This is a genomic window from Polaribacter sp. 11A2H, from assembly GCF_011379025.1.
In the GTDB taxonomy this organism is placed as follows: Bacteria; Bacteroidota; Bacteroidia; order Flavobacteriales; family Flavobacteriaceae; genus Polaribacter.
The window spans coordinates 1-57,671 of sequence record NZ_WTLD01000014.1; the positions used below are offsets into that span (position 1 = coordinate 1).

The 57,671-nt window shown below is 30.8% G+C and carries 30 protein-coding genes (1 of these 30 running past the window's edge); 15 read left to right on the forward strand and 15 right to left on the reverse strand.

All coding sequences use genetic code 11. The features are described 5' to 3' along the window. Window positions 1-992 precede the first annotated feature (992 nt). The 3 genes from GQS58_RS14780 to GQS58_RS14790 form a co-directional block, all read right to left on the reverse strand. The gene (locus tag GQS58_RS14780) at window positions 993-2,768 is read right to left on the reverse strand and encodes an AMP-dependent synthetase/ligase (protein ID WP_166387281.1); all 1,776 of its coding nucleotides are present in this window, start codon (window positions 2,766-2,768) and stop codon (window positions 993-995) included. A 349-nt stretch (window positions 2,769-3,117) separates the two neighbouring features. Further along, on the reverse strand, window positions 3,118-3,912 hold the full coding sequence (locus GQS58_RS14785; RefSeq protein ID WP_166387283.1) for a pentapeptide repeat-containing protein: 795 nt from the start codon (window positions 3,910-3,912) through the stop codon (window positions 3,118-3,120). 251 nt (window positions 3,913-4,163) lie between these two features. Continuing rightward, complete coding sequence (locus GQS58_RS14790) at window positions 4,164-4,997, reverse strand: helix-turn-helix domain-containing protein (RefSeq protein WP_166387285.1); 834 nt, start codon at window positions 4,995-4,997, stop codon at window positions 4,164-4,166. A 305-nt stretch (window positions 4,998-5,302) separates the two neighbouring features. Between GQS58_RS14790 and GQS58_RS14795 the strand changes: the two genes are divergently transcribed. From GQS58_RS14795 to GQS58_RS14805, 3 genes are all read left to right on the forward strand, one after another. Then, window positions 5,303-6,049: a GIN domain-containing protein gene (locus tag GQS58_RS14795; protein ID WP_166387287.1), complete on the forward strand. Its 747-nt coding sequence runs from the start codon at window positions 5,303-5,305 to the stop codon at window positions 6,047-6,049. Between the two features lie 287 nt (window positions 6,050-6,336). Continuing rightward, on the forward strand, window positions 6,337-6,900 hold the full coding sequence (locus GQS58_RS14800) for a hypothetical protein (protein WP_166387289.1): 564 nt from the start codon (window positions 6,337-6,339) through the stop codon (window positions 6,898-6,900). Continuing rightward, the gene (locus GQS58_RS14805; RefSeq protein WP_166387291.1) at window positions 6,891-7,352 is read left to right on the forward strand and encodes a hypothetical protein; all 462 of its coding nucleotides are present in this window, start codon (window positions 6,891-6,893) and stop codon (window positions 7,350-7,352) included. Before GQS58_RS14800 ends, GQS58_RS14805 begins: the two co-directional genes overlap by 10 nt. Before the next feature lie 85 nt (window positions 7,353-7,437). Here the strand turns inward: GQS58_RS14805 and GQS58_RS14810 are convergent, their stop codons facing one another. The 8 genes from GQS58_RS14810 to GQS58_RS14845 form a co-directional block, all read right to left on the reverse strand. Then, entirely contained in the window at window positions 7,438-8,664 is a 1,227-nt protein-coding gene (locus GQS58_RS14810; protein ID WP_166387293.1) for a threonine/serine exporter ThrE family protein, read from the reverse strand. 92 nt (window positions 8,665-8,756) lie between these two features. Continuing rightward, complete coding sequence (gene purL, locus GQS58_RS14815) at window positions 8,757-12,440, reverse strand: phosphoribosylformylglycinamidine synthase (RefSeq protein WP_166387295.1); 3,684 nt, start codon at window positions 12,438-12,440, stop codon at window positions 8,757-8,759. Window positions 12,441-12,598: 158 nt separating this feature from the next. Beyond that, entirely contained in the window at window positions 12,599-14,662 is a 2,064-nt protein-coding gene (locus GQS58_RS14820; protein ID WP_166387297.1) for an endonuclease, read from the reverse strand. A gap of 33 nt (window positions 14,663-14,695) precedes the next feature. Continuing rightward, complete coding sequence (locus GQS58_RS14825) at window positions 14,696-16,903, reverse strand: endonuclease (protein ID WP_166387299.1); 2,208 nt, start codon at window positions 16,901-16,903, stop codon at window positions 14,696-14,698. Window positions 16,904-16,985: 82 nt separating this feature from the next. Further along, window positions 16,986-18,197, reverse strand: coding sequence for an RsmB/NOP family class I SAM-dependent RNA methyltransferase (locus tag GQS58_RS14830; RefSeq protein ID WP_166387301.1), 1,212 nt, complete (start codon window positions 18,195-18,197; stop codon window positions 16,986-16,988). Between the two features lie 215 nt (window positions 18,198-18,412). Beyond that, a complete protein-coding gene (locus GQS58_RS14835; RefSeq protein ID WP_166387303.1) occupies window positions 18,413-18,571 on the reverse strand; it encodes a hypothetical protein in 159 nt (52 codons plus the stop codon). 453 nt (window positions 18,572-19,024) lie between these two features. Then, window positions 19,025-19,972 (reverse strand): T9SS type A sorting domain-containing protein, encoded by a 948-nt coding sequence (locus tag GQS58_RS14840; protein WP_166387305.1) that lies wholly within the window; start codon window positions 19,970-19,972, stop codon window positions 19,025-19,027. A gap of 789 nt (window positions 19,973-20,761) precedes the next feature. Next, a complete protein-coding gene (locus GQS58_RS14845) occupies window positions 20,762-32,569 on the reverse strand; it encodes a cadherin-like domain-containing protein (protein WP_166387307.1) in 11,808 nt (3,935 codons plus the stop codon). A 912-nt stretch (window positions 32,570-33,481) separates the two neighbouring features. Here GQS58_RS14845 and GQS58_RS14850 point away from each other — a divergent pair. From GQS58_RS14850 to GQS58_RS14865, 4 genes are all read left to right on the forward strand, one after another. Beyond that, window positions 33,482-33,703 (forward strand): hypothetical protein, encoded by a 222-nt coding sequence (locus tag GQS58_RS14850; protein ID WP_166387309.1) that lies wholly within the window; start codon window positions 33,482-33,484, stop codon window positions 33,701-33,703. A gap of 238 nt (window positions 33,704-33,941) precedes the next feature. Beyond that, a complete protein-coding gene (locus GQS58_RS14855; RefSeq protein ID WP_166387311.1) occupies window positions 33,942-40,073 on the forward strand; it encodes a T9SS type A sorting domain-containing protein in 6,132 nt (2,043 codons plus the stop codon). A gap of 189 nt (window positions 40,074-40,262) precedes the next feature. Continuing rightward, complete coding sequence (locus GQS58_RS14860) at window positions 40,263-42,818, forward strand: DUF559 domain-containing protein (RefSeq protein ID WP_166387313.1); 2,556 nt, start codon at window positions 40,263-40,265, stop codon at window positions 42,816-42,818. Between the two features lie 105 nt (window positions 42,819-42,923). Beyond that, window positions 42,924-43,508 (forward strand): MCP four helix bundle domain-containing protein, encoded by a 585-nt coding sequence (locus tag GQS58_RS14865; RefSeq protein ID WP_166387315.1) that lies wholly within the window; start codon window positions 42,924-42,926, stop codon window positions 43,506-43,508. Between the two features lie 54 nt (window positions 43,509-43,562). Here the strand turns inward: GQS58_RS14865 and GQS58_RS14870 are convergent, their stop codons facing one another. Continuing rightward, on the reverse strand, window positions 43,563-44,714 hold the full coding sequence (locus GQS58_RS14870) for an MFS transporter (RefSeq protein WP_166387380.1): 1,152 nt from the start codon (window positions 44,712-44,714) through the stop codon (window positions 43,563-43,565). 166 nt (window positions 44,715-44,880) lie between these two features. Continuing rightward, a complete protein-coding gene (locus GQS58_RS14875) occupies window positions 44,881-45,207 on the reverse strand; it encodes a DMT family transporter (RefSeq protein ID WP_166387316.1) in 327 nt (108 codons plus the stop codon). Between the two features lie 177 nt (window positions 45,208-45,384). On the opposite strand from GQS58_RS14875, the gene cysS reads away from it, so the two are divergent. The 5 genes from cysS to GQS58_RS14900 all read left to right on the forward strand — a co-directional run bounded on the left by cysS (window position 45,385) and on the right by GQS58_RS14900 (window position 52,418). After that, a complete protein-coding gene (gene cysS / locus GQS58_RS14880) occupies window positions 45,385-46,863 on the forward strand; it encodes a cysteine--tRNA ligase (RefSeq protein WP_166387318.1) in 1,479 nt (492 codons plus the stop codon). A 111-nt stretch (window positions 46,864-46,974) separates the two neighbouring features. Further along, entirely contained in the window at window positions 46,975-47,208 is a 234-nt protein-coding gene (gene yidD / locus GQS58_RS14885) for a membrane protein insertion efficiency factor YidD (RefSeq protein ID WP_166387319.1), read from the forward strand. Between the two features lie 147 nt (window positions 47,209-47,355). Then, complete coding sequence (gene lgt / locus GQS58_RS14890; RefSeq protein WP_166387321.1) at window positions 47,356-48,201, forward strand: prolipoprotein diacylglyceryl transferase; 846 nt, start codon at window positions 47,356-47,358, stop codon at window positions 48,199-48,201. Window positions 48,202-48,298: 97 nt separating this feature from the next. Then, window positions 48,299-52,066, forward strand: coding sequence for a T9SS type A sorting domain-containing protein (locus tag GQS58_RS14895; protein ID WP_166387323.1), 3,768 nt, complete (start codon window positions 48,299-48,301; stop codon window positions 52,064-52,066). A gap of 40 nt (window positions 52,067-52,106) precedes the next feature. Further along, on the forward strand, window positions 52,107-52,418 hold the full coding sequence (locus GQS58_RS14900) for a DUF6787 family protein (protein WP_166387325.1): 312 nt from the start codon (window positions 52,107-52,109) through the stop codon (window positions 52,416-52,418). Here the strand turns inward: GQS58_RS14900 and GQS58_RS14905 are convergent. Further along, window positions 52,415-52,684: a hypothetical protein gene (locus GQS58_RS14905; RefSeq protein ID WP_166387327.1), complete on the reverse strand. Its 270-nt coding sequence runs from the start codon at window positions 52,682-52,684 to the stop codon at window positions 52,415-52,417. The two genes, GQS58_RS14900 and GQS58_RS14905, sit on opposite strands and share 4 nt — an antisense overlap. A gap of 93 nt (window positions 52,685-52,777) precedes the next feature. Here GQS58_RS14905 and GQS58_RS14910 point away from each other — a divergent pair, with 93 nt between their 5' ends. Continuing rightward, on the forward strand, window positions 52,778-53,404 hold the full coding sequence (locus tag GQS58_RS14910) for an NUDIX hydrolase (protein WP_166387329.1): 627 nt from the start codon (window positions 52,778-52,780) through the stop codon (window positions 53,402-53,404). 53 nt (window positions 53,405-53,457) lie between these two features. Further along, window positions 53,458-54,276 carry a lysophospholipid acyltransferase family protein gene (locus GQS58_RS14915; protein WP_166387331.1) on the forward strand — a complete coding sequence of 273 codons (819 nt, stop codon included), beginning with the start codon at window positions 53,458-53,460 and terminating at the stop codon, window positions 54,274-54,276. Between the two features lie 224 nt (window positions 54,277-54,500). Here GQS58_RS14915 and GQS58_RS14920 read toward each other — a convergent pair whose 3' ends face one another. After that, on the reverse strand, window positions 54,501-57,551 hold the full coding sequence (locus GQS58_RS14920; RefSeq protein WP_166387333.1) for a sensor histidine kinase: 3,051 nt from the start codon (window positions 57,549-57,551) through the stop codon (window positions 54,501-54,503). 107 nt (window positions 57,552-57,658) lie between these two features. On the opposite strand from GQS58_RS14920, the gene GQS58_RS14925 reads away from it, so the two are divergent. Beyond that, a protein-coding gene (locus GQS58_RS14925) for a LytR/AlgR family response regulator transcription factor (RefSeq protein ID WP_166387335.1) crosses the window boundary here: on the forward strand, window positions 57,659-57,671 show its start. Its footprint extends 716 nt past the window's final position; the window shows 13 of its 729 coding nt (coding positions 1-13); its start codon is at window positions 57,659-57,661; its stop codon lies off the right edge, out of view.

Sequence of the window (57,671 nt, forward strand, 5' to 3'; positions counted from 1 at the left end):
TTTTGTTTTAAAGTGAAATCAGAGTTATTTTTTTAGCACATTATATAAAACTATCTATGTTGTTATTTCTACGATAGGTGAAATCTCATATGACTGATAACACAATACTTTATACTGTTATGTGATTTCTCTCAAAAAGCTCAAATGACAAACTGTATGTAAAAATTAATTATCTATGACGGTACTCGTTACAAACGAGCACTAGCCTTATCTTAATCTTTATTACTTTTGTCCATCTGAATTTATTCTAGATTCTACTTAATTCGTTAGAACGAAGTTTTTTGTTTTAAACTGGAATCTGTGTCATTTATTCATTAGATAGAAAGAGCTATGTTGTTATTTCAATGGTAGCAGATATCTCTTATGCTTGATAATACAATATTACATTGTTATTGGACTTTTCTTTAAAAGTTAAAAATGACAAACCTGTTGTAAAAATACCCATATGTAACGGTACTCGTTACATATGGGTATTAGACTTACCTTATGCTTTGTTATTTTGTCAATCTCACTTTAGATTTTATAAAGTATTATTTTAAGTATTTTAGGTACTAAAATAAGTTAAGTCTGAGTAGGTTTACTCCTTTATGGGGTTAGTAATTTATTTTATAATTATAATCTACAAGGAACAAAAACAGCTGTAATGGTAATTTAACAAGGTGAAATAGATTCTCAGCATGATTGGTATTAATAAATTTTCTTATTCTACTGCGTGAAGGATAGTAGGTGAAAAGCCAACAGTGAAGTGCGAACGAGGACTTGTAGCTGATAGCCTGACCATTTTAATCTATATATTATTTATATATAATTGGTGATTTTTAAATGGGCACGCCCTAAACATTCAATTTTAGAATTAATAAAAAAATCTCAGGTTAATTAATTAACCTGAGATTTTAAAACTTACACACTTTGTGAGACAGTGCCTATAAATGAGTGCATAATTATAAGATATAACGTACGCTCATTTTTAAAAATGTAATTTATTTATAGTATTAAACTCTATAAATTTTATTAAACAAGTCTTTATAGATTTCTTTGATGATTGCTCGTTTCATTTTCATGGTTGGAGTTAAATGTCCATCTTCAATAGACCAGACGTCTGGTGTTAGTTCAAAACGCTTTATTTGTTCCCATTTACCAAAGTTTAAGTTGCATTTATCTACTTCTTTCTGAATACGTTCAATTACAATATCTGAGTTAGCTATTTCTTTATTTGTGGTACCAATATTTAAATTTTTATGTTTAATCCATTCTTTGATAAAATCAAAATTTGGTTGTATAAAAGCAGCTGGCATTTTTTCTCCTTCTCCTATAACCATCACTTGTTCTATAAATAAGGATTGTTTTAGTTCACCTTCTAATAATGGTGGTACTACATATTTACCTCCAGATGTTTTAAACATTTCTTTAGTTCTACCTGTAATCTTTAAGAAGCCCTCACTATCTAGCTCTCCTTTGTCTCCAGTGTAAAAATAACCTCCTTTTAATACATTTTCAGTTCTTTCTAAGTCTTTGTAATAACCTAGCATTACATTAGATCCTTTAACTAAAATTTCTCCAGTTTCTGCAATTTTTACTTCAACGTTATCTATTACTTTACCAACAGTACCAACTTTAAAACCTTTATTTCTTTGATCATTTACAGAAATTACAGGAGATGTTTCTGTTAAACCATACCCTTCCATTATTGGCATTCCTGCTGCTGCAAATACCTTTGTTAATCTGGGTTGCAGTGCAGCACTACCGGAAACCATTATTTTTAATTCTCCTCCTAAAGCAGCTTGCCATTTAGAGAAAATTAATTTTCTAGCTATTTTTAATTGTGTTTCATACCACCAACCATTTACACCATAAGGTTCATACTTTAAACCTAAATTTACTGCCCAAAAGAACAATCCTTTTTTTATACCGGTTAGAGCCTCTCCTTTTAAAATTATTTTATCGTAAATTTTTTCATACAAACGAGGTACCGCAGTCATTACATTTGGTTTTATTTCTTGTGCATTTTCAGATAATTTTTCAATTGATTCTGCAAAATAAATAGAAACGCCACAATATTGATATAGATATAAAATCATGCGTTCAAATATATGACAGATCGGTAAAAAACTTAAACCAATAGATTTTCCATAATCAAAAGGAACACGTTTTTCTGAACTTAAAACATTGCTAACTATATTTCTATGTGATAACATAACTCCTTTAGGTTTACCTGTGGTACCAGATGTATAAATTAAAGTAGCTAAATCGTCTGTTTTTACATTGTTTTTTCTTTCTTCAACAATGTTTTGATTACTAGTGTCTTTACCAGACTCTAATATCTCATTCCAACTTTTTTCACCTATTATATCATCAAATGTATAAACAGCCTTTAAACTGGTGTTACTTTTTATCTTATTTATTTTTGTTAGAACCTCTATATCTGAAACAAAACAATAAATAGATTCTGAATGATTTAAAACATATTCGTAATCTTCTTCTGAGATCGTTGGATAAATTGGTACATTTTGTGCACCGGTTTGTAATATTCCAATATCACATATGTTCCATTCTGTTCTATTTGTAGATGAAATTACAGCGATCTTATCATTTGGTTTTATGCCTAAATTAATTAACCCTCTACTAATTTGGTTGGCCTGATCAATATATTGTTGCGTTGTAATAGATTGCCAACTACCATTGGTTTTAGAACTAAATGCTTTTTCTAAATTATAGGTTTCTAATTGGTAATAAGGAAAATCGAATAATCTTGTAACTTCTACTGCCATATATTCATATTATAATTGAAGTAGGCAAATTATGAATTTTAGATTGATTTAACAAATACTTACTATAAGAGTTTTTTATTAAGAATAATTTAATTTTTATACAACAATATATTCATATTATTAATTAATATAATATTTGTTTGTGAGTCTTGTATTCTAACTATTGTTTTATTTAAAGGGACTTCTATATTTCTCATAGAAATCTATTATTGTGATATTTAGAAAAAAAAAAGCTAGCTTTTTTTAAAAAGCTAGCTGTATACGGTTTTGGTTAGCCCCCTAATTCCAACCTCTTCCATTATGGGTGCAATCTATAATTAATTGTATAAATTATAGCAGGTATAAATACCTATTTTGCATTTATCAGGTGTTTATTAAAGCTTTTTCCGTTAATTTTAGTGTATTTGGAATCAATCTCGTAGTCAACTTTCATATTTGTAATATTAAATTCACCAGAGACTTTCATGTATTTGATGTTTAAGTCTTCTTTAAAATTGGTGTTTTTAAAAGACACACCATCTAAAAATTGCGTGTATTTATATGTTGCTACCTCTTTAAATATTGCATCTTTAAAACTTACATTACTATTAAACTTCGCGTATTTAAAAGTAGCAATTTCATAGTAGGTTGTATTTGTAAAATTAATTTTGCTATCAAATTTAGCATATTTAAAAGTGCTATCATCTTTAAATGTACTTCCAGAGAAATCAGTGTTTTTTTCAAAGCGAGAGTATTTAAACATTGCTTTATGCTCAAATATGCAGTTCTTAAAAATAGTTTCATTTTCAAAACTAGCTGTAAAAGTTAGTTCAGATTCTTTATCTGGTATATAGGCTAAAACATCATCTTTAAAAGTACAGTTGATAAAAGAAATATTTACATCTATTATTTTTTTAATTTCGTTAGTTGAGTTTTCAGAATTCCAATTAAACCAGCTACTTTTCTTTTTATTAGATTTTTTTTTAAGAGCTTCATTCATAAAAGTAAAATCTAATACACCAATAATAGTCGAATTATTTATTGAAATTGATTTTCCTGCTTTTATATCTTCCATAATAGTAGCGGCTTTAATTTTATTTTGAGCAATACTAATAGTAGAGATTAAAAATAATGAGATTGCAAATAGAACTTTTTTATTTTTCATTTTATGAATATTAATTGATATACATAATAATGACTTTTTTTTTTATAGATTGTGACACTTTAACCATATAAATATTTTAAACTCGTAATTACAGGAGTACAGCGTTATTTACAAAATGCAAAAAAGACCAAATAATTAAATTTGATCTTTTTAAACTCCATAGCAAATATACTTTGTATAATATAATTAAAATATTTCCCCCAAAACATTTTATAATAGTATATAAGTAGGCAAATATAGAAATAGTAGAACTAATTTTTTTGTAATAAATCGTAATAGTTATTTTTTAAAGCTTGCTTTACAATTATGTAATCTTCTTTAAAGTAATTTTTAAAAGAGTTTGAAGTAAATAATTTAAAATCTTTAGCAAAGTGAGATTCATCATAATAATCGTACATGAATATTAAGTCTTTTAATTCTATCTGACCTTTTTCATATTTTCTCATTAAATTTAGAAAACGTTTTATTTGAATATACTTACCAGGTGTTATACCAACCATTTTTTTAAACTCAGTTTCTAATGTCTTTTGCCCAAAAGGAATGGTCTTTAAAATATCATTTACAGAAATTAACCCTTCTTTTTTATTTATCAGTAGAATAACATGATCTATAATTATAGTCTTTTTATCTTCTAGGATAGGTAAAGAGTTTAGAAAAATAGAGATTTCTTTAAATAGGTTTTCATAATTATCTTGGTAATTTAAAAAGATAGTTTTTAATTTTTTTGATAAATTTGGTTTTAAAGAATCTAACGGAAGATGTTGGTTTGTTATTTTAGAAAGATCAATATTGGTTAATTTAAATAGTGTAGTAGGTTTAAAACTAATTCCACAACACAAACCTGCATTTTCTACAACAACAGGATATGATTTTATAAATTGTCCAAATATAGTTAGCCCTTTTAATTCTTTTTTACTTTTATTTTGTATGGTATATTGGTTACCAGAATAAATATAAGAAATGCTAGAAAACGCCATAGGAATTATGATAGTTGTAAAAGGCGTATCTTTTTTGGAGTATTCAATACTATAGAATTCATCTACTAAATGAGAAGCTGTTTCTGTATTATAATATTTTAAATTCATAAGGATAACTTTATCAACTCTAATAATTTTTGGAGTCTCAATTTATTTACAATCATTTTTTTGACTAAAAAATAGAAATTTAATCACTTTGTATATGTACTACTTTCAATTTTTTAGAAGAATTATCTTTAAAAAAGTAACGTATAATTATTAGGTAAGATTATTCGAACTCTTTTTATTCTTTCTTTTTTTAGTAAAAATAGATAAAACAGTAACAAATTAAAAACAGAATAGTCTTTTACGTAGTCATAGCGTAGTAATAAAACTATTAAGTACGTGTAATACTCAAATCTAAAATAAAAACCATGAAATTTAAATCAATTATTTTCTTTTTAAGCCTACTATTTTTCAACAACAATACCAAAGCACAAGCAACTATTCAGCTAAGTTCTAGTTTTAACAAAATTATAGTGAGTCCTCACATAGAAGCTGTTTTTATAAAAGGAACTAACCCAGGTATTGTAATAGAAGATATTAGTGTTCCTTTAGAAAAATTTAAATACGAAATAGAAAAAGGAACATTACAAGTCTATTTAGAAGGTGCTAAAACCTATACAAAAAATAAAAAAATAGTAACTAAAAATTACCAAAAGAAGGTTCCATTATATAATAATAGGGTAGTTAAAGTACTTATCACTTATGCAGATGTATCCTTGTTTTCTATAAGAGGAGAAGAAAAAATTACATTTCAAAACCCTTTAACTCAAAAAGAATGTACATTAAGGTTATATGGAAAATCTGAAGTTACCATTCCTACAATTAAAGTTGATAAATTAAATATCTCTATTTATGGGGATAGTTTTTTAAAGATGAATAAAGGACATGTAACAAAGCAAAAAATTACGGCCTACGGAGCAAGTAAAATAATGGCAACAAGTGTTATTGCAAAAGAAACTAAAATTACAGCCTATGGAAATGGCGTTTTTCAATTAAATACATCAGAACGAATTAAGGTAAATTCTTATGGAGAAGCAACTATTTTGTATAAGGGAAATGCACAACTTAAAAAAGGAATTGTTATTGGCGAATCTACCATTAGAAAATTAATTTAGACTTAGGGCGTTTCCAAAGGTCGGGCTTTCCGCTATATCTTTTTACAGAAAAAGTAAAAAGGATGCCGCTTTAATCCCTAACGCAAAACAGCTTTTAGATTTTTCTAAAAGCTGTTTTTTTATTTAAATGGTTTTGTTTTTATTTTAAAAATAAAAGAAATTATTCAAAGTATTTACACTGAACGGATAGATACAAATTATTTAAAATTTTAATAAATTGCTTTTATATAGCGAAGCTTAAACAAGTAATTTAAGTACTTTTGCAGTGTATAAATTTAATACACTCTATGCTTAAAAAGCACGTAAAACAGCTCTCGTTTAGTTTAATATTATTAAGCCATTTAGGTTTTTTAGCTGCTATTTTATATGAAAAACAGCAAAACATTTATGTTTCCATATTTGTTGTATTGGTAATTATATTACTTCTAATCAGATATAAAAAAACTTCATTAAAAGCCAAAAATCATGATTTAGAACATGTATTAACTGTTGCATTTGTTTTTTTTGGAGCCATTATTACCTACGTTTTAAGTGTTTCATTTAAATTAAGTAGTGTTTTAGCAGCAAGTTTAGTCGGTTTGGTTTTTAGTTTTGTTCCTACATTTTTTACAAAAAATAACTTTATTAAAGGAATGCCTACCGCAGTTTATTGTGGTGCTTTTGTTGGTATGACAAATGTTAATATTGCTCCAGATTATATATTTATAGCACTAGCAAGTGTTATAACAGGTTTTCTGTTAGTAGGTACAAAAGATGCTTTTCATGGTTTTGGAGGTAAATTAGGAACCTTAGCCTTTGGAGGTGTTACCCTTGCTTTTTTTATCACTTTTATAATTTCTAGATGGCTTTAGATAACTTTATATTATTAATTGTAGGAGGTCTATCTTCTATAATTACATTTCTTTTGCAAATAAAATACAAACAAGGACCTGTTAGGTCTTCTGCTTTGGTTGGTGTTTTAGTAGGTGTATTTGTTTTAGTATTTCCTAATTTATTATCAACTTACTTAACAGAAAATTTGCCACTAGTTTGTTTTGGAGCTTCTTTTATAGGTATGGTATCTTCAAAAATTATGTCAGATTATTTGCTAATAGGTTTTTCAGGAGTCGTTTTTACACTTATTTATTTTAATACAAGTAATTATTTTAGTGGCTTTGGAGGTGGTTTAGGATCTGCCGCTTGTATTGCCTTATTAGTAACTTTAAGTATCCCGGTATTAATGAAAAAAAGAAAATTAAGCAATGGGTTTTTATTATTAAGAAGGCAAATGCGTTCTAGAATGAAAAAGAAAAATTACAAATAAATTTAAATTCAAAAAAATATATAAAAAAAACAGTTTTTAGATTTTTCTAAAAACTGTTTTTTTTATACCAATATAATTATATGTTTTAATGAGATTTATAATGATGTTCTTTAGGTTTTCTTTCTCTAAAAGTACCTGCAAAAAGTAGACCACCAATAATTGCCATTAATATAAAAGTAACTTCTTCAAATAAGTTTGCAGAAGCAGTAATAGACGGATTAAAAAAGGAACTACTTAAGCCCATAAAAGACTTGCTACCTGGTACCAACATAATAATACCTAGCGTTAAATAGACCGATTTTGGTGTTTTAGAAATTCTACCAAATATACGGCTGATACCAACAACACTTAAAGTACCAATAAAAGTACTTACTAGAATACCTAAACCAGATGATAAAAATACGGTTATAAAAAAGGCAAAAATACCTGTTAAAACGCCAAAAAACATATCCTTCTTTCTTACTTGAAATATTGGTAAAATACAAATAGAAAATATGGGTATTGCAAAAAAGATAGTCCATTGTGGCATATCAGACACATAATGAGTTAAATCAATATCAAGTAAAGAAGTCATTAAGCCTAAGCCTAGTATTACACCAAAAAATTGTTTAAATAAAACAACCATTGCATCAAATAGTTTTGCGCCACCAGCAACCAAACTTTTAGAGGTTATTTCTTCTAACGCTGTTGTAATTGCCAATCCTGGAATAAAAATAATTATAGAAGCTAATATGGTTAACCCTAAATTAAAATCTGGAAAAATAAATGTTAAAAGACAAGCAAAAATAGTGACTACCAAAGCACATAAAGACTCAAAAACACTTTCTACATATTTAGATTTGTTAGCTAAATATACAAATAGATAAGTAAGTGTACCTAGAAGTAAAGAAAAGATAAAAGAGATCCAGTTTGTACCAATCATTAAACTAAAAGATCCAGCAGCAAAAGCATATGCTAAAGTTAATGTTAAATGATTTACCTCTTTGGTTTTAGCATGAATAATCTTTAATTCTTTGTCTATTTCACTTACCTCAATCTCTGTATCAATTACCTTGTTGGTTAGTTCATCAATTCTAGAAAAAGCACCTAAATTTAAAGATCCAGGCGGAATGCATTCAACATAATTGTAAGAATTGTTTTCATCATAAAAAACATAATTTACCCAAGTAGGTAAATCCATAAAACTACCTGTAATACCTTTTGTTTTGGCAACCTGTGTTAAATATGATTGAATTTTATAGGAAGGAATACCGTATATATGTAACGCTTTTCCAATTTCTACTATAAATTGATATTTTTCTGGAACTTTCATTTGTACTAATTAAACAGTGCTATTTTTATTGATTATTAGAGCCAAAAAAAGGGCTTTAAAAAAGCCCTTTTTTATATACTTTTTTTGAGGTATTATTTTGTCAACCAGTTTTTAGCATTTACAAAAGCTTCTAACCAAGGAGATACTTCATCTTTTCTTCCGGCTGGGTAATTTGCCCAGTTCCATTGAAAAGTAGAACGCTCTATATGAGGCATTGTAACTAAATGTCTACCAGACTTATCAGACAACATTGCAGTATTAAAATCTGATCCATTTGGGTTATTAGGATATCCTTTATAACCATATTTTGCAACAATATTATAATTTGCTTCTGCTTCTGGTAAGTTAAATTTTCCTTCACCATGAGAAATCCAAACACCTAATTCCGTACCCGCTAAACTAGATAGCATAACAGAGTTATTTTCTTGAATTTTTACAGAAGTAAAAGAACTTTCATGCTTCATAGAATCATTATGAACTAATTTACCATGTACTTTATGATCTGGATTTATTAAATCTAATTCCATCCATAATTGAGCTCCATTACAAATACCAACAGACAAGGTATCTTCTCTTTTAAAGAAGTTCTTTAACGCTGTATTTGCTTTTTCATTGTACTTAAATGCTCCAGCCCAACCTTTTGCAGAACCTAAAACATCTGAGTTAGAGAAACCACCGACAGCACCAATAAATTGAATATCTTCTAATGTTTCACGACCAGAAATTAAATCTGTCATGTGTACATCTTTCACATCAAAACCAGCTAAATACATTGCATTAGCCATTTCACGTTCAGAATTTGAACCTTTTTCACGGATAATTGCAGCTTTTGGACGAGATTGCTTCGTTCCTCTCGCAATGACAGGAAGTTTACCTGTAAAGTTCTCAGGAAATTTATACGTTAAAGGTTGATTCTTATAATTATCAAATCTGTCTTGAGCTAAGTTATTAGCGGTTTGTTTACTGTCTAATAAAAAAGAAGTTTTATACCAAACATCTCTCATTTCTGTAACATCAAAAGAGAAATTATCTTCGTTGTTTTTAATGTTTACTGTTCCTGAATTATTAGCAGTACCAATATTAAAAAATTCAACATTATTTTCTGATAAAATATTTTCTACAGAAGCATCTGCTTGGAAAACAATTCCTGAATTTTCAGCAAATAATACTTTAATAGAATCTTCTTCATTTAAAGCAGTAATATTAAAATCGGCTCCTAAATTTACATCAGCAAAACACATTTCTAACAACGTTGTAATGAAACCACCAGAAGCAACATCGTGTCCGGCAGTAATTTTATCGTCTTTAATTAAGTTTTGAATTGTATTAAATGTGTTTTTTACAAAAGCACTGTTTTTAACATCAGGAGCTTCATTTCCAATAGTATTTAAAACTTGGTGGAAAGAACTTCCTCCTAATTTAAACTCATCTTGAGAAATATTAATATAGTAGATATTTCCTCCATCTACTTTTAAAAGAGGTTCAACAACTTTGCTAATTGCGTTACAGTTTCCTGCAGCAGAAATTATAACTGTTCCTGGTGCAATTACTTCATCGTCCCCATATTTTTGTTTCATTGATAAAGAATCTTTCCCGGTAGGAACATTGATTCCTAATTCTATAGAGAAATCAGATACTGCTTTTACAGCTTTGTATAAACGCGCATCTTCACCTTCATTTTTACAAGGCCACATCCAGTTTGCAGATAAAGAAACTGAATCTAAATTATCTTTTAAAGGTGCCCAGATTAAGTTGGTTAAAGATTCTGTAATTGCATTTCTACTTCCTGCAGCAGGATCTATTAATGCAGCAATAGGAGAGTGCCCTATTGAAGTAGCAACTCCTTCTTTTCCTTTATAATCTAACGCCATTACACCAACGTTATTTAACGGAATTTGTAACGGACCAACACATTGTTGTTTGGCAACTTTACCACCAACACAACGGTCTACTTTATTTGTTAACCAGTCTTTAGAAGCCACTGCCTCTAATTGTAAAACCTGAGATAAATAGTTTTTAAAATTCTTAACTTTATATCTAGAATTTTTATAATTTCTAACAACTGTTTTGTCTGTTAAAATAGTTTTAGGAGAAGAACCAAACATGTCTTCCAAGGCTAAATCCATAGGTTTGTCACCTTTTGTTTTAGACTCAAAAGTAAAACGATTGTCTCCAGTTACCTCACCAACAGTGTACATTGGCGAACGCTCACGTTCTGCAATTTTCTGTAAAGTATCTATATGTTTTTCAGCAATAACCAATCCCATTCTTTCTTGAGATTCGTTACCAATAATTTCTTTTGCAGATAGCGTAGGATCTCCAACTGGTAAAGCATCTAAGTCGATTTTACCACCTGTATCTTCTACTAATTCTGATAAACAATTTAAATGTCCACCAGCTCCATGATCGTGAATAGAAACAATAAAGTTTTCTTCACTTTCTACCATTCCACGAACCGCATTTGCAGCACGTTTTTGCATTTCTGGATTAGATCGTTGTACGGCGTTTAACTCGATACCAGAATCTAATGCACCAGTATCTGCAGATGAAACTGCAGCACCACCCATTCCAATTCTGTAGTTTTCTCCACCAAGAATTACAATTTTATCACCTTCTTTTGGTGTGTCTTTTAAAGCCTGATCTGCTTTTCCATAACCAATTCCACCAGCTTGCATAATTACTTTATCAAAACCAAGTTTTCTTGCAGGTGAATCACTTACAGAAGAATTTTCTTTATGTTCAAAAGTTAATACAGAACCAGTAATTAATGGTTGTCCAAATTTGTTTCCAAAATCTGATGCTCCATTAGATGCTTTTATTAAAATATCCATAGGAGTTTGGTATAACCAATCTCTAGCTTCAAATTTATGCTCCCAATATCTATTTTCTTCTAAACGAGAATAAGAAGTCATGTAAACTGCTGTTCCTGCCAAAGGTAAAGATCCTTTTCCACCAGCAAGTCTATCTCTAATTTCTCCACCAGCACCTGTTGCTGCTCCGTTAAAAGGTTCAACTGTTGTTGGGAAGTTATGCGTTTCTGCTTTTATTGAAATAACAGATTCAAAATCTTCAGTTTGATAAAAGTCTGGTTTATCCGCCGTTTTAGGCGCAAATTGTTCTACTTTAGGTCCTTTTACAAAGGCTACATTGTCTTTATATGCAGAAACAATATCGTTAGGAAATTGTTTAGACGTTTCTTTTATCAGATTGAAAAGGGAAGAAGGTTGTTCTTCTCCATCAATAATAAATGTTCCGCCAAATATTTTATGTCTACAGTGCTCTGAGTTTACTTGGCTAAAACCAAATACTTCAGAGTCTGTTAATTTTCTACCTATTTTAGTAGCAACACTTTCTAGATATTCAATTTCTTCGTTACTTAAAGACAATCCTTCCTGATTGTTGTAGGCAGCTATATCTTCGATTTCTAAAATTGCTTCTGGTTTAATTTCTATTGTGAATGAATCTTGAGTTAGTTTCTTGAATTTCTCAGAAATCATTGGATCAAAATCAGAAAATTTTTCTGTAGAAGCTGTAAATTCTTCAATTCTTATAATATCTGAAATCCCCATATTCTGAGTGATTTCTACAGCATTTGTACTCCAAGGAGTAATCATTGCAGCTCTTGGGCCAACAAAAAATGCATTTATTGTTGTTTCTTCTATTTTTGGTTGATTGGCAAATAACCAAGTCAATTTAGCAATAGTTTCTGTAGTTAATTTTTCTGATGTTTGAACAGCGAATACTTTGCTGTTTATATTTCCAAAGAAATGAATCATTATTATATTTTATTTGGGTGTTGTTGTAAAAATGCAAATTTACTTTTTTTCAATTTAATACTAATGATTTAATTTACTGAAATTTAAGAGTTATTCACGAGGTTATAAACCAAAAAAAAAGACCGCCGAAGCAGTCTTTTTTTAAGTTGATAGGGAAATTAATTCTTTATCAATTTTTTTGTAATAGATTGATTGTCAAAATTTATTTTTACTAAATAGATTCCTTTAGTTAAATTAGAAGTATCTACACTATTATTTTTTTGGTTTAGAGTCGCTTTTTTTATCAACTTACCTAAAACATTGTACATCTTAACCTCTGCACTTTCTGTTATTTTAAAATAAACTGTATTACCATCTGTTGGGTTTGGGTACATTTTAAAGGAGTTAAATATGTCTTCTTCTGTACTTAAAGTAGAATAACACGTCCAAGATAAATCATCGATTATTACACGATCACCTCCAGAAGTAGATTCACTAATTGAAACTATAATATTACCATATATATTTATATTTGAAATTGTTGTTGTTTGAATTTCATCTCCATAAGGTAATGTACCTTTTTTAACTCCGTTTACAAATACATCTAAGTTTCCAGTACCACCACTAAAAGCACGTAAAGTTGAAGCTGTTAAACTTCCAATACCATTTGCAAAGGTAGATGATGTTAGAGATCCTATTTTAGAATCTCTAACATCTATAGCAACAGCTTTACCGTTTAAAGTAGCTTCTTTATCTGATCTAGATTTTACAGCAGTCCAATCGATACCATTATCTCCTGTCCACGTAAAAGTAGAGTACGAACTACCTTTATCTGGCACTTTATCAAAAGTCTCAGTAGCACAAGTTGATGATGCTACTGTTGTAGTAGCGCTTACTTCTGTAGATTTAGCAGATACATTATTTGCAATATCTTTTGCGGAAATTGTTACACTATAAGTTGTATTTGGTGCTAAACCAATAGCTGTATAAGTTGTATTTGTACTGGTTCCGTTTAAAGCACCATCTACATAAACAGCATAACTTTCTACAGAAGAATCATCTGTGGAAGCAGACCAACTAACTTTAAAACTAGAGCCAGATTGATTAGTAATAGTAATACCTGTTGGTACAGTTGGAGGTGTAATATCTGTTAAAGTTGTTGCGTTTGCAGCTATTGATTGAGCAGATTTATTATTTGCAATATCTTTAGCTAAAATAGTAATACTGTAAGCTGTACCAGTAGTTAAACTAGTTAAAGAGTATGTTGTATTTGCGGTGTTACCTTGTAAAACACCATTTGCATAAACTTCATATTTTGTTACCGCTTCATTATCCGTAGAAGCTGTCCAAGAAGCATTAATAGAAGTTGATGTAATATTATTTAGTGTAACACTTGTTGGCACAGTTGGTGCCTCTGTATCTGGAGTTAAGTATATACCCCAAGAATCTAAAGCATTTTCTCCTCCCCAAATTCTTGTTGCTAAATAGGCATTGTCTATAAAAGGATTTCTGTTTCCTTGTGCGTAAGCTGCATTAGAATCATGATAAGCATTTCTTTGTCTTTCAAAATCTGATACAGGATCTTCTACGTTCCATTCTAAGAATAAATCGATCATTTCATCATCTGGCCCAACTAAGTTTCCAATACCAACACCAGTTGGTTTACATTGGTCTCCGTAACGAATATACATGTACATCATCATTCTAGCGACATCACCTTTCCATTCATCACCAGGATACCAACCGCCATTTTGGTTACCAGCATTACCAGAACCATCAGCAAATTTAGTATTACCTCTATTAGAGTTCATTTTTACATCAGAAGGACGTAAGTTGAATGCTTCCGCATAAGGTGGGCCGCTTTTACCAGTTTTTTCAAGTTTTGGGTTTGCCAATGAGTTTGCATAAGTATGTTCTCTGTTCCAATCTGTACCCGTATTACCACCATTTAAAGATTTACTTCTGGTTCTATCTGTTATATAGTCTCCATCAGTATCATTATATCCGTAAATAAGTAAAACATTATCTTCATTTGTAGGGTCTACATCTGTAATTTTACTGGCTTCCCAAATACCAGGAGTATAGCTTAAAAAGTTTGTATGAGCAGCAGCTGTTTTTACAGCTAATTCATCTTTTAGTTCTAGTTCAGATTTTGTTAAATCTACATCGTTATAATAAGATTCTGCTTGTGCATTTATTAAAAATGAAGAGAATAATAAAAGTATAAGTAATGTTTTTTTCATGTGTTTTATGTTTTATTGAGTTTGAAAAATAATTTAGTTTTTAATCAATTTTTTAGTGATAAATTGTTTGTCAGAATTAGTTTTAAGTAAGTAAACACCTTTAGATAAGGCAGATATGTCAATTTTATTTTTACTTTTTGTAACATTAACAGATTTTACTAATTTTCCTAAAACAGTATAAATATGAATCGTAGCATCTTCTGTAACATTAAAATAGATGCTATTTCCATCTGTTGGGTTTGGAAACATTTTAAAAGTTTTAAAAGTATTTTTAGAAGTACTTAAAGTAGAAGTAAAACTACCAAATCCATCAGCAGTGTTTGCAGGAAAAGAAGTCCATTCTTCTTGTAAATCGAAAGTGGTATTTGGACCACTGATATTTCCATTTCTTCTTAAAGTTTTATTTGTGGCAAAACTAGAATCGCTACCAAATACACCTATAATATCTATTAATACGTCGTTCTTAAACAAACCAATGGCATCATTTCCCGTAAAGTTAACAGGTTGCCCCCAAACATTATCTTCTATAACTGGCTGTACTAAGTCTACTTGACCATTTGGATTAGAGGTAGAGTAAGGTTGCAATTGAGGTATATCATTTTTACCGTTTCCTATTACAAATACGTCTCCAGGAACAACATTTTTAACTGTTCCATTATCTAATGCTAATGGAGTTGTCCAGTCAGATGCACCATTTCTGTCTAATTTTATAACATAACCAGATAGGTCTACGGTACCTCCTGTTAAATTAACAATTTCTAAGGCCTTATTTGTTCCTCCATCACCTTCAAAATATTCAGAAAAGAATAATTCAGAAGCAACACCTCCAGAAATACCGTCTGTTGTAGTAGCATTTACAGAAGCACTTTGTTCAGATTTATTATTGTCTTTATCTTTAGCTAAAACAGTAAGAGTATAGGTAGTTGATGTTGTTAAACCAGTAACAGCATAGGTTGTTGCTGCAGAAGTAGCTTTGAAAGTACCATCAACAAAAATATCATAACCAGCTACTTCATTATTGTCTGTAGCTGCAGACCAATTTAAGTTAAAAGAACTATCGGTTATATCTGTAATTGTGATGTTTGTAGGCACCGATGGTGGAGTAGTATCTGCTAAGGTTTTACTTGAAACAATAGCACTTGCTTCAGATTTATTAATTAAATCTTTAGCGATTACTTTAAAATTGTAGGTAGTATTTGTTTCTAAACCAGTAATAGTAGCAGAAGTTGTTGATGTCTGTTTTGCTAAAACATCATTCACATAAACTTGATATCCTGTAACACCAATATTATCTGTAGAAACTGCCCATGAAATATCTATTGTTGTTAAAGTAATGTTGCTTAAAGTAACATTCTTGGGTTTGCTTGGTGCTTCAGTATCGCTACTTGTGTAGATTCCCCAAGTATCTTCTGCATTATCTCCTCCCCAAATTCTAGTAGCTAAAAATGGATTGTCTATAAACGGATTTCTATTTCCTTGTGCGTAGGTATTTGATGTGTTTTCGTGATATATATTTCTCCTTTTTTCAATACCTGAAACAGGATCTTCTCTATTCCATTTTAAGAATAAATCGATCATTTCATCTGGTGTAAATTGAGTGTCACCAACTCCAACATTTGTTGGTAAACACTGACTACCATAACGAAGGTACATGTACATTATTATTCTAGAAACATCACCTTTCCATTCGTCTCCAGGATACCAACCTCTTGTTTTTGGACCATCAGGACCATTGTAAGTAATATTTGAACGAGAAGAGTTACCTGAACCCAAAGCAAATTTGTAATTATTTCTTGCTGAGTTTCTACTTTTATCCGCTGGTCTTAGATTATGCGCATCTGTACCTGGACCGGGGTTATTGGTTTCTAAGCTAGGAATTGCAAGTGATTTAGAAAAAACATGTTCTCTGTTCCATACAAATGTAGCACCTGTAGCACCATCTTGCAAAGTGTTATTTCTTGATTTATCATTAGTTTCATCGTCATCAATACCATCTTCCCAACCGTAAATTAAAACAACATTGTCTGGTTCTGCGGTATCTAGATCTGTAATTTTAGAAGCTTCCCAAACACCAGGTGTATAGCTTAACATATTAGAATGCGTGCTAATAATTTTTGCAGCTAAAGCGTCTTTTAAAGCAATACCAGTTAGTTGTAGATTTACATCGTCGTAATAATCTTCTTGAGAAAAAGATATAAAAGATGTAACTGTTAAAATAAAAAAAAGTAGTTTTTTTACCATCTATAATGAAATTAAAAAATAAATACTTTCTTTTTTAGCAATTTAAGGGTTACATCAGCAATAAATATAACCCTTTGTTGTATTATTTTCTTTCTAAAAGTGCCATATAAAATCCGTCGAAACCAGAAATATGCGCTAACACTTTTTTATCTGAGACAAAGGTAAAGTCTTTTCCGGCATCTGATGTTAAGAAATGATTAACTTGCTCTTGGTTTTCAGAAGGTAATACAGAACAAGTAGCGTACACCATTTTTCCACCTGGTTTAACCATTGTAGAATATTGCTGTAATACGTCTTGTTGAATTTTTTTAATGTTTTCTATAAATTCTGGTTGTAATTTCCATTTAGAATCTGGGTTTCTACGGATAACACCTAAACCAGAACAAGGAGCATCAATTAAAACTCTGTCTGCTTTACCTTGTAATTTTTTAATAGGTTTTGTAGAATCAATTACACGCATATCTATGTTATGTGCTTTGTTTCTCTTTGCTCTCACTTTTAATTTACGCAATTTACTTTCGTAAATATCCATGGCAATAATTTGTCCTTTATTTTCCATTAAAGCAGATAAATGCAAAGTTTTACCTCCAGCACCTGCACAAGTATCAATAACTTTCATACCTGGTTTTACGTCTAAATAGGCAGCAACAAGTTGCGATGATGCATCTTGAACTTCAAAATAACCACTATGAAAAGCTTCCGTTTTAAAAACATTTGCTCTTTCTGGTAGAATTAAAGCATCTGGATGATTAGGAACAAATTCTGTTAATACATTTTCTGCTCTTAATTTCTTTTGAAGTGCTCCTCTAGTAATATTTAAGGTATTGGTTCTTAAAATTACACTTGCTTGTACATTTAAAGCCGCAATTTCTTTCGTCCAAATTTCTTCACCTAATTCTTTAGAACACATTTCATCCATCCAATCTGGTATAGATTCTCTATATTTTCTTGTAGTAGATAATTCTGCAAAACGGCCTTTAATTCTTCTTTCTGGTACATCTCCAATTTGATTCCAATCTGGTAAAGCAATTCCTCTTAGAATACACCATACAGAGAATAGTCTCCAAATATTATCTCTATCATACGGCGCTTTTACTTCTGCAATTTCTGCGTATAACCTGTTCCAACGAACAATGTCGTATATGGTTTCTGCTACAAATTTACGGTCTCTTGCTCCCCAACGTTTATCACGTTTTAAAGCTTTTTCTACAGCTTTGTCTGCATAAACACCTTCATTAAATATATCTCTTATGCTGTCAATAACTGCAAAAGTTAAGTTTCTGTGTAATCTCATTATTTCATTTGAATATAGGGCACAAAGGTACAAAATCTGAGCAACGAATCAGTAGTTTTGATTCATTTTTAAACAAGGATTCATTTTAAGAATGTTATGTAGTTTTTATAAAGGTTTATGCTTACTTTTTTTAGGTAATTGTTTATATATGTGAATGCGATTTATTATATTAAAAAAGGAAAAGTTAAACTTATATAAGTTTAACTTTTCCTTTTTTAATGATTCTTTAAAAAATAATTTTTAGCATTTACTATTGTAAAAACACCATATAATATGGCTATTATAGTTAGTGTTAAAATACCTGTATCTATTTGTAGTCCTGGTGGAGGTGGAGGTGGACTAATTGGTGGAGTTTGAATTAGTAGTGCAATCATTTTTAATTAGTTTGTTTAGTTATTGATTGAATATATCATTTGTTTTTTTAAAATAAAACTTTTTTAGTTATTGTACTTTTATTCTTGTAATATAATTTCTTATAGAAATTTATTTTATGAGTATTAATTGGCTATGTATTTAGTATTATTCATTTTTTTGGGGAATTAAATTAAATAAACACACTATCAAATATAGCAAAAGAATATTTGTTTTTACTGACTTTTAGGCTACAAACCCTTCAATTATCACTGATTATTATGCATTCTTTTAAAAATTAGATTTCTATTATGAATTTAATAAAAAAATATTCTTAAAAATATTCAAATTGAATATTTGTTGTCTCAAGTGCTCGTTTTATATAAAAACTTACTATAGAAAAAACAAACAAAAAAAGCTGAGTAATGTTTTCATTATTCAGCTTTTGGTTAATACCTTTCATTCTTTTTTAGAACTTATTGAATTAAAACTTTCTTGTTTATCATACCTCTATTCGTATTCATTTTTACAATATATACTCCCATTGGTATTTCATTTTTTAGAGCTAACTGGTAGCTGTTTTTCTGTTCTATAATATTCCAGAAGTCTGCTTTTTTACCAAGTATATTAATAAGTTCTATTTTATGTATTGTTATTTCCTGATTTTTAGAAATTATAATATTTTGATTTTGATTATCAGCATAAATAGTAGTTTCTGTTATTAGTGCATCGTTTTCTATATTAAGTGTGTTCGATTTTTTAAAAGCTAAAACAAATCGATGAGAATAGACACCTTTCTCTAAGGTTAAGTTAATTTTACCATTTTTTAGGTTGTATACTTTTTCGGTAAGTTTATCTTTTATGTAAAATTCTTTAGAAATATTTTGAATTTCATCTACCATTAAATCGACATGCCCAGAATATCCCATCGTAATTTCTAACGGAACTTCTAAGTCATCAGATATTTGTTGTACGCCAGTAATTACATATTTTCTATGATCATCCTTAAATTTCCAATAGATGTCAGTTTCATTATCTGTAAATGACTCCGAGTCGTAACCTTTATCATAATCAAATGAATTTGTTGCTTGAAAAGAAATTGCTATTTGATGATGTAATCTTAAGTTTTCTTTATTTGTATATTCAAACCCTAATTTAATAACAGGTAACAACTCTATAATTTTTGTTGTTTTAGCAATGTTAGTTTCATTATTTTTTGTGTTTTTAAAAGAGATGTTGTCTTTACAATTTACTGTAGTGGTTTCATTAATTGGTATGGAGTAGTAAGCGTAAGCTTCGACATTAAAAAAGGTTGATAAGATAAGTATTAAAAATACAATTCCTTTTTTATTCTTTGAGTATTGAATTTTAAAAAAATTAGATACTTGAAATAATAATTCCTGGGTATTTTTTGTGCTATTCATTTGTTTTGGGGGATTAGTTTAAATAAATATTCTCTCAAATATAGCAAAATAATATTTTATTTGCTATTTTTTTATTTATAAATGAACATACGTTGTTTAACTGTAGTGTATTCTTGTTAAACTGTTGTTTTTGTTGGTGATTTTATAAAAAGATTATTCCTGCCAATAATTAAAATCTGTATCAAGTGTTTTCTATTGGTTCTTAGAAGTTACGGTTTCTTGTAAGGAATTATTAAATTATTATCGATTAATGAAGGTTTCTTTTGGATTATAAATATTTCTACTTTTTAAAATTTCAGCAATAAGATAAATTATCATTAATATAGAACGTTTTATTTCCTCAAATAAAATAATTCTTTTAAATGTAATAACGTACAGTAAGGTTTTTGAAATACAACTGTTGCTGTTGTTTTTTTATTTTATATCCTTTTTTTTGTTGGATATGAATCTGATATCTTAAAATGTTATTATTGAGGTAATCTATTTTAGTTCTTTTTTAATGGGTAAAAATAAGAAGACCACAGTATAAGAAATTTAATTCTACTACTGTGGTCTTGTGTACTTCTTAAGAGTTTACCTTAAGTCTACCTTTTAATTTTAATAAGAATGTATAAAAGTTTTATTTAAAAAAGACTTAAATAGAAAAGAGATTAGTTTTGTGGGGACGCAACTAATAATTATAATAAAAGATAAAAATTTTCTTAAAAACCTCTTTTAAATAATCTTTTCTATTTTAAGCCTTAAATGATTTTATCTCCTTATTTAGCAAACTAAGAAGACGGAATTAAATTACTCTATTACTACTTTCTTATTCATAATGCCTTTATTTGTGCTCATTTTTACAATGTAAAAACCGGTTGGTATTTGTTTTTTGATATCTAATTGATAAGTATTTTTTTGTTCTTTAATATTCCAAATACTTACTTTTTTACCAATAATATCAAACAATTCTACTTTATTAATTTCTATTTCATTGTTTTTAGAAATTACAATTTGTTGGTTTTCATTGTCTGCATAAATATTAGTGTATGCCGCTAAGACATCTTTATCTAAACCAAGTACTGCAGCTTCTTTAAAAGCTAGTACAAAACGATCTGTATATAAACCTTTCTCTAAGGTTAACGTAATTTTACCATCTGTAATTTTATAAGAAGTTTCTGTAAGTTTATCTGTAATAAATAGGTGGTTAGATATATTCTTTACCTCATCTACCATAATATTTACCGTTCCAGAATTGCTCATTGTAATTTCTAAAGGAACTTCTAGTTCATTCGAAATTTCTTGTACACCAGCAATTACATATTTTTTAGCGTCATTAGGGAATTTCCAATACATATCTGTTTTACCTGTTTCGTATATTTCAGAGTCATATCCTTTATCAAATTCAAAAGAATTAGATTCAAGAAAAGAGATTCCTGTTTGATGATGTATCAGTAGGTTTTCATCATTTTTATATTCAAAACCTAATTTAATAAAAGGTAATATGTTATCAAAAGATTTAGATTTATTGGTTTTCTTATTACCTTTAAAGAAAACAGATTTTGTACCTTGGTTAACATAAGCTCTTTGGCTGTTGTTAAATTTAATTTCGCCTCCTGTTTTTGGATCTCCCTGAATAAAGAAACCTTGACCAATTGCTATGTAAGGAAGTGGTGTTGTATAAGTTTCACTACCTAATCCAGAAGTACCGCTATTACTATTAGCAGCAACAGCATCTGCAGCAACTGCACCAGCTAAGTTAACCGTTGCATATCCACCGATATATCCGCCAAATACATGGCCATCAATTCCATTACCTTCTCCAATAGCACTTTTTTTATGTTCCCAGAAATAAAGTGTCGCCGTAGTTTGATCTTTATTGTCTTCAATAAATTTTCTAGCATTCATAGCAGAAGGGAAAGGATTACCTATTAAATAATCTTCACTAGCACCTATATTTTTTATAGTGTTAAAATCTCCATCATTTGGGGTTCCTATAAAAGTATAGATTTGGCCATCTTTTTTTCCAGGTCCTTTAAAAGTATAACCATCACCTCTTTTAATATCTCCATCGTTACGTTGGTGTATCCAATTAGATCTTCCGTTAGAACTAGGCGAGTAGGAGTATACCCAGTAATCTGCGATTGTTATACCTGTTGATGTATAAGAACCGTCATAAGTATTCTGATTAAAAGTAATCGTTTTAGGGTTGTCTATATCTGTACCATCTCTAAGTACATCAAATAAAGAATACGTGTCTACCAAAGATGTTGATGTAACTGGCGAACTCATATAACCATATCTATATAAACTAGGCACCATAGATTTTTGGTCTACTAATAATTTACCAGTACCAGAAACCATACTGCCATCAGTATGTGTTTGCACCAATTGAGCTAAAGGACCTCTTAAACGAATATCTCCATTTAATATAATATTATTTGTAACTACTAATAATTGATCTTTTATTGTTAACTTTTTAGTTGCAGCTACTTCTAGTTTTCTAGCACTTAATCTACTATCTGCATATTCAAAATCTTTATCAATTACTACTTCACGCGACCTGTCTGGGTAACCATTTGTCCAAGTTTTATCGTTGCTAGAGTTAGAAATAGTTTTATCTATTCTATGTAAACCCAACAGAGTGTTTGCTTCTTTATTAGAATTTAGTATTTCTGATACTACAGGAGCTTGTGGATGTCTCGGAGTACCTTTTATTGTATTGCTAATTTCTGCATAAGGAGAAATATAATCTTTATCGCCTTCAATATCATTTACAAACACCACCCATTCGTTTGCTGTGTACTCTTTATTAGGTGTTAACCTTTCATCTATTCTTACTATCGATGTTTTGTTAGCAATATTAGAAACAACATCATATCTATTAAGCCATGAAGTAATTCCTGTAGTAGATGAAAGTATAATGATATCATTAACGGTATCGTCTAACGCAGTTAAGCTTTCATTCTCAATAATATTTGCAGTTCCAAGATTTTTAAGAGTAGTAGATCCGCTGTTTTTAATTAATACAGATTTACCTGCAGCTAATGGCGTACCTATTTTTAATGACGGAATATTGTTAGTTATATTAGGTAGTGTAACCAATTCTGCAATTGTTTTGTTTTGAAACAATTGAATATTAATGGTATTTGCAGGAATTTCTGTTTTTCCAATATTTGTAATTTCAATCCATCTTTCATTACCAAACTGATATACTTGTGTAATCATTGCGTCTGCCGCAAGAATAACAGGAATAGAAGTTAAATATAAAGTGGCTTTGTCGCAGGCTTTTGGAGTTCCATTATCACAAATTTCATATATTACAGAAACCGTTCCTGTAAAATTAGCATCTGGTACAAAAGTATACTTTCCATTGGCATCTATTTTAATGTTTCCAATATCTGTAATATCAATAGCAACGCCAATAGTAATAGCTGTTCCATTTGCAGAAGCCGAAGTAACTGTTTGTTTATCATCTTCTGGGTCAGTATCATTTGTTAATACATTAGCTGTCATTGTTTCTCCTTGTGGGGCAGAGTTCGCATCGTTATTCGCAAATGTTGTGTTTCCGTAATTAGAAATCACATTTAAACTAAGAATAGCTGTATCTGTACCACCATTACCATCGCTAATGGTATAAATAATGTCATTTACAGTACCCACAAAAGTTGGTGTTGGATCAAAAGTATACGTTCCATTAGTATTTAATTTAACGGTACCGGCAGTAACGCTATTTCCATTTTCATCTATACCATTAACGGTTGTTTCTGTATTAATTAATAAGCCTGTTGCAGATGTTACAATTAATATATCTTCAGAATCAGGATCACTATCGTTAGAAAGTACCGTAGAATTTAAAGTTTTATCTAACTCTGTAGTGTTTACGTCATTTTGCGCCGTTGGCGGATTATTGCTAGTTAGAACATTCGGAATTACTTCAATAGATAATGTTGCCGTATCTGTAATATTACCAGAGCCAGTTCCTGTATACGTTATAGGGTTTATAGTTCCTGTAAAACCAGCTACCGGAGTAAAAGTGTATGTTCCATTACTGTTAATAATTATTGAACCTGCATTATTAACGTCATTTCCATTTTTATCTTTACCTGCAACTTGTTTCGGTATTCCTAAAGTAAATCCTGCAGCTGTAACGCTTATTACACCATGGTCGTTGGTTGTTAATTGTCCATCTACCGGAATGTCTTGCGGAGTCTGATTTATATCATTTTCTGCAATAACATCAGTAGGAATAGAAGTAAGGTACAACGTAGCCGTATCGCATGCAGATGGAGTTCCGTTATCACATTTAGTATACGTTACAGGGATCGTTCCTACAAAACCAGCAAGTGGAATAAATGTGTAGTTTCCATTTGTATCTATTTTTATGTTTCCAATAGCAGGAATATCAATAGCTGTTCCAATAGTAATAGTCGTTCCGTTTGCAGAAGCAGAAGTAACTGTTTGGTTATTGTCTTCTGGATCTGTATCATTCGTCAATACATTTCCAGTCATGTTATTTCCTTGCGGAGCAGAATTAGCATCATCATTAGCAAATGTTGTGTTACCATAATTAGGAATCACATTTATGTTAAGAATCGCAGTATCTGTGCCACCTTTACCATCGCTAATTGTGTATACAATCTCATTTATAGTACCTGTAAATCCAGTTTCTGGAGTAAAGGTATAGGTTCCGTCTGCAGTCATTAATATTTTACCTGCTACATCTACAGTATTTCCGTTAATGTCTACTCCAGAAATTGTTAACCCACTTCCAGAAATAGGAAACGTGTTTACAGTAGTTGAAGTAGTATTACTACCAGAATTAGTTGTTACATTGGTTGTAAAGCTAATTACATTTAATGCATCTCCATCTAGATCACTATCATTAGATAGTATTTTTCCATTGGTAATTGGGGTATTTAATTCTGTAGTGTTTACATCATTTTGCGCCGTTGGCGGATTGTTGTTAGGCAGTACATTTGGAATTACTTCAATAGATAATATAGCAGTATCTGTAGCACCTCCTGTACCATTTCCTGTATAGGTAATTGGATCAACAGTTCCTGTAAAACCAGTAGCAGGAACAAAGACATAAGTACCATTACTATTAATTGTTAACTTACCTGCATTTGCAACGTTATTTCCGTTTTTATCTTTACCAGAAACCTGTTTAGCAGTTCCTAAAACAAAACGTTGAGCTGTTACATTTGTTACGCCTTTATCATTGGTTGTTAATTGTCCGTTAAGAGTAATGTCTTGTGGTGTTTGATTTATATCATCTTTAGCCACTACAGAAATAGGAAGTGAAGTAAGATATAAGGTAGCTTTATCACATGCTTGTGGCGTTACGCCTGTATCGCATTTGGTATAGGTTATAGGAATTGTACCTATATAACCCGCTATTGGAATAAAAATATATTCTCCATTGGTATCTATTTTAATATTTCCTACACCAGGAATATCAATAGCAGTTCCGGGAGTAATATCTATTCCATTTGCAGAAGCTGCAGTAACCACTTGTAGATTACCTTCTGGATCAAAATCATTGTCCAAAATATTACCCGTCATATTGGTTTCTTGTGGAGCAGAATTTGCATCGTCATTAGCAAATGTAGTATTACCAAAGTCTGGTTTTACAGATATACTAAGAATTGCTGTATCTGTGCCACCTTTACCATCACTAATTGTATAAGTAATATCATTTACAGTACCTATAAATTCGGTTGCAGGAGTAAAGGTATAAGTTCCATCAGCAGCCATTATTATTTTACCAGCTACATCAACTTGGGCTCCTTTTAAATCTTTACCAGACAATGTTTGTCCAGTTCCAGCAATTGGAAACGTATTTACGGTAGTTGGCGTACTTGTACCACTAGAATTATTAGTAATATTAGTGGTAATACTAGTTACTGTTAATGTATCACCATCAGGGTCACTATCGTTAGATAGTATTTTTCCATTAGTAATTGTTGTATTTATCTCTGTAGTATTTACATCATTTTGCGCCGTTGGCGGATTATTACCAGGGACAACGTTTGGTATTACTTTAATAGATAATAACGCGGTATCTGTTGCATCTTCTACACCTGCACCTGTATAGCCTATAGGGTTAATAGTACCTGTAAAACCAAAAGCAGGTGTAAAAGTATACGTACCATCAGATTTAATAAGTAATGAACCAGTATTTGTAACTGAGTTTCCGTTTTCATCAACACCAGGTACATTTGTAATTTCTACACTTCCTGGGTTTTCAGTAGTTCCTGCAGGAATAGTATGGTCTACGCCATTAATTGTTATAATAGTTACGCTTGTTACGTTTTCATCATTGGTTAACAATGCACCGTTAACTGCGGTATCTTTTGGTGTTTGGTTAATATCATTTACTGCATTTACAACAGTATTACATTCCGTACTTTGAATAATTGTATTTATTGAAGTACCAATTCCTTGTCCTTGGTCTCCACCAATATCTGCTGTACCACTTGCGTTAACTACTTTAGGTACACCTTTTGCATCTACTGAATTTCCTAAGTTTAATAATACTGAGGCATTATGAGTACCAGATGTTGGTGTTGTTACAGGATCTACTCCGTTTCCACCTTTTAATAAAGTGCCGCTTGGTGGGGTTACAAGCATCGCTGCGGTTACATTTTCATCTCCTTCTAAAGCATCTGGACAACCATCATTATCGGAGTCTAAATCTAAACTGTTTGGTATTCCATCTCCATCACAATCATAATATGACCACGCATCAAAATTAACACCATTAATCCCAAAAGTCTCATTACCAGAACCTACAAGATTTATAGCAGCAATATCACTAATAGGAATTGTTATTCCATTAGTAAGTTCTACATAAATTGAACTAAAACTAACTTTATCAATACTCGTAAATCCAGTATTTACACCAGTTTCTCCTGCTTGTAAAACGTAAGATACTCCAATAGTTTTAGGTAAATCTGCAGCTAATACTTCTATTCTTTGATAAATATTTGTTAATCCTTGAGTAGCGTAATTAAATTTAAATTTAGAAACATCTGCAAGTGTAAAGCCTGAAAAATCAATTATTCCAAAATCAAAATCTATATAAATTTCATCACCTGCTACTTTCTTTTCAAAAGCTCCCGAATCGTAATCACTTCCAATCCAAGATACCTTTAAATTTAAAGGAACCTTACAACTTGTACCTGTATCTTCATCTGTGTCTAAAATACCATCATTATCATCATCTAAATCACAAATATCATTGATACCATCCTTATCGCTATCCGGTAAATTTGGGTTGGTACAATAATTAGCAATACCAAAATTATTTTCACAATCGGCAACATCAGAATTGTTAAAAATAGCATTTTGGATATTTGATGTTGTTACAGTATGACCTGCTGGTAAGCTAGATTCATCAACTTTTACAAGATATTTTGTGGTTATTGGTAATCTATAATTCACTACAAGTTTTGGAGCGTTACTTGAGTTACGATCAAATGATTGAGCGACTCTAGTACCATCTCCTACCACTAAAATTGCAATAGCATTGTTTGGAAACCAACCATCTCTATTTACTACTTCCTGAACAACTTTTCCAATATTAGGGGAGTTATGTTTTCCTCCAACAGTATTCCAATTTGGTACGGAAGTCCAAGGTACAGTAGCCGTTGTTTTTGTACGTGATGAAGTGTTATTTGCTGTAGCAGTAAATGTAGGAGCGTTATCTACAGCATTTGCAGAAAAAATAAGGTTCGTAGATCCACTATTAGTTGCTTCTGCTGTAAACTCTATATACGCATTGGTTATAATTGCATCTTTAGGAATGTTCATGTTTTGAAATCTCATTCCTACAATTCGTGGAGTTCCATTAAAGGTACCTAAATCTAGACTGTTAGTGTTAAGAAGTGGTGTTCCTCCAGCCGAATCTTCTTCAATATCATCAGAACTTTGTAAAACACTCTTAGTAATAGTTGTAATAGGTGCTGTTGGTACCGTAAATTCTAGTGAATAATTTCCATTAGTATCTGTTGTGCTTGTTTGTTTAAGTGGTTCTCCAGTATCTACAAGACCATTTTTATTACTGTCTTCATATAAATTAATTTTGATTCCGCTTTTACCAACTTCACCAGTATCAAAAGTGGCATTTAAAGAATCATCCATAAATACCGTTCCGTTTATATTGTTTTTTCCAGGATTTGTTATGGAACAACCAACTGGTACTCTTACTTTAGCAACATCACAGACATCTGGAAAATCGCTAGCGCAAATTCTATATTCAAATACATCTATACCAGAAAAACCAGGGTTAGGGGTATACGTAATAGTTCCATCTCCATTTGTAACTACTTTTCCGTTAGCAGGTTGTAAGACTCCTAATGTAGAAATGGAAGCAGGGTCTATAAGACATAGAAAACCTACATCGTTATTATCTAAGTCTATTGTAACTGGCGTATTTATTAAAGTACCTTTTAAATCGTCGTTTGCAAATAAAATTTGTTGTAAACATCTTGGTTCCAACACATATCCCACATCTTGAGCAGGTGATCCAACAGGTGTTACACTGCCATTTGCGTTAGGGTCTTGTCCCCAAACGGCAGCAAACGGTACATCATTACATGTGTATACTGCTACTCCGGTTTGGTCGTTGCCTGGGGCATAAATTTGATAGGACTGGAGTGCATTTAAAGCTACTGCCTTATCAAAAGGTAGATTACAACTATTTCCAGGTGTATTTGGGCTAGTTGTTAAGTTACCATCATATTTTATATAAATAGTGGTTTTTTCAGTTGGCGTAATCCAAATTGGATTATAATTTGCTGATTTATCATTAGAACCAGGTGCCCAAGCAACACTTGCAAAAGTTGTTAAACGATTGGCTGCAATAAGGTTGTAAGACCAATCGTATTGAGATCCTGTTGCATCTGCATCGGTAACAGAAATAGCCGTAAAAGCTTTACCATTTGTGCTTTCAAATTTATAACCAGTTGCTGTTTTAGGTAATTCTAGAAAATTTGAACCTTTACCAGGCAGTACAACACTTCCGGTAGCATTTGTTCCAGAAGTCCACTTTATGGTCATAGGAGTTGCTATACTATTTGTAAAAAAAACAGAAACAGGCGCATCATCTAGAGTTGTGTATACTGGAGTATAATAAGTATCACTATAAAATTCACCAGGTAAAAGTGCTAAGTTACGTGTTCCGTAAAAATCGATCCCTCCAAACAGCAAGTCTACACCTACTGGATGGTTTGCAGTAACAATGGCTCCAGATTTAATATCATTGGCATTATTTACATCATTATTTACCCCTGGGCTATTAGCTGTTCCGTCATAAAGCCAAACTTCTCCTTCATCAAGGTTATGTGTCACGTCAACCTTATTATCTCCATTGTAATCTAAACTAACTACAGTACCATCTTTTTCTGCCCTAATAAACAAGGCAGTATATTTAAATGCAGATACATTATCAAATTTTGTCCCTGAAATATCCTCTCCAAATGGAATTACAAAAAGCTCTCCGAAACGACTCGTATCGAATACATTGGTTTTTGTATTTTGAACGTCAAATATAGTACCCCCACTATTACCATTTGGGCCAGCATCTCCAGATATTTTTGATATGGCAACGTCAGATGAAGCTAAAAGTTTATCTTTTCCATCATATTTAATTTCTGCCGAATTTCTAGAATTATAGCGAAACGTATCATCAATATCAATGTAACCTCCTGCAGGAATTTTATCGGTTGGGTAGCCAGGGGCTACACCATTGCTAAGGTTTCCGTCTCCCCAAATTGTTGTGGTGGATTGTGTAGGGTTATTAATATCTGCTTCATATCCATCTTCCCAATGATCGTAGACTATAGTTGTATTAGGGTAAGGAAATTTAATAGCCAGAATAGTTCTAATGTTAGCACTTAATTGATTAGTACTAGCAGCACTAATTAGTGCTTTCCTTAACATATTTTTATCTTCCGGAAACGGTAAATAAAATGTTTTATTATTGGTTGCTTCCAAACACGGGTCTCCGTTTACTGCTTGTACAGTTACTGTTACCACGGCAGTATCGTAAACTACTGGAGCCCCAGTACTACCAACTTGGTAGGTAAATGTTTCTGTACCGGCAAAGTTACCGTTTGGTAGGTATACTACGTTTCCGTTATTACCTACTTGTACGTTACCATTAACTGGTTTAACGGTTATAGATATAGTACTAATATCTATATCACATTTATCATTGGCTAATACGTTTACCGGAATCGGTCTTCCTTGTAGTCCGGTAACAGCATCATCATTTGCAATTATAGCCTTACTTGAAACTATTAATGTTTTAATTTTAGGTCCAGAACACCCAGCCGCAATAGCAGTAATTGTTGCATCTCCACTCCAGTTAGATGCCCAAGCCACGATTCCTGAAGCGGTATTAATTGTTCCTGCAGAAGCTGGAGTTAACGTATATGTAATGCCTGTTGTATTTTCTGCTTTAGCAATATAAGTTATTGTTGCTGCTCCTTTACATCTTTCTAAAGAAGCACTAGTAATAAACACAGGTGTTTCTACAGATGGTTTTGTAGTAACGGTATGTGTAGCTGTTTTTGGGCCACCACAACCTGTTGCACTTGCAGTTATTGTTGATGTGCCAGACCATCCTGCAACATAAGTTACTAGACCAGTTGTGGAGTTTATAGAGTTACCACCTGTTTTACTTGTTGTATCTAGACTATATGTAATGTTTGTAGCTTGTATAGATATAGCAGTATGAGTTGTAGTTCCTGCACCTTGGCAACGATCAGAAGTTGCACCTAGCGAAAATACTGGAGCATCGACGATAGGAGAACAAATATCAAAACTAAGTGCTTTTGTAGCTGTTCCGTTACCTGTAAACCCTTCTTCTGCTGTTGCAGGTATGGAGTATGTACCACCTAACCCTGTAGTATTCCAAACATATTCGTAAGTACGTGAACAACCAGCGTTAGCTACAGGAGTTGCCGTTACAGGGCTACCTAAAATATTTATTTTTAAACCTTTTATATCATCAGCTCCAAACGGGTCGGTTACTATGGCTCTTAAATAAGCTTTGGTACCAGCTGAAGCACTTGTTATAATGTTACCACCTGGATAAGGTGCATCGTAAACGGCATACGATGTAATATCTATATAGGTAGAAAGAGGTAGGTTAATTTTTGAAGGTTTTGTTTTGCTGTCGTAATCTATAGCAAAAGTAACACCAGTCTGTGCCGATGTAATTTCTAAGGTTATTGCCTGTCCTGCAGGTATCGTTGTATTTGTGTCCAAAGAGCCACTCCATGTTAAGATACCTCCACTATACGTTGGGTTTGTTAATGTTTTTATGTTGGTTGTACCATATTTTAAAATCGCTGTTATATTAGGGTTTACTGGCATTGTACCACTTTTTACACTAACATAAGTAGATACATCAATAGGGTTAAGGTTGTCGATTATTAAAGGGCTGCAAACTGCCAATGATTGTGTAAAGGATACTGATGTTTCAGATGCTGTTGAGCTTGGGTTTAAACCAACTGAAAGATGTGCAAATTGACCACCACCACCAGACCAAGTCATGGTGCTATTAGCTGGTGCTGTTGCTGTACTTGCTGCACCAATTAAAAGATTGTTATCTGGACCTAAATCCCACTGTTTTGTTTGTCCCGTTCCAACAGATTGAGTATGATTACTAAAATTTCTTTCCCAAACAATAGCGTCAAACACCATTCCGTTTGTTGGCACATTAATAGATTGTGAAAAAGAGTTACCGCTTCCATATCTATTGGAAGAAGATCTTATAGGATTGTTAAGATTTACATCATTAAAACTAATAGCTCCGGCAGACATTTTTAGACTTCCACCTTCATCTACATTAAAAGCTACTTTATGGGGTCCTATTGCAGGGTTTTTAACGGCCCATATTTCAACAAAATAATTATCATAATTAACATAATTTAAACCTAAACGAGTCATAGATACTCCATTATAAGTCATGGAAGTAATGTTTGAGTGTGAACTTTGAGAATTCCAAGTTTTACCTTCATAAGATGCAGCAACAATTAAATATTGGTTTGCAGCCGTTGTATTATGTGTAAAAGAATGACTTGTTTTAGAGTTAGTAGCATTTATATATGTTGTTTTATTAGCTACAGAAACAGGGGGTGCAGTTTGAGAAATAGTAGCACTTGATGCCGTAGTTAAATCGTTTGTAGCTACAGGGTCTATTCTATCTAATGCATTTGTATTAGTAAGATAGAGTTGTTTTGTAACTGTAGTTTGAGAGATCGATGCTGCAGTATACGCTGTTTTATAGCCCAAAAAGTTTACAGAAGGATTAAAATGGGGGGCTACCGTAGATGGTTCACTCCTATATATAAGAGGAGTCGTTGAGGTAGAAGATGTGATTTTTTCTACTTCAGAAAAATTAGTGTCTATTTCTGTTTTTCCTTTTACGTGATGAGGATGTCTAAGTTTAATACTATTTGGTGTGGCTGTTGTTTGTGCAGTTGTATTTTGTAAAGCCAATAGAGCAAACATTAAAAAAGTATGTAGCATAAACTTATAGATGCTGAATTTAGTAGTAACTTTTAAAGAAATACTAGTTTTGTTAAAATAAAGCTGTTTCATAATTTTTTTTATATTAATCACACTAAAAATGCTCATATTATATAACTATGAACATAAAATTTATTTTCGCACGTTTAACTTAACCATAACTAAATTCTATAGGAATATGGATAGGTTTCACATAACTGTATTACACCATTTTTTAAAGGTGTGTTTTTTGTGGGGGAAAAAAATGTAGGGGTTTTTCTATATAATAAATAAATAGAAGTGCGAAATTATATATAGTATTTTAAATAGAAATTAATTTTAAAAAGTATTTTATTAAAACTTCTTTCATATCACTACGCACTTACTACTCATTTAGTGTTTTCTTATTGATATTGGTGTTTTTATTGTTTTTATTTGTAGAGTGTAGTACTCAATTTATTTTAATAATTAATTATTAAAATTGATCTTTTAGAATATTTTAAAAATTAAAATTGATCTTTTTTTTAGATGAATTTTAATAAATAAGCAGAGTCTTTTTTTAGCTTTTGAATTGCTTTTTTGTGTTACGAGAAATTGCAGTGATTGCAGTTATTTTGACTTTGATTTGAAGGACTATATTTTGAGGAATAAAGAATAATTTTTTAACTATGAAAGCGCTTAAAAAAGAATAAGGAATAGTCTTTTGAATAATTGTTTGTGTATTTAATGTTTTGCTAAGGTTATGTTTATGTTTTTTGATTAAATATTAGATATTTAATAGGTTAAAGTTTGTTTTTATGAAAAAAAATATATATTATTGATATGTCTAATCAAATTTACTAAATTAGTCTTTAGAGGTTTATGTAAGATATTTTAAGATAATTGCTATGTTATTTTACTAAAATAAGAACAAACATCATTGTGTAGTTATTTTAGGTAAGAATTATATTTTAACCTTAAGTAATGGTATAAATAAGTTTATGAATTTTTTAATCCCCCGTAAAAATGAAAAGAAAAACAACTCAAAAATGGTTTACCCTTTTATTCGTTTTAAGTATTTTAAATACTTTTGCAGAGAATAATAAACAGGTGAAAAGGCTTACTAACAAGTCTACAACGACTAAAACAACACTTACTGTTGATATTCTTGGTAAACCTCCGGAGAACCAAGTAGTATCTTTTATTAATAATCACACTTTTCTTAAGTTTGGTTATGATAGCAAGTAGCAAATGCCCTTCTATTGTAGGTCAATAAGACAATGCATAGAGTGCTATAGTTACTATAATAGGTAATTTACAAGTGTTTAAAAAGTTTTAGTACTTATAAGATACTTACTCAATTATTTATTAAAATTCAAATAACATAATCGTTAGAATAATTATTCTCAGGATAAAATTATAGGTATATAATTTTAATCTAGAGGAACAATATACAAAAGTTTATAATTTTTTAATTCCCCGAAAAATGAAAACCAAAACAACTCAAAAATGGTTCACCTTTTTATTCATTTTAAGCATCATAAATGTTTATGCTACCAATGATAAAGGTTTAAAAGGTCTTACAGATGATAAGGCAAAAACAACAAAAACTCTTGCAGTAAATACCATTATAGATCTGCCTAAAAATGTAATTGTACCTTTAGTTAATGGTACTGGAAATTTTAGTGGGGTAACTGCAGATGGTTCCGGAACTTCTTGCATACCAGCAACTTTTGTAACACCAGAAATATGTACACATCAATGGACTGGAGATGGAGCAGATGCTGTAGATAATAATACAACTACTAATTCTACTTCTACATTAGCGACTGTATTAGGAACTAATACATTAACAATTACAGCACCTTCTGCATTAGGAGATTTTCCTGCAGGAACTTATGCTGGTTTTAATATTGGAACATCAGTAGGTGTGGGGAGTACAATACAAATTAAATTATATAAGGATGGTAACTCATCAGCAGTAGCTACTTATACTCCTTCGAGTGATGTATTATCACTTAATTTAGGTTTTGGTTCAAGTGCAAATATTGGTTTTGTATCTCCAGTTGCTTTTGATGAAATGAGAATTTCTGTAGGTGGTTTGGTTACAACTTTAGTTGTGAACTATCCGTTTGTGAAAATTTATAAAGACACAAGTAGTGCTTTATCTTGTAATACAATGTCTGAAGTTTCTGTAGGAAAAGGTTATGCTATGGAAGTAGATGATGTTGGTCAGGTTGGTGTTAGTCTTAATCTTCTAGGTACAACAGGTATTAACCCAGAAAATGTATTAGATGGTAACGCTAGCACTCATGCTAATTTAACAGGAGGTGTACTTTCTGTAGGAGTATTAAGAACGGTATATTTATCAGTAAAAAAACAAAGAGATTTTCAAACTAGTGCAGTAGTTCCTTTTGCAGGAGGTACTTATGCAGGTTTTAATATAACTACAAATGCTGCTGTGGATTTAAGTGTGTTAAGTACATTAAAAATTACCACTTATTTAGGTAATGTAGAACAACAGTCTATAAATATTACTGATGCTCTTGTGGGACTTCCGCTTTTAACAAGTGCTACAAGAAATGTAGGTTTTGTAACAGATGTAACTAAGCCTTATGATGAAATTAAAATTGAGCTTTCAGATACCGTTGGTGTTAGTTTAGGTGATTTTAATGTAAATTATCCTGTTATAAAAGAATATTGTAGTAATACAGATACTTTAGATTGTAATACGCAAGTAGCTTTGACAAATACAGATTATCCGGTAGAAATTAAGACAGTAGGTACTGGTTTAGTAAGCGCAGGTGTTAATATAGGTGGTTTGGAGAATATTATAAATTCAGACACAGAAGATTATGCAGAATTAGGTTTAAATATAGATCTTTTAGGAGCTTTAGAAATTGGTGTTTACGATGTTTTAGACAATTATGTAGCTACAACAACGAACCCTTATTATGTAGGATTTGTAATAGAATCAGAATCTCTTGTAGCAATAGATGTATTAAGTAATACCACTATTTCTACTTATTTAAATGGAACTTTGGTAGAGTCTAAGTCTGGAGGTCCTCTTTTAGTAGGTGCTCCTTTGTTAGCTTCAGAAAACAAACAAACTATTGGTTTTTCTGCTACACAAACTTTTGATGAGGTTCGTATTAAATTTGCAGCGCCATTAGCAGCAGTTAATTTAGGTACCATTAAAATTTACAATAGCTTTATTCAAAAAATGTGTTCAACAACTTTAGAGTGTAATACTTCTTACGCTTTAAACGCACCAACGTTTTCTACCTATATAGATTTTAAACAAACAGGTGTTTCAGGATTAGCGTGTGTAGGTTGTAGTGTTGCTAATGCAGATAACGTAATAACAAGTGACGATACAGATTATGCAACAATTAATATTTTAGCAAGTGTTGGTGGATCAGCTAGTTTAGCAGTAAGGGATGCAACGAATAGTTTTCCTGCAGGATCATATGCTGGTTTCTCACTAAATTTTAATGATGCTTTAGTAAGCTTAAGTATTTTACAAAATAGTTTAACGATTACTACTTTAAGTGCTACTGGAGTAGAGTTGGAGTCTAGTACCGCAGGTAACTTAATCGGGTTAGAGTTGTTAACAAATATTATTGGGGTATCTGGTTCTGGAGATCTTAATCTTGGCTTTAAAACGACGCAGGCTTATTCAGGAATAAAAATTTCTGCTTCAGCATTGGTAGGTGTTTCTTTAGATAATGAAATTAAAGTTTTTGGAGCTTTCGTAGATACAAGAGGGGCTACAGAAGGAAGTTTTGCTAGTTGTTTAGTCGATACAGATAATGATGGAATTGATGATAGTTTAGATATTGATGATGATAATGATGGTATTATAGATATTATAGAGAATGGTAATTGTCCGATTGAAGATAAAGTAGAAATTGTAGAATTGTATAGTGAAGACTTTGGTACAGGTACCGGAAGATCAGATAATCCTTATATTTTAAATCATTTTTATGACACTGGGGGAGCTATTCCAGATGGTTCTTATGCTGTTGTATCTTCATTAAATTCTGGTTTAGGGCATTACAACCGTACAGATCAAAATGGAAATTTAGATGCAAATATAGATGAGTTTAATGGTCCTACAGGAGGTTCATCAAGCGGTAGGTATTTGTCTATTAACATGATTAATGAAGGAAATAAGGAGTTTTATCGTCATACTCTTAATAATTTAGTTATTGGTGCAGATTATAGATTTCGTTTAGATATGTCTGGATTATGCAATGGATGTCCTGATACACCTATTTTTAGATTAGAAGTACAAGATAGTAGTGGAACAACTTTAAAAACTGCTTCTTCGGTAGGAGTAACTAATAATGATGAGTGGGAAAGGGTTATTTTAGATTTTACAGGTAGTACTGATGAGGTAGATATTGTAATTTATAATGATCAACCTAATGGTGGGGCAGGTAATGATGTTGGGGTAGATAATATTGTTTTTAGTGTTTTACAATGCCCTGCAGAATTTAATGATGAAGATAATGATGGTATTATAAATAGTTTAGACTTAGATTCTGATGGGGATGGGTGTCCAGATGTTATGGAGGCAGGCGTACCTGGTATTTTAAAAACGACAAATGTAACCAATGGTAACGGAACAGATGTTTCTGCAAATACTACAACAAGTGTGGCTAACTCAGTGATAGATATATCTATTACTGGTCAAGAAGTTGGTAGTAACGGTTTAGTAGCAAGTATAGAAACAGATGATACTGCAAGAGCAATTACCACTTATCCATCAACTTATATAACGTACGCCTTAGATAAAAGCATTAAAGCGTGCGGAACAGCAATGATTACGCAAGTATATCAAACAGCAGCAGAACGATGGATAGAAGTAACAAATATTGATCTTATTAATAGCGTTGCTCCAAATACGGCAAATATTGCTTTCTTTAAAAATACGGCTGCTCCATTAGGCATAATACCAACGGAAGAAGTTACAAATAGTTCATTTATTGGTCCTGGAGAATCTGTATTAATAGCTTCTAAGACTGTTACTAACAAATTAACAACTGCTTTAGAGATTATTAATACCGCTGCTACAGATTTTAGTGAAGCAGATGACATTATTGCATTAACAAAAGGTACAGGTTTAAAAGCTTGGAATTTAAGAACAGATGCAATAAAAGACATTGTAGATAATACAAGTTATGTGCGTATAGATAATGTATCGTCACCAAACAGAGACGTAACACCTTCTGAGTGGGTTGCATTTATAGACGATAATATTATTACCTATACAGATTTAGCAAATGATGCTGCTGATGTTAATGATGAACGTCATGCGCATGCTCCATTATTATCAGAAATTACAACAACAAGTGTTTCGGAAGATGCTAATATAAAGCCAGGGTTGCATAGGTTTGGTTTAACAGATAGAATAAGTGGAGATTGGTCTAACGGTAATCCAGATAGGTCTAGAGAGGTGAAAATTTCGGAAAATTACAATCATGGAGAAAAATTAAGTGCACGTAAATTAGAAGTTACAAGTGGTAGTGTGTTTAGTGTTACAGATCATTTATTAGTAGTAACTAATAACATTGTTTTAGATGGGCAAATTAGGTTAATAAGTGCAGATGAAACTAACAAAGCGCAATTAGTACAAACACATGAAGGTACTCGTCAAATTACAGGTTCTGGTAAGTTATTGGTAGATCAAAAATCTATGGTACCTAGTATGTATAGATATAACTACATGAGTTCTCCTGTAAATACTTTTGGACAAACTACTTATACTATAGAAAGCGTTTTAAAAGATGGATCCAATGTTTTAGATGCTACTTCTACAATAGGTACTCAAATAGCAAAAGATATAACTTTTATAAGTGGCTATAATGGTACTTGGAGTACAGATCCTATTTCTATAGCAGATTACTGGGTGTATACTTATGCCAATGGTAATGGAGGTAGATCTAATTGGGAACATAAATACAAAAATGAAGAAATTTCTGAGACGGATGGTTTTATTTTTAAAGGACCAGATCATGAGCAAAACTATACTTTTGTAGGTACTCCAAAAGATGGAGATATGAGCACAACAGTTGGGGCAAATGAATCTTATTTAGTAGGAAACCCTTTTGCAGGAGCAATAAGTGCAAAGAAATTTATAGAAGATAATATAGATGATGCAACAGGTTCTATAACAGGTGATTTATATTTCTGGGAACATGCAGGAGAAGAAAGTGGCTCAGGAACCGCAGGGCATAATTTTGGTGGCTACATTGGTGGTTATGCTATTAGAAATATTTCTATGGGATTATCTGCTAATCAGGTAATGAGCAATAATGGTTCAGAGTCGGTAATTAGTGTGGTTCAAGCGGAGACTTGTATTCCTTTTGATGGAGCTATTTTATATACAGATCCTGTTAATATAGGGGTTAGTGGTTTACGTTTAACGTCATTTAATGAAGGTTTTTCTTATGAAAGTTCTATTAATGCAGATAAAATTTATTTTTCTTATAAGAGTATCGGAGATATTCCAATAAGTCTTCAGGTAAACGAGGGAGTTGTACAAGAGCTTCAATTAGTTTCTTCTGGAGTAGATCAATATTCAGAAGCTAATTTTCAAGCAGATGTTAAAGTAGGAGATATCATTAAAATTAAGTACTCTAGTCAGTCTACAGTAAGTTTATATTTAGATTTATTTACTTTAAAAGGGCGTGTTACAACTAAAGGAGCTCCTTCTTTAGGAGATGGAAATTATCATGAGCCTAAAGCATATATTGCTATGGGGCAAGGGTTTTTTGTTGATGGAGATTCCGATGGAGGTACTATTAATTTTAATAACTCTCAAAGAGAATATATAAAAGAAGGAGATGAGTCTATTTTCTATAAAAGTAATAATGATTCTAAAGAAAAAACTATAACTGTAAATAAACTTCCGGTAATTAAGTTGGGTATGGATTATGTAAATGAAGAAGGTTTAGGATTGCACAGACAAATAGGAATTTCATTTAAACATAACAATTCTTTTGGATATGAAAAAGGGTATGATGCTGCAATGTTAGATGTTGGAGAAACAGATATTTACTGGAAATTCCCTAATAATGATGATAAATACGCTATTACTGGAGTACAAGCTATTACAGACGATCTAGAAGTTCCTTTATTTGTTTCTTTAGTTAAAAATGGTACTGTATCTATTGGTGTAGATGAATGGGAAGCTATTAATAGAGATGTATTTATAAAAGACAAATTAACAGGTAAAGCTTACTTAATTAATAATGGAAAATTCTCGTTAACCTTATCTGCCGGAAACTATACAGATCGTTTTTTCTTAACATTTAAAGAAAGTGACGCCACGGTTTTAGATGTTTCAGACAATGCTATTGTTTTTAATAAAAACATTACTGTTTTCTTAGATAATACGACTCAGGAAATAGTAATTAATAACAATGATAATTTACAACTGAAAACAGTGAAGTTGTTTAACCTTTTAGGGCAAACAATTGGTCAATGGAACAACTTAGAACAAGAAACTAAGCAACAGCGATTAAAAACAAGTAAATTATCGGATGCTATTTATATTATAAATATAGAAACAGAAAACGGTAAAGTTTCTAAGAAAGTGATTTTAGATTAGAAAACAAGAAGAGATAAGTATTTGGTGTTTATTTAATAATCCCAATTGATTTTAATATTAAATCAATTGGGATTATTTTTTGTTTTTAACATTGTAAATACATCGATAAATTTTATCAGCTTCAAAAATTAATTTTTTATACTTTATTCTTATTGATTTCTGTATTTTCGTTCTTTATATTTTTTAAAATTGAATTTAAACTATCCCATAACATATATTAAAGGAATTAGTGTACAAAGAGCAACGCTTATGTACACCGAATTGGGTATAAAAACATGTAATGATTTATTAAATTTCTTTCCGTTTAGATATATTGATAAAACCGCATTTTATGCGATAAAAGACTTACAACCAAATTCTTCTGAAGTTCAAATTGTTGGTAAAATTACCCGCGTAAAATCGGTAGCTCAAAAAAGAGGAAGTAGGTTAGTGGCAACTTTTCAAGACGCTACAGGATCTATGGAATTGGTTTGGTTTAAAGGTCAAAAATGGATTAAAGATTCTTTAAAAATTAACGAATCGTATGTGGTTTATGGCAAGCTGAACCATTATAATGGCAATTTTAGTATTCCACATCCAGAGTTAGAATTGGTTACGGAATACAAGAAAAAGTTGCAATCTAAAATGCAACCCGTATATCCATCTACCGAAAGGTTAGTAAATTCTGGTGTTTCTAATAAGTTAATGCGCAATTATGTTCAGTATTTATTACAGCAGTTTTTTGAAGTAATTACAGAAACATTATCACAAGAAATAATAGACGATTTTATGTTGATGTCTAAGCGTGATGCTTTGCTGAATGCACATTTTCCTAAAAGTCAAGAAAACTTAGCCAAAGCACAAAATCGTTTAAAGTTCGAAGAATTATTTTTTATTCAGTTGCAGCTATTGCGAAAGAAACTCATCAACAAAACAAAAATAAAAGGCTTTGTTTTTGAAAACGTGAGCGATTACTTTAATACTTTCTATAAAGACCATTTACCTTTCGATTTAACAAATGCTCAAAAAAGAGTTTTAAAAGAAATTAGAAAAGATGTTGCATCTGGTGCACACATGAATCGTCTTTTACAAGGAGATGTTGGTTCTGGTAAAACCATTGTTGCTTTATTAACCATGTTATTGGCAATAGACAACGGTTTTCAAGCAACAATTATGGCGCCAACAGAAATTTTGGCAACCCAACATTATCATGCTATTTCAGAAATGTTAAAAGACATGAACATTAATGTCGATTTATTAACAGGTTCTGTTAGAATAAAAAAGCGAAGAGAAATTCATGCGAATTTAGAAGACGGAACCTTGCATATTTTAATAGGTACGCATGCTTTGTTAGAAGATAAAGTAAAGTTTAAAAATCTTGGTATTGCAATTATTGATGAGCAACATAGATTCGGAGTTGCACAAAGAGCTCAACTTTGGAAAAAAGGAGGAAAAAGCCCATCCCAACCTTCCCGAAGGGAAGGAGCTCAAGCAGTGCTAAATCGTTATGAAACTGCTCGTCCTTCTGTGTATGCTTTAATGAAGGAATTACAAGTAGAACGTAAAAAACAAACCACACCAGCAGAACAAGTTCTTTGGCAACAATTAAAGGCAAAAAAGCTAGATTCTAAATTTAGAAGACAACATCTTGTTGATGAATTTATTGTTGATTTTATTTGTATTGAAAAAAGCCTCATTATTGAAGTAGATGGAGAGCACCACAACACAACAGCACAACAAGAAGCAGACAATTTAAGAACACAGATTTTACAAGAATTAGGTTTTAAGGTAATAAGATTCACCAACCAAGAAGTTATTGGAAACATAGAAAATGTAACAAAGAAAATAACACAAGAATTACACAACAGTGATAAAAGCCTCCCTTTTGGGGAGGTTGGAGGGGCTTCTTCTCTCCCTCCACACATTCTGGTAATGACAGCAACACCAATTCCTAGAACTTTGGCAATGTCTGTGTATGGAGATTTAGATATTTCTGTAATTGATGAATTACCACCTGGAAGAAAAGAAGTAAAAACAGTACACAGGTTTGATAAAAATCGTTTATCTGTTTTTAAATTTATGCGAGATGAAATTGAAAAAGGAAGACAAGTATATGTGGTGTATCCTTTAATTCAAGAATCTGAAGCCATGGATTATAAAGATTTGATGGATGGTTTTGAAAGTATTTCGCGAGATTTTCCTACGCCAAAATATCAAATTAGTATTGTACACGGAAAAATGAAACCTGCAGATAAAGAGCACGAAATGCAGCGTTTTGTAAAAGGAGAAACGCAAATTATGGTTGCTACTACTGTAATAGAAGTTGGTGTAAATGTGCCCAATGCCAGTGTAATGATTATTGAAAGCTCAGAACGTTTTGGGTTATCTCAATTACATCAATTAAGAGGAAGAGTTGGTAGAGGTGCAGACCAAAGTTATTGTATTTTACTATCTGGTTATAAACTTTCTGAAGAAGGAAAAACACGTTTAAAAACCATGGTAGATACTACAGACGGTTTTAAAATAGCTGAGGTAGATTTAAAATTACGGGGACCAGGTAATTTAATGGGTACCCAACAAAGTGGTGTTTTAAATCTTAAAATTGCCGATGTTGTAAAGGATTCTAAAATTTTAGTTGCCGCTAGAAATACAGCAATTGCTGTTTTGCAAGAAGATGGTAATTTATCGCAACCGGCAAATATCAATATTAAAAAAGCATATGTAGAGATGTCTAAAAACTCTAAAATTTGGAGTGAAATTAGTTAGTCTTTAATTTGCTTAGTTAAACGTTAAACTGCCGTTATAGTGGTTTTTAAATATTGTTTTTTTATATTTGTTATCGTTTGTTTTAATCTTAAAAAAAATGAAAATATGGGCTTTTATAATAAAGTAAAATGGGTTCTTGGAATTTTAATGATTTTTATACTAATTATTGCTACCAATTTAATTGATAGAAATAATTTTGTAAGAATTAAAGATTCTTTAGAAGCTATTTATAAAGATAGGCTAATTGCTAAAGACTTAATTTTTAAAATATCTAAATCTGTTCAAGAAAAAGAATTGGCAGCAGCTAAATTAGATTCTACTTTCTTTTTAGGTAGAAATAAACAAGTAAATAGTGATATTGAAACAGCTATTACTTCTTTTGAAGGAACAAAATTAACCACAAAAGAAGCTAAAGTTTTTAATGATTTTAAAAATAATTTGGCAGTTTTAACAAAATTAGAAGACTCTAAACCTTTTAAAAAAAGTTCTTATAACAGCAATATCTTAAGTGTAAAAGAAAACTTATATGAATTGTCTGAAATTCAAATGAATGAAGGCAAAAGACAAATGTCTATAAGTAAAAGGGCAATAGATTCAATAGAACTTTTTACTCAACTAGAAATATATGTATTGATTTTTTTAGCTGTTGTAGTCCAGATTATTGTAATTTATAAACCTAGAGAAAGGTAAGAAGACTCAATTTTAAATTTTGTATACTTCAATATTTTTTTAAGTACATTTATATTAATCCTTTTTTTTGAGTAAAATTAAATAGTAATAAGAAAAACAAATACCTATTGCAACCATACCAACTCCAATAAGAATTGGTGAATTGTATGCATAACCATAGGTAATTGGCAACCCACCGAAAAAAGCCCCCATCGTATTTCCTAAATTAAAACTAGACTGACCTCCGGCAGCAGCAATACTTTCTGAACCTTCAGCAGAATCTATTAAAAGCATTTGTATTGGAGATGAACAACTAAATGCAGCAACACCAGTAATAAATGCCATTAAATAACTCATAAACGGTATGTGTGCGGTAAAATAGATAGTAATTAAACAGAGCATCATAAATATAAAGGAAACGGTTACCGTTTTTTGAGGTGTAATGATATCAGATAACTTTCCACCTAATAGGTTTCCTATAAGCATTCCTAAGCCAACCAAAACCATTACATACGGAATAGAGTCTTCATTAACCTTGGTAATTTCTGTCATTAAAGGAGCTATATAGCTTAACCAAGTAAATAAACCACCGGTTCCTATAGAAACCATACCAATAATAACCCAAGCTTTTTTTGTTTTAAAATAACGCAATTGACTTTTCTTACTAACTTGTGAAAGCGGTTGCATTTTAGGGATCCAGAAATAAATAGAAATCATGGATAATAAACCAAATAGACTTATTATTAAATATGTGTATCTCCAAGAAAAATGATGCCCAATATAAGTACCTAAAGGAACTCCAAGAAGGTTTGCAATGGTCATACCGGTAACCATTATGGCAATTGCCTGTGCTTTTTTACCAGGATCAGCAAATTTAGCAGCCACTACAGAACCTACACCAAAAAAAGCACCATGTGGCAAGCCAGACATAAATCTAGAAACAAGTAAAAGTGAATATATTGGAGAGACCGCAAATAATAGGTTAAAAACAGCAAATAGTAGCATTAGAAATATTAATACTTTTCTAGGCGAATATTTAGCGGTAAATAGCACTAGAATAGGAGAACCAATAACAACGCCTAAAGCGTATAAAGAAATTAAATGCCCTGCCGAAGGAATATCAATATTTAAGTCTTTTGCAATATCAGGCAAAATACCCATCATTGTAAATTCTGTCATTCCTATGGCAAAAGTTCCTATAGCTAATGATAATAAACTCTTTTTAATCATATAATTTTTTTGATACCTTTAAAAGTTGGTAAAAGTACTATTTGTTATAGTACTAAAAAACATCAAATAGGATAGATTTATAAACATTTTTAATGTTATTTTATTTTCTTAAAAAAGTTTAAATATGCAATAGCAATAAAGAATATTTAATTGTTTTTTCTATTTAATTAGAAACTACTTTTAACCCAATAATAGAAAATATTAAAGTAGAAAGAAAAAATAGTCGCCAAAAAGTTGCGGGTTCTTTAAAAATAAGAATTCCCATTAATACTGTTCCAACTGCACCTATTCCTGTCCAAACGGCATAAGCTGTTCCAATTGGTAACTCTTGTGTTGCCTTTAAAAGTAGAAGCATACTAATAGATAAACACAACAAAAAGCCAATATACCAATAGGTGGTTTCTGCTCCGGTACTTTCTTTTGCTTTGCCTAAACAAGCAGCAAAAGCAACTTCAAAAAGTCCGGCTATAATTAATAGTATCCAATTCATTTATAATGTATTATTTTTATGCAACTTTAATATTTTATGTCTTTTTTTAATAAAAATGTAAATTTAAATATATTTATTTTAGACCAACTTTAAATCTTAGTAAACTTCTAACAAATTCCATTTCGTCATTCTTTTTAAAGTGTCTATCTTTATCGGCTGTAATTAGTCACTTATTTAATGGAACTGTACAAAGAAAATCAACTAAAAGTATACAACTCTTTAACCAAATCTAAAGAGAATTTTAAAACCATAACAGACGGATACGTAGGTATGTATGTTTGTGGTCCAACCGTTTATAGCAACGCACATTTAGGAAATGTTAGAACCTTTATGTTTTTTGATGTTGTGTATCGTTATTTATTGCATTTAGGCTATAAAGTGCGTTATGTGCGTAATATAACCGATGCAGGGCATTTAGAAAATGATGCAGACGAAGGGGAAGACAAAATTGCTGTAAAAGCACGTTTAGAACAAATTGAACCGATGGAAGTTGTACAACGTTACACGGTAGATTTTCATGATGTTTTAAAAAACTATAATTTTTTACCACCAAGTATAGAGCCAACTGCCACAGGTCATATTGTAGAGCAGATAGAAATGATTAAAGAAATCATAGAAAAAGGTTTTGGATATGAAGTAAATGGTTCTGTCTATTTTGATGTACATGAGTATAACAAAAAAGAAAATTACGGAATTCTCTCTGGTAGAAAAGTAGAAGATTTATTACATAATACCAGAACTTTAGACGGACAATCTGATAAGAAAAATCCACAAGATTTTGCACTTTGGAAAAAAGCGGATGAAAAGCATATAATGCGTTGGCCTTCTCCTTGGAGTGATGGTTTCCCTGGTTGGCATTTAGAATGTTCTGTAATGAGTACAAAATATTTAGGCGAAAGTTTTGATATTCATGGTGGTGGAATGGATTTAAAATTTCCGCATCACGAATGTGAAATTGCACAATCTAAAACATGTAGTGGTGTAACTCCTGTAAATTATTGGATGCACACAAATATGCTTTCTTTAAACGGACAGAGAATGGCTAAATCTACCGGAAATTTTATTTTACCAAATGAAATTTTAACTGGAGAAAACAACATTTTACCAAAACCATTTTCTGCAAGTGTGGTTCGTTTCTTTAACATGCAAGCGAATTATAGAAGTATTTTAGATTTTTCTGGAGATGCTTTAGAAGCATCAGAAAAAGGACATGCTAAATTGATGGAAGCTGTAAATTTCTTAGAAAAGATAGTTGCAGGTAAAACATCTACTTTTAATGTTCAAGATTGGAAAAAAGCATGTTATGCTGCCATGAATGATGATTTTAACACACCAATGTTAATTCCGCAATTATTTGAAGCAGTAAAAGTTATCAATCAAATAAAAGAACATAAAGCAAGTTTAACTGCCGATGATTTAGCAGAGTTTAAAACTACAATTAATGCATTTGTTTTTGATGTTTTAGGGTTGATGAATGAAAACTCTCAAGACAATTCAGAAAAAATTAATGGTGTTGTAGAGTTGTTAATTAAGTTAAGAAAAGAAGCAAGAGAAAATAAAGATTGGGCATTATCAGATCAAATTAGAGATGAACTAATAACCTTAGGAATTCAATTAAAAGACGGTAAAGAAGGCACCACTTTTTTAATTAACTAAAAAAATAATTACGAATTGAAAATTATGAATTACAAATATGTCAGTTCGAGTGATTCCGATTTTTTATCGGAATTGTATCGAGAACTTTTTTTAATTCTTAAAGTTTAATCATTGAAAAAAATACTGTCTTTTCCATTTATATTGTTGGTTCGTTTTTATCAAACCGCAATATCACCATTTACACCAGCAACTTGTAGGTATAGTCCTACGTGTTCTCATTACACCATTGAAGCTTTACAAAAACATGGTTTGTTTTCTGGTGGATGGTTGGCATTAAAGAGAATCTTTAGTTGTCATCCTTGGGGAGGAAGTGGCTATGATCCTGTTCCGGATAAAAAAGAATAATAGAAAAAAAATAGACATAAGATTTTTTGACTTATGACTAAAAAAGAAATACAATTGACATCTCGAGCGCAGTCGAGAGATTTTTTTAATAGTACGTATTATAATAAGGTCTCGACTGCGCTCGACCAGACATAGAATAAGAAATATATGAGCTTTTTAGCAATTACTTGGAATCCTTCAATAGGAATAGATTTAGGATTTTTTGTTGTACGTTGGTACAGTTTAATGTTTGTAGCAGCATTTTTATTAGGTTTAAGACTAATGAAAAAAATCTATGTAGAAGATAAAATTCCTGAAGAAAAGTTAGATGTATTATTTATGTATGTCTTTGTTTCTATGCTTGTAGGTATGCGTTTAGGGGATGTGTTCTTTTATAGTTGGGACTATTATCAGAACCATTTATTAGAAATATTTTTACCGATAAAAGAAAGTGCAACAGATTCTTTATTCGGAATTATAAAAGGTTGGAAATTTACAGGTTTTACAGGTTTTGCAAGTCATGGTGCTGCAATTGGTATTCCAATAGCTTTATATTTTTATGCAAAAAAACACTTACAAAAACCTTGGTTGTTTATCTTAGATAGATTAGCAATTATGGTTGCTTTAGGAGGTTTCTTTATCCGTTTTGGTAACTTTTTCAACTCAGAAATTTACGGAAAAGCAACAGATTCTAATTTTGGAGTTATTTTTAAAGCAGCAGGAGAAACCGTACCAAGACATCCAACACAATTATATGAAGCATTTAGTTACTTAGCATTGTTTTTTGTAATGTGGCATTTATATTGGAAAACGGATAAAAAGAAACAAACAGGATATCTTTTTGGTCTTTTTATGGTAGTACTTTGGTCACTACGTTTCTTTATTGAATTCTTAAAAGAAGCACAAGTAAATGGTAGAGAAGATTGGGTATTTAACTCCTTAAATACAGGACAAGTATTAAGTATACCACTCGTTCTAATTGGTGTTTGGCTAATGTTTAGAAAGGTTAAATAATTTTATTTTATTATTATTTAACCTTTTAGTAAAATTAACCTCTTTTTTGTAAGTTTACTGTTCAGTTATTCAAAACCCTAATAAGTTTAACTCAACTATGAAATTTACAATTACTTTATTCTTTCTATTTGCATTTTTGCAAATGCCTTTACACGCACAAAGTTTATCCTATTCTGGTGCTAATAGCTTTAATATAACTTCACCAACTCATGTTGGTGCATACGTTATTCCCACACAAGAAATAAAACCTACGGGCATGATTTTTGGTGATAGTGGTACTAAATTCTATATGGTAGGTTCAGAAGGAGATTTTGTTATTCAGTATTCATTAAGTACGGCATATGATATTTCATCTAGAGGTCCTATAGTTGGTTATTTTGATGTTTCTGGAGAAGAATCTAATCCGCAAGATGTTGCTTTTAATGATGTCGGAACAAAAATGTATATTCTGGGAGGTGCAGGAGATGATGTGGTAGAATATGTGGTTGCTATACCATGGAATGTTTCTAGTATTAATAAATCCTTAAATATGCCAGTTTCTTTTAATGCGGAAGCAGCTATAAATACATATTTATCAACAGCAAATGAAGGAGATAATCTTTCTGGTTTAAGGTTTAATACTAATGGGTCAAAATTATTTATTGTAGATTATAGTTCAGATAAAGTTTTTGAATTTAGTTGTAGTGCTTATGATATTTCTACGGCTACAATTGTAGGTGATTTAGATATTAGTGGAGAGGAATTACAAGCAAGAGCTATTGAGTTTAATAATGATGGGACTGTGTTATACGCCATAGGGTATTCTGGGGATGATATAAATAGCTATAATTTAGGTACAAGTTATGATTTGTCGAGTTTAACAACCAAGACAGTTTCTACAAAACTAACAGCTGAAAAAAGCCCTGAAGCACTTTTAATAAATAATGATGGAACTAAAGTATATGTTGCAGGTTTTGTAGGTCAAGATATAAAGGAGTATGCTTTATCTCCTGGGTATGATTTTACTTCTATTTCAGCGATACCTGCCGCCTCTACTATATTTGAAACTCTAGAATTAAATCCGCTAGGAATGGTTTTTAATACGGATGGTTCAAAACTTTTTATAGTAGGATCTACTTCAGAAAGAGTTATAGAAATGCATCTTTCTATTCCTTATGATATAAGTACAGCTATTTTATTACATACTTTATCTATTGATTTAGAAGAAAAAATTCCAGAAGGATTAGCTTTTAATAACACAGGGAGTATGCTATATGTTATTGGTAGTGATGTTGGCGAAATTAATGAATACGCGTTATCTTCTGCATTCGATGTATCTTCTAGTACACATTTAGGAGCTATTTCAGTGAGCATTGCTGCAACAGATAATGAAACGAGTCCAAGAGATATCTATTTTAATACAGACGGATCTAAATTATTTGTTTTAGCAGGTAGTACAGATCGTATTTATCAATTTACATTATCTAGTGATTATAATTTATCAACTCTTGCTACTGATATCGACGGGTTTTATTCTGTAAATTCGGTTGATACTAGAACAGAAGGCTTTGCTTTTAATACTGATGGGAGTAAATTTTATATTGCTGGTGATACAGGTGATGATATAAATGAGTTTACGCTAACCAATAATTTTGATTTAACTTCTGGCATAATAACAAATACAAATACTTTTTCAGTTTCATCCGAAGAAGGAACAATTTCAGACATTAAATTTAATGGAGATGGTTCTCGATTTTATATAACAGGTACAGGAGATGATGAAATGAACCAATATTATTCTAAAGGGCTATTTCCTGAGACTCCAAACGACGGAACTATAGACGATACAACAAAACCTTTTCTTATAACCTTAACAGGTGATACTTTTTTTGCAAGTTCAGGTATTTTTACAGCTTCAGAAGTTACAATAGGCAATGTGCCTTTAGGTTTAACGGCGGTGTTAACACTTAACTCTGCAACAGAAGCACAATTAAGTTTTATAGGTAAGGCAAATAGTCATATAAATAGTGATGAAGCTGCAGCAAATCTAATTTTTACATTTACAGACGCAGCTTTTACAAGTTCTAATGCAGTAGATGTATCTTTTGCTGTTGGACAAACAAATGTATTAAGTATTGATTTTATTGAATGTGCAGATAATGAAATTGTGTACAATGGAACTACATGGACAGGAGGAAATAATTCCGGAGTGCCAAATGATAGTGCTACAGATTTAACCAAAGGAATTAGAACCCAAGGAAATATTACAATTACAGCAAATACAAATTGCGATTGTTTACATGTAGAAAGTGGTAAAACTTTAACTGTTGCAGATGGAGTAGAATTGACTGTAGCAAATTCTTTAGAATTAAATGGAGATATCCGTTTATTAGGTACTGCTCAATTAAAACAAACACATACAGGTGTTAAAAATGCATCTGGTGCCGGAAATCTTTATAAAGATGTAAAAGGCAATTTAAAAAACGTTTACCAATCAAGTTATTGGTCGTCACCAGTAACAACAAATGGAGAAACGTACAATATAAAAGGCGTTTTAAAAGACGGAACTACTCCTTTAACAGAGACCAATACACCTTTAGATATTAATTTTTCTGCAGATTTTGACGGAGATTACACTACTTCACCAATAACATTAAGTACAAGGTGGTTGGCTAAATTTGTAAATAGTGGCGATTGGACAAGGCAAATAAATGAATCTACAACATTATTAAACCCTGTAGAAGGTTTTAATAAAAAAAGTACAGGAAATTCCACTGGTCAAAATTATACTTTTGTAGGTAAACCAAACGATGGAGATTATACGAGTGAAATAGCTGCTTATGGTTCTGGTACATGGAGTGTATTAGGAAATCCGTATCCAACGCCAATAAAAGCAGATACCTTTATTTCTGATAATGCAGGAGTTATTGTTGGTACGCTTTATTTTTATGATTCTGGAGATGATACATCTCATTATACAGGAGAATATTTGGGAGGTTATGCTACGAGAACTTCAGGTGTTGGAGCTCCGGCTTCTGGCCTAGGAGGAGTAAGAACTAAAACTCCAGATGAAAATATAGATATAGGACAAGGATTTTTTGTAGAAGCATCTGCTTCTGGTGGAACTATCAATTTTAACAACGCACAAAGAGTTTTTGATATTGTTGGTTCATCAACAGAAGTATATCATAAAAATAATGCAGTTGCAAAGAAAAAATCTTTCCCTATTTTAAGAATAGGTTTTGAGTTCTTATTAACAGACCAAACATATCACAGACAAGTAAGTGTAGGTCTTAGAGGACTTACGGCTGAGTATGAAGATGGGTATGAAGCAGAAATGTGGGATTATAAATCTACAGATATGGCGTTAAAAATTGAAAACAAAGATTTTCCCTATGCAATTACAGGTATAGAAGATTTTGATCAATCTTTAATGATTCCTTTAAAAGTGCAAACTAATTTAAATAGAGAAGTTACTTTTAAGATAGATAATATGACAGATATAGACTCTGAGGTTTATTTATATGACAACGTTACTCAAAATTATTTTGATATTACTTCAGTTGACGCAATAGTAAATCTTGATGCCGGTGTGTATAATGATCGTTTTTTTATAACTTTTAATCAAACAGTTCTTGGTTTAGATGTTCGTGAGATAAATAAATTTACGGTTAAAAATCAGGATAAACAACTCGTTATTTCATCAAAAGAAATATTAGAAGATGTTCAGGTTTATAATTTATTAGGACAAAATGTTGCTTCTAAAAAGAACCATTTAAAAGAGACTGAAGTAAAAGTGAACATACTTAATTTAAAAAAAGGAATTTATATTATTAGAGTAAGAAATTCTAAGGGAAGTTTTAGTAAAAAAATTAGTGTCTACTAAATTTCCTTAATTGGTTTCCTAATTGTAATTTCGCAAAAATATGGAGAAATTAAAACAACGTTGGGGAGTGAAAAATAATTGGTCTATTGTAGCAATTATTTTAGTATTTTCTATAAACGGTTCCTTTGCTACTTGGGTAGCTAAACCTATAACAAGTTATATCGGCTTGTCTCAAGAAACAACAAACCCTTGGGTGTTTTGGCCTTTAAGAATTTTATTAATTTTTCCTATTTACCAAGCTACACTTCCAATTGTAGGTTGGTTTTTTGGACAATTTAAATTCTTCTGGGCTTTCGAAAAAAAGTTTTTAGGCAGATTAGGACTCGGATTTTTATTTAAAAAAGGAAATTAAAACGTTATAATTTCTTCTACTTCTTCCTTTTTAATTACATGGTTATAAAACCACATTATTGTAAATGTTGGTATCACATCTAAAAAAGGGAGTGCTTCTTCAATAAAACTAACTATAGCAGCAACTTTACCTTGTTTACCTTTGTACATTTTGGTCATTAAATAACTAGATAATGGAGCCCAAAGAACATCTATAAAAGGTATTGGAATGATACCAATAAGGTCTAATACGATGCTTAAAATTAGTTTTTTGTATTTTTTAGTCATAGTTGTATTTTAATAGAATCATTCAAAATTCTTGCCAAATAGGGTTTATTTAAAGTTGAAATGAATAATTTTGTTAAAATTAAATTTTTATAAGTGAATTTTAACGATTTCAAAAATAAAATAACACAACTTAAAACAACCGAGTTAGGAGGTTTAAATGCACAATTTAAATTAGCACCTAAAATTCGATTAAAATATGATGCTGATAAAATTACTGAGAATAACCCTAGAAAAGCGGCAGTGTTGGCATTGTTTTATCCAAATTTAAAAAATGAAACCTGTTTTCTATTAACTCAAAGAGCAAGTTATAAAGGCATACATTCTGCACAAATAAGTTTTCCTGGAGGTAAAAAAGATAAAACAGACTCAGATCTTTTAAAAACAGCCCTAAGAGAAACTTTTGAAGAAGTTGGAGTAGCTGAGGAATCTATTGAAATAATTAGAGAATTAACAGATGTATATATTCCTCCAAGTAATTTTTTGGCAACGCCTTTTTTAGGGTATGCAAATCAACAACCAAATTTTAATTTAAATTATGAAGTTGAGCAAACAATTGAAGTTTTATTAAGAGATTTGTTATGTGAAACGAATTTTACGGCTATAAAAATGAATACTTCTTATATGGATAATGTAGAAGTACCTTGCTTTAAATTAGAAGGTTATATTGTTTGGGGAGCAACAGCTATGATGCTTTCTGAAATTAAAGAACTCTTTAAATAGCATCTTTCTTAATTGTTTTGTAAGTTTGTTAAAATAACTAAAACGAATATAGAATGCCTTTATTTAAAAGGAATCCATTTGGCCACATTTTATTCTTAAAAAAATGGCTTATAAGAATTTTTGGAATTGTGTCTCACGGTAGATATCGTAAATTTAATAATTTACAGATAGAAGGGTCTGAGAACCTTAAAAATTTACCAGATTCAAAAGTATTATTTATAGCAAATCATCAAACCTATTTTGCAGACGTTGCTGCTATGTATCATGTTTTTAACGCTTCTTTAAGTGGTAGAGACGATTCAATAAAAAATATTGGATATATCTGGAAACCTAAACTAAATGTATATTTTGTAGCTGCAGGAGAAACGATGAGGTCTGGGATATTGCCTAAAATATTTGCCTACATGGGTTCTGTATCTATAGAAAGAACATGGAGAAGTGGAGGTAAAGATGTAAAAAGACAAGTTAAAAATTCTGACATTTCTAATATTGGTAAAGCTATAAATGATGGTTGGGTAATTACGTTTCCACAAGGTACAACTACACCATTTAGACCAATTAGAAGAGGTACAGCACACATTATTAAAACCTATAAACCAATAGTAGTACCAATTGTAATTGATGGTTTTAGACGTTCTTTTGATAAAAAAGGATTGAATATTAAAAAACGTAATGTCTTACAATCTATGGTAATTAAAGAGCCTTTAGAAATAGATTATGAAAATGAAAGTATTGCAGATATTGTAACTAAGATAGAGTTTGCAATAGAACAACATAAATCCTTTTTAAAGGTTTTGTCTGTAAAAGAATTAGAAGAATTGACAAAGGAAGAAGAAGAGTTAAATAAAAAAAGAACTTTTTGGAGTTCTTAATTCTAATCAGAAAATAATAAAGTATAAGCCTCGAATTTTCGAGGTTTTTTTATGCAAATAAAACACGTTTATCTATGCTTAAAAACCTTCGTAAATAACCATTTAATATTATATAGATAAACCCCTAATTAAGCTATATATTTTCAGTGAGAAAAAAATGATTTAGGAAATCAATGCCCCTTATTTAATAAAAAGCTGTTGGCTATTTTATGCAGGTCATCTACTTATTTGTAAGGGATTTTAAAAAGAACCTTTGTACCAATAGGAGTATTATTGGTGATTAAGTCAATAATTTGAATGGTTATTTTATTCTTCTTTAATTCATTTCGCAAACCAACTCGAGTTTTCATTAAGCCCATAGCATGTGGAGTGTCGTGTGTTGAGGTGTCAATATTTTTTTTACGTCCAATGCCATTATCTTCAATAGATATCTCAATGTTTTCGTTTATTGTAAAGGTGATTTTTAATAACTTGTTTGGACCTTTTTTTTGTTCTAAACCGTGTAAAATGGCATTTTCAACAATAGGCTGTAATAGCATACAAGGAATTTTTATAGTATCCATATCTGTATTATCTGTATGGTTAATAACATCAATCTTATGAGAAAAATTATTGTTAAGACGATATTCCTGTAGCTTTACATAGGCTTCTAAATATTCTATTTCATTTTTTAGGCTTATTGTATTAGCAGTAGTCATATTCATTGTCGTTCGTAAAAGATTCGAAAAAGCATGTATATAATCATTAATATTTATCGTGCTTTTAAGTATAAGGTCACTTTGAATGTTATTAATGATATTAAAAATAAAATGTGGATTCATTTGCATTGTTAATGCTTTTATTTTTAACTCTCTTATATCAGATTTAAGATTTTTCTCCTTTTTATATCTACTCTTTATTCTATAAATTATTAAAAAGATACTAGCTAAAATTAAGAGTATTGCAGTAAGTATAAAGGCTGTTGTTTTGTAAAATATTTGAGAAACAGTAAAGGGTATTGAAAGTTCATTAATAGATTTCATGCCTTCTTCATTTATTCCTTTTACTTTTAACACATACTTTCCTGGAGGGATACCATATTGACGGATTACTGTTCTAGAACCTAAAGAAATCCAAGAATTGGTTAGCCCTTCTATTTTATATGAAAAATTATTTTTTGTATGATTAAATGATTTGTTTAATGCAAATTTAAATTCAAAATAATTAGCGTCATATTCTAATTCAATTGATTTTAAGCTTTTTAAATTGAATTGCTCAATAATAGAATCTTTATCTTTTTGATACGTTTTTAAACTTACAGGTATTATTTTTTGAGATAAATGTCGTTCTGATACTTTATGAGTATATATTTTATAGACACCATTAGTACTACCAAACATTAAAGTTGAATCATTTAATTTATAACTAGAACTGTGATTAAATTCATTACCTTTTAAATAGTTTGAAAATTGTCTGTTGTTTTTTGATAAGGTAACTCTACTAATTCCGTCATACGTGGCTACCCATAGATGTTTATCAGTTTCTATAAGACTACAGGTTGTATTGTTTACTAAGCCGTCTTTGGTTACGTATTGGTTAGTTGTACCTTTATCATTTATGGAAACAAGCCCTTTATCACCTGCCATCCAAATGGTATTGTATTTATCTTTGTGTATGTCTAAAACAATTGAATGCGGTATTTTATGAGTTTTACTTTTGTTTGAATAATGTATTACTTTTTTTGTTTTGATATTATATTTATATGCGCCATTACTAGTGCCAAACCAAACTTGTCCATTTGGTAATTGTAAGATGTCATTTATAGGAACGTCTTTTAAACTATAGTTTTTATTTAATTCGTTGTGGTTTGTAAAGTTTTCTGTTTTTTTATCAAAGACATATAGGCCATCTGTTGTACCTATCCATATCTGTGTGCTATTTTTATGTGTTAAGCTTCTTATTTTAGAATTATGTACTTCCATCTCTTTCTGTTCAAGATTATGAAAAGTATTTTTTAGAAAATTAGATTCTCTAAAGTGGCAGTCAGAGCTATTCCATATTAAACTATCATTTTTCCGTAAAAAAGTATAAATGTCTTTGTTATAGAGATCATTGGAAATATTTTGTGTGTTTCCAACGGAATCAATTTTAAAAAGACCTGCATAAGAAGCAACAAATAAATTATTTTTAGAATCACTAATAATAGCTCTCGTGCTAATGTTACTTAATGAATCTTTTAAATAGGATTCATAAAATTTTAATTCTTTTCGTACTTTATGAATTTGATTTGCATTACTTGTAAGTATATAGTTGTTAAATGAATCTTCTGTTATGGACTGAATATTAACTTTTAGTTTTATTTTAAATAAATCTTTAAGGTACCATTGTTGGTTTTTGTATTCAAATTTTTGAGACCAAATATAATTTTTGTGAATTGTACTTATATGGTTTCCCTCTATAAAAAAATTTAAATTATTTAGCCTGTTGGCTGTAAAAGTATTAAAATTCCCATCTTCGAATGATATTTTATACATATCAATTTTAGGATAATAGGAGTAAGGAATTTTCTTATCATTATATTGTATAAAACCTTTTTTAGTTCTAACGTTGTTTTTAGGTGATGTTAAAGAGATAAAAATTTCTTCAAATTTTTTATCAGCTACAAATTCAAGTTTGTTATTTTTTATTGTAAATACTTTGGTTTCACCAACAATAACTACGTCATCATTTTTATTTAAGTTCAATAAAAAACGATCTGTAGTATTCTGATCTACTTTATAGGAATTAATAAGTGTATTATTTTTAATCTCTAAAATATAGTTTTGGTACGTACTTACCCATATAGTACCATTTTGTTGCTGTACAATAGATATGTAAACATCATAAGCAGTATTGTTTTCTATGATACCTGGCTGTAGTAACTTTACACTATAATCATTATAATTAATAATGTAAATTCCTAAAGAGGTAAGCACCCATATATTCGCATCCTTATCCTGAAAAAAGGCGTTAACCCGCGCAGGTAAATTAATACTTCTGCTAAATTTTAAAGGAATGTATTTTTTAGAATTTCCAAAATCTTTAACAAGCCAATCCTTTGTTGCATACCATATAAATCCATTATGATCAATAAATAAATTACTACATAAATAAGTGTTATCACCTTCTACTATAGAAGGGTAATCAAAAACTTCATGTATTTGACTATAATTTGAAGTATTAAACAACAATACTATAATAAAAGTAAAGAATGGACGTAATTTAGGTGTCATAAAACATTGTAGGTACTTTTTCAAGATAACTTTTTTGGTAAAAGTAGAAATTAAGAATCTTTAAGTTGTAATTTTGTGATAGAAATTCTATAAATTACATTTTTGTATTTTAGGTTGATACTAAAAATAATATGGCACAGCAGT

Bases quoted from the DNA above. Each gene is read 5' to 3' on its own strand.
- GQS58_RS14810 (WP_166387293.1), bottom strand. From the start codon at position 8,664: ATGAAAGTTCCAGAAAAATATCAATTTATAGTAGAAATTGGAAAAGCG.
- cysS (WP_166387318.1), top strand. From the start codon at position 45,385: ATGGAACTGTACAAAGAAAATCAACTAAAAGTATACAACTCTTTAACC.
- GQS58_RS14785 (WP_166387283.1), bottom strand. From the start codon at position 3,912: ATGAAAAATAAAAAAGTTCTATTTGCAATCTCATTATTTTTAATCTCT.
- GQS58_RS14800 (WP_166387289.1), top strand. From the start codon at position 6,337: ATGCTTAAAAAGCACGTAAAACAGCTCTCGTTTAGTTTAATATTATTA.
- GQS58_RS14835 (WP_166387303.1), bottom strand. From the start codon at position 18,571: ATGATTGCACTACTAATTCAAACTCCACCAATTAGTCCACCTCCACCT.
- GQS58_RS14830 (WP_166387301.1), bottom strand. From the start codon at position 18,197: ATGAGATTACACAGAAACTTAACTTTTGCAGTTATTGACAGCATAAGA.
- GQS58_RS14915 (WP_166387331.1), top strand. From the start codon at position 53,458: ATGCCTTTATTTAAAAGGAATCCATTTGGCCACATTTTATTCTTAAAA.
- GQS58_RS14850 (WP_166387309.1), top strand. From the start codon at position 33,482: ATGAAAAGAAAAACAACTCAAAAATGGTTTACCCTTTTATTCGTTTTA.
- GQS58_RS14905 (WP_166387327.1), bottom strand. From the start codon at position 52,684: ATGACTAAAAAATACAAAAAACTAATTTTAAGCATCGTATTAGACCTT.
- GQS58_RS14795 (WP_166387287.1), top strand. From the start codon at position 5,303: ATGAAATTTAAATCAATTATTTTCTTTTTAAGCCTACTATTTTTCAAC.
- GQS58_RS14875 (WP_166387316.1), bottom strand. From the start codon at position 45,207: ATGAATTGGATACTATTAATTATAGCCGGACTTTTTGAAGTTGCTTTT.
- GQS58_RS14845 (WP_166387307.1), bottom strand. From the start codon at position 32,569: ATGAAACAGCTTTATTTTAACAAAACTAGTATTTCTTTAAAAGTTACT.
- GQS58_RS14865 (WP_166387315.1), top strand. From the start codon at position 42,924: ATGGGCTTTTATAATAAAGTAAAATGGGTTCTTGGAATTTTAATGATT.
- GQS58_RS14895 (WP_166387323.1), top strand. From the start codon at position 48,299: ATGAAATTTACAATTACTTTATTCTTTCTATTTGCATTTTTGCAAATG.
- GQS58_RS14900 (WP_166387325.1), top strand. From the start codon at position 52,107: ATGGAGAAATTAAAACAACGTTGGGGAGTGAAAAATAATTGGTCTATT.
- GQS58_RS14780 (WP_166387281.1), bottom strand. From the start codon at position 2,768: ATGGCAGTAGAAGTTACAAGATTATTCGATTTTCCTTATTACCAATTA.
- GQS58_RS14820 (WP_166387297.1), bottom strand. From the start codon at position 14,662: ATGAAAAAAACATTACTTATACTTTTATTATTCTCTTCATTTTTAATA.
- GQS58_RS14805 (WP_166387291.1), top strand. From the start codon at position 6,891: ATGGCTTTAGATAACTTTATATTATTAATTGTAGGAGGTCTATCTTCT.
- lgt (WP_166387321.1), top strand. From the start codon at position 47,356: ATGAGCTTTTTAGCAATTACTTGGAATCCTTCAATAGGAATAGATTTA.
- GQS58_RS14855 (WP_166387311.1), top strand. From the start codon at position 33,942: ATGAAAACCAAAACAACTCAAAAATGGTTCACCTTTTTATTCATTTTA.
- purL (WP_166387295.1), bottom strand. From the start codon at position 12,440: ATGATTCATTTCTTTGGAAATATAAACAGCAAAGTATTCGCTGTTCAA.
- GQS58_RS14790 (WP_166387285.1), bottom strand. From the start codon at position 4,997: ATGAATTTAAAATATTATAATACAGAAACAGCTTCTCATTTAGTAGAT.
- GQS58_RS14825 (WP_166387299.1), bottom strand. From the start codon at position 16,903: ATGGTAAAAAAACTACTTTTTTTTATTTTAACAGTTACATCTTTTATA.
- GQS58_RS14840 (WP_166387305.1), bottom strand. From the start codon at position 19,972: ATGAATAGCACAAAAAATACCCAGGAATTATTATTTCAAGTATCTAAT.